Annotated in this window: 45 protein-coding genes; 36 read left to right on the forward strand and 9 right to left on the reverse strand. The window is 36.1% G+C overall.

Annotated elements, in window-relative coordinates; genetic code table 11:
- The 7 genes from AN161_RS30305 to AN161_RS03465 form a co-directional block, all read left to right on the forward strand.
- Positions 1-225: hypothetical protein (locus AN161_RS30305; RefSeq protein ID WP_053592976.1), on the forward strand; the 225-nt coding region annotated here is incomplete at its 5' end.
- A 782-nt stretch (positions 226-1,007) separates the two neighbouring features.
- Positions 1,008-1,955 (forward strand): nuclease-related domain-containing protein, encoded by a 948-nt coding sequence (locus AN161_RS03440; protein ID WP_053592977.1) that lies wholly within the window; start codon positions 1,008-1,010, stop codon positions 1,953-1,955.
- A 474-nt stretch (positions 1,956-2,429) separates the two neighbouring features.
- Positions 2,430-2,858 (forward strand): MarR family transcriptional regulator, encoded by a 429-nt coding sequence (locus AN161_RS03445; RefSeq protein WP_241774487.1) that lies wholly within the window; start codon positions 2,430-2,432, stop codon positions 2,856-2,858.
- A gap of 11 nt (positions 2,859-2,869) precedes the next feature.
- Positions 2,870-4,069, forward strand: coding sequence for an MFS transporter (locus AN161_RS03450; RefSeq protein ID WP_053592979.1), 1,200 nt, complete (start codon positions 2,870-2,872; stop codon positions 4,067-4,069).
- 162 nt (positions 4,070-4,231) lie between these two features.
- Positions 4,232-5,098: an iron uptake system protein EfeO gene (gene efeO, locus AN161_RS03455; protein WP_053592980.1), complete on the forward strand. Its 867-nt coding sequence runs from the start codon at positions 4,232-4,234 to the stop codon at positions 5,096-5,098.
- Positions 5,099-5,104: 6 nt separating this feature from the next.
- The gene (gene efeB / locus AN161_RS03460; RefSeq protein ID WP_053592981.1) at positions 5,105-6,364 is read left to right on the forward strand and encodes an iron uptake transporter deferrochelatase/peroxidase subunit; all 1,260 of its coding nucleotides are present in this window, start codon (positions 5,105-5,107) and stop codon (positions 6,362-6,364) included.
- Positions 6,339-8,057 (forward strand): FTR1 family protein, encoded by a 1,719-nt coding sequence (locus AN161_RS03465; protein ID WP_053592982.1) that lies wholly within the window; start codon positions 6,339-6,341, stop codon positions 8,055-8,057. The genes efeB and AN161_RS03465 overlap by 26 nt, the downstream gene beginning before the upstream one ends.
- A gap of 123 nt (positions 8,058-8,180) precedes the next feature.
- Here AN161_RS03465 and AN161_RS03470 read toward each other — a convergent pair whose 3' ends face one another.
- Complete coding sequence (locus tag AN161_RS03470; protein ID WP_053592983.1) at positions 8,181-9,371, reverse strand: transglutaminase-like domain-containing protein; 1,191 nt, start codon at positions 9,369-9,371, stop codon at positions 8,181-8,183.
- A gap of 1,134 nt (positions 9,372-10,505) precedes the next feature.
- Here AN161_RS03470 and AN161_RS03475 point away from each other — a divergent pair.
- The gene (locus AN161_RS03475; protein ID WP_053592984.1) at positions 10,506-14,981 is read left to right on the forward strand and encodes an endonuclease; all 4,476 of its coding nucleotides are present in this window, start codon (positions 10,506-10,508) and stop codon (positions 14,979-14,981) included.
- Between the two features lie 270 nt (positions 14,982-15,251).
- On the opposite strand, the gene AN161_RS03480 is transcribed toward AN161_RS03475, so the two are convergent.
- Together AN161_RS03480 and AN161_RS03485 are read right to left on the reverse strand one after the other, a co-directional pair.
- Positions 15,252-15,518, reverse strand: coding sequence for a hypothetical protein (locus tag AN161_RS03480; RefSeq protein ID WP_053592985.1), 267 nt, complete (start codon positions 15,516-15,518; stop codon positions 15,252-15,254).
- Between the two features lie 742 nt (positions 15,519-16,260).
- Positions 16,261-17,124 carry a pentapeptide repeat-containing protein gene (locus AN161_RS03485; protein ID WP_241774488.1) on the reverse strand — a complete coding sequence of 288 codons (864 nt, stop codon included), beginning with the start codon at positions 17,122-17,124 and terminating at the stop codon, positions 16,261-16,263.
- A 245-nt stretch (positions 17,125-17,369) separates the two neighbouring features.
- On the opposite strand from AN161_RS03485, the gene AN161_RS03490 reads away from it, so the two are divergent.
- The 4 genes from AN161_RS03490 to AN161_RS03505 are packed head-to-tail and all read left to right on the forward strand — an operon-like array spanning position 17,370 to position 22,376.
- Positions 17,370-18,026: a TetR/AcrR family transcriptional regulator gene (locus AN161_RS03490; RefSeq protein WP_198926832.1), complete on the forward strand. Its 657-nt coding sequence runs from the start codon at positions 17,370-17,372 to the stop codon at positions 18,024-18,026.
- Entirely contained in the window at positions 18,007-19,311 is a 1,305-nt protein-coding gene (locus AN161_RS03495) for an MFS transporter (protein WP_198926833.1), read from the forward strand. Before AN161_RS03490 ends, AN161_RS03495 begins: the two co-directional genes overlap by 20 nt.
- Positions 19,296-21,614 (forward strand): ABC transporter permease, encoded by a 2,319-nt coding sequence (locus AN161_RS03500; RefSeq protein WP_053592987.1) that lies wholly within the window; start codon positions 19,296-19,298, stop codon positions 21,612-21,614. The genes AN161_RS03495 and AN161_RS03500 overlap by 16 nt, the downstream gene beginning before the upstream one ends.
- Before the next feature lie 3 nt (positions 21,615-21,617).
- Positions 21,618-22,376 carry an ABC transporter ATP-binding protein gene (locus tag AN161_RS03505; protein WP_053592988.1) on the forward strand — a complete coding sequence of 253 codons (759 nt, stop codon included), beginning with the start codon at positions 21,618-21,620 and terminating at the stop codon, positions 22,374-22,376.
- A 990-nt stretch (positions 22,377-23,366) separates the two neighbouring features.
- Here AN161_RS03505 and AN161_RS30455 read toward each other — a convergent pair.
- Positions 23,367-23,609 carry a hypothetical protein gene (locus tag AN161_RS30455; RefSeq protein ID WP_053592989.1) on the reverse strand — a complete coding sequence of 81 codons (243 nt, stop codon included), beginning with the start codon at positions 23,607-23,609 and terminating at the stop codon, positions 23,367-23,369.
- A gap of 147 nt (positions 23,610-23,756) precedes the next feature.
- Between AN161_RS30455 and AN161_RS03515 the strand changes: the two genes are divergently transcribed.
- Positions 23,757-24,038, forward strand: a complete 282-nt coding sequence (locus tag AN161_RS03515; RefSeq protein ID WP_053592990.1) for a hypothetical protein — start codon at positions 23,757-23,759, stop codon at positions 24,036-24,038.
- Positions 24,039-24,062: 24 nt separating this feature from the next.
- On the opposite strand, the gene AN161_RS03520 is transcribed toward AN161_RS03515, so the two are convergent.
- The gene (locus AN161_RS03520; protein ID WP_053592991.1) at positions 24,063-24,695 is read right to left on the reverse strand and encodes a hypothetical protein; all 633 of its coding nucleotides are present in this window, start codon (positions 24,693-24,695) and stop codon (positions 24,063-24,065) included.
- Positions 24,696-25,284: 589 nt separating this feature from the next.
- Between AN161_RS03520 and AN161_RS03525 the strand changes: the two genes are divergently transcribed.
- The 12 genes from AN161_RS03525 to AN161_RS03580 all read left to right on the forward strand — a co-directional run bounded on the left by AN161_RS03525 (position 25,285) and on the right by AN161_RS03580 (position 37,288).
- Entirely contained in the window at positions 25,285-26,877 is a 1,593-nt protein-coding gene (locus AN161_RS03525; protein ID WP_053592992.1) for a PucR family transcriptional regulator, read from the forward strand.
- A gap of 122 nt (positions 26,878-26,999) precedes the next feature.
- Positions 27,000-28,268 carry a cytosine permease gene (locus AN161_RS03530; RefSeq protein WP_053592993.1) on the forward strand — a complete coding sequence of 423 codons (1,269 nt, stop codon included), beginning with the start codon at positions 27,000-27,002 and terminating at the stop codon, positions 28,266-28,268.
- A complete protein-coding gene (locus AN161_RS03535; RefSeq protein WP_053592994.1) occupies positions 28,265-29,368 on the forward strand; it encodes a DUF917 domain-containing protein in 1,104 nt (367 codons plus the stop codon). Before AN161_RS03530 ends, AN161_RS03535 begins: the two co-directional genes overlap by 4 nt.
- On the forward strand, positions 29,361-30,911 hold the full coding sequence (locus AN161_RS03540; RefSeq protein ID WP_053592995.1) for a hydantoinase/oxoprolinase family protein: 1,551 nt from the start codon (positions 29,361-29,363) through the stop codon (positions 30,909-30,911). Before AN161_RS03535 ends, AN161_RS03540 begins: the two co-directional genes overlap by 8 nt.
- A 336-nt stretch (positions 30,912-31,247) precedes the next feature.
- Positions 31,248-32,021: a hypothetical protein gene (locus tag AN161_RS03545; RefSeq protein WP_241774489.1), complete on the forward strand. Its 774-nt coding sequence runs from the start codon at positions 31,248-31,250 to the stop codon at positions 32,019-32,021.
- Positions 32,018-32,383 (forward strand): GntR family transcriptional regulator, encoded by a 366-nt coding sequence (locus AN161_RS03550; RefSeq protein WP_053592996.1) that lies wholly within the window; start codon positions 32,018-32,020, stop codon positions 32,381-32,383. Before AN161_RS03545 ends, AN161_RS03550 begins: the two co-directional genes overlap by 4 nt.
- Positions 32,384-33,079, forward strand: coding sequence for an ABC transporter ATP-binding protein (locus AN161_RS03555; protein ID WP_053592997.1), 696 nt, complete (start codon positions 32,384-32,386; stop codon positions 33,077-33,079).
- 5 nt (positions 33,080-33,084) lie between these two features.
- Positions 33,085-34,008 (forward strand): ABC transporter ATP-binding protein, encoded by a 924-nt coding sequence (locus tag AN161_RS03560; RefSeq protein ID WP_053592998.1) that lies wholly within the window; start codon positions 33,085-33,087, stop codon positions 34,006-34,008.
- Positions 33,977-34,924, forward strand: a complete 948-nt coding sequence (locus tag AN161_RS03565) for an ABC transporter permease (RefSeq protein ID WP_241774490.1) — start codon at positions 33,977-33,979, stop codon at positions 34,922-34,924. Before AN161_RS03560 ends, AN161_RS03565 begins: the two co-directional genes overlap by 32 nt.
- Positions 34,925-35,081: 157 nt before the next feature.
- Entirely contained in the window at positions 35,082-35,951 is an 870-nt protein-coding gene (locus tag AN161_RS03570) for a LysR family transcriptional regulator (RefSeq protein WP_053593000.1), read from the forward strand.
- 293 nt (positions 35,952-36,244) lie between these two features.
- The gene (locus tag AN161_RS03575; RefSeq protein WP_053593001.1) at positions 36,245-36,568 is read left to right on the forward strand and encodes a YnfA family protein; all 324 of its coding nucleotides are present in this window, start codon (positions 36,245-36,247) and stop codon (positions 36,566-36,568) included.
- A gap of 306 nt (positions 36,569-36,874) precedes the next feature.
- Positions 36,875-37,288, forward strand: a complete 414-nt coding sequence (locus tag AN161_RS03580; protein ID WP_053593026.1) for a GNAT family N-acetyltransferase — start codon at positions 36,875-36,877, stop codon at positions 37,286-37,288.
- 116 nt (positions 37,289-37,404) lie between these two features.
- Here the strand turns inward: AN161_RS03580 and AN161_RS03585 are convergent, their stop codons facing one another.
- The 4 genes from AN161_RS03585 to AN161_RS03600 form a co-directional block, all read right to left on the reverse strand.
- Positions 37,405-37,605, reverse strand: a complete 201-nt coding sequence (locus tag AN161_RS03585) for a hypothetical protein (protein WP_053593002.1) — start codon at positions 37,603-37,605, stop codon at positions 37,405-37,407.
- 195 nt (positions 37,606-37,800) lie between these two features.
- Entirely contained in the window at positions 37,801-39,102 is a 1,302-nt protein-coding gene (locus AN161_RS03590; RefSeq protein ID WP_053593003.1) for an acyl-CoA thioesterase/bile acid-CoA:amino acid N-acyltransferase family protein, read from the reverse strand.
- A 29-nt stretch (positions 39,103-39,131) separates the two neighbouring features.
- Positions 39,132-40,004 (reverse strand): lantibiotic dehydratase C-terminal domain-containing protein, encoded by an 873-nt coding sequence (locus tag AN161_RS03595; protein ID WP_053593004.1) that lies wholly within the window; start codon positions 40,002-40,004, stop codon positions 39,132-39,134.
- Positions 40,005-42,578 carry a lantibiotic dehydratase gene (locus AN161_RS03600; protein ID WP_053593005.1) on the reverse strand — a complete coding sequence of 858 codons (2,574 nt, stop codon included), beginning with the start codon at positions 42,576-42,578 and terminating at the stop codon, positions 40,005-40,007.
- 225 nt (positions 42,579-42,803) lie between these two features.
- Here AN161_RS03600 and AN161_RS03605 point away from each other — a divergent pair, with 225 nt between their 5' ends.
- The 11 genes from AN161_RS03605 to AN161_RS03655 all read left to right on the forward strand — a co-directional run bounded on the left by AN161_RS03605 (position 42,804) and on the right by AN161_RS03655 (position 54,172).
- Positions 42,804-42,983: a thiopeptide-type bacteriocin gene (locus tag AN161_RS03605; RefSeq protein WP_053593006.1), complete on the forward strand. Its 180-nt coding sequence runs from the start codon at positions 42,804-42,806 to the stop codon at positions 42,981-42,983.
- A 304-nt stretch (positions 42,984-43,287) separates the two neighbouring features.
- Positions 43,288-45,192 (forward strand): TOMM precursor leader peptide-binding protein, encoded by a 1,905-nt coding sequence (locus tag AN161_RS03610; protein ID WP_053593007.1) that lies wholly within the window; start codon positions 43,288-43,290, stop codon positions 45,190-45,192.
- Between the two features lie 40 nt (positions 45,193-45,232).
- Entirely contained in the window at positions 45,233-45,871 is a 639-nt protein-coding gene (locus AN161_RS03615) for a hypothetical protein (protein WP_053593008.1), read from the forward strand.
- Between the two features lie 13 nt (positions 45,872-45,884).
- Positions 45,885-46,682 (forward strand): hypothetical protein, encoded by a 798-nt coding sequence (locus AN161_RS03620; protein ID WP_053593009.1) that lies wholly within the window; start codon positions 45,885-45,887, stop codon positions 46,680-46,682.
- Between the two features lie 13 nt (positions 46,683-46,695).
- The gene (locus AN161_RS03625) at positions 46,696-47,712 is read left to right on the forward strand and encodes a lantibiotic dehydratase C-terminal domain-containing protein (RefSeq protein WP_053593010.1); all 1,017 of its coding nucleotides are present in this window, start codon (positions 46,696-46,698) and stop codon (positions 47,710-47,712) included.
- Between the two features lie 52 nt (positions 47,713-47,764).
- Entirely contained in the window at positions 47,765-49,537 is a 1,773-nt protein-coding gene (locus AN161_RS03630) for a hypothetical protein (RefSeq protein WP_053593011.1), read from the forward strand.
- On the forward strand, positions 49,530-50,480 hold the full coding sequence (locus AN161_RS03635) for an ABC transporter ATP-binding protein (RefSeq protein WP_053593012.1): 951 nt from the start codon (positions 49,530-49,532) through the stop codon (positions 50,478-50,480). The genes AN161_RS03630 and AN161_RS03635 overlap by 8 nt, the downstream gene beginning before the upstream one ends.
- Positions 50,464-51,192 carry an ABC transporter permease gene (locus AN161_RS03640; protein ID WP_053593013.1) on the forward strand — a complete coding sequence of 243 codons (729 nt, stop codon included), beginning with the start codon at positions 50,464-50,466 and terminating at the stop codon, positions 51,190-51,192. The genes AN161_RS03635 and AN161_RS03640 overlap by 17 nt, the downstream gene beginning before the upstream one ends.
- Positions 51,189-52,016 carry a SagB family peptide dehydrogenase gene (locus AN161_RS03645; RefSeq protein WP_053593014.1) on the forward strand — a complete coding sequence of 276 codons (828 nt, stop codon included), beginning with the start codon at positions 51,189-51,191 and terminating at the stop codon, positions 52,014-52,016. The genes AN161_RS03640 and AN161_RS03645 overlap by 4 nt, the downstream gene beginning before the upstream one ends.
- A 2-nt stretch (positions 52,017-52,018) precedes the next feature.
- Complete coding sequence (locus AN161_RS03650; protein ID WP_053593015.1) at positions 52,019-52,996, forward strand: ThiF family adenylyltransferase; 978 nt, start codon at positions 52,019-52,021, stop codon at positions 52,994-52,996.
- Positions 52,997-53,095: 99 nt separating this feature from the next.
- Positions 53,096-54,172: an LLM class flavin-dependent oxidoreductase gene (locus AN161_RS03655; protein ID WP_053593016.1), complete on the forward strand. Its 1,077-nt coding sequence runs from the start codon at positions 53,096-53,098 to the stop codon at positions 54,170-54,172.
- Positions 54,173-54,488: the final 316 nt, after the last annotated feature.

Genomic DNA, 54,488 nt, shown 5'->3' on the forward strand with positions numbered 1-54,488 from the left:
AAAGAACGACCGACGGATAGAAATCCCAAGGAGAAGGATAGAATTAGCGGCGACGGAAAGCAGGCCAGAACGCCGGAAAAGAATCTCCGAGCGACGGAAAGAACGACGGCAACGACGGATAAAAATCCCAAGGAGACGGATAGAATTAGCATCGACGGAAAGCAAGGCCAGAACGCCGGAAAGGAATCTCCGAGCGACGGAAAGAACGACGGCAACGACGGATAGAAATCCCAAGGAGAAGGATAGAATTAGCGGCGACGGAAAGCAGGCCAGAACGCCGGAAAAGAATCTCCGAGCGACGGAAAGAACGACGGCAACGACGGATAAAAATCCCAAGGAGACGGATAGAATTAGCATCGACGGAAAGCAAGGCCAGAACGCCGGAAAGGAATCTCCGAGCGACGGAAAGAACGACGGCAACGACGGATAGAAATCCCAAGGAGAAGGATAGAATTAGCGGCGACGGAAAGCAGGCCAGAACGCCGGAAAAGAATCTCCGAGCGACGGAAAGAACGACGGCAACGACGGATAAAAATCCCAAGGAGACGGATAGAATTAGCATCGACGGAAAGCAAGGCCAGAACGCCGGAAAGGAATCTCCGAGCGACGGAAAGAACGACGGCAACGACGGATAGAAATCCCAAGGAGAAGGATAGAATTAGCGGCGACGGAAAGCAGGCCAGAACGCCGGAAAAGAATCTCCGAGCGACGGAAAGAACGACGGCAACGACGGATAAAAATCCCAAGGAGACGGATAGAATTAGCATCGACGGAAAGCAAGGCCAGAACGCCGGAAAGGAATCTCCGAGCGACGGAAAGAACGACGGCAACGACGGATAGCGAGCAAAAAAATACTAGTAAGAGCTGAATCGCGGGGATTTTTCCGTTCTTTTTATCTAAAAAAGTTGGTGAAAGATTTAATTTGTACTATATGTATTTCAAGTTTTTTGGAACCTCTTTTTATGAGGTTCTTTTTTTATACAATAGATATAGGAGGTGAAGAAACAATGATTTTATTAGACCGTCAGGAATCGGAGCAACACAAAATTTTAGAAGCTTTGATACGAAGATTACCTAGTACACATACAGAATACATGAATTATTTTGAGAAGTTGAGGCGAATACACGCAGGCTTTGCTGGGGAGCAAAGAGTAGACGCAGAATGGCTTGAAATTATTTTACCTCATCCGCATTATTTTCTTCATGATTTGCAAATACTTAATCACTTTGGTACTACACATCAAATAGACACCGTTTTACTATGTCCTCAATTTATATTGATACTTGAAATTAAAAATATAACAGGATTTCTGGACTTTGATGAATCTTTTAATCAATTTACACGAACTACAGCAGAAGGCGATGTCGAGGGAATGACTAATCCCCTTCATCAAAGTAGGCGACATATGGAGTGGATGAAGGGGATGTTACAACAGTCACGGCTTGAGATTCCCATTCATCATGCTGTCGTTTTGGCAACGAAAAATGCTATTTTATCGAAGAGTTTAAGGGGACAACCAATTTTTCATGTTTCAGGTTTACGTTATCACGTGAGAGAATGGCTTCAACAGCATAAAAAAACAGTAGTGGATGAAGATAAGCTTTTTCAATTTGCTTCTAAATTATTATCCATGCATACGCCAATCAAAAGAGAAATAGCATTGCCTGTCCAAGATTTAGTAAAAGGTGTACTATGCGAAAGTTGTTTAAATGGACAGACATTAAACTATCGTTACCCAAAATGGTATTGTCAACGCTGCGGAGCAGTTGATCAAGCAGCAATTTTTAGGACCCTTGAAGATTATCGATTGCTAATAGGAGAAACGTTAACAAATAAAAGCTTTTGCGAGTTTTTTGCAATAGATTCGCCGAATACAGCTTATAAATTACTACAAAAGTTACCGTTGAAAGCAGAGGGAACAACAAGTAATAGGAAGTATTTAATTGTTAATTAACATACAAAAATTCATGCGGTCTGAATTTTTGTATGTTAAGTTGTAGACGGATTGAACTAGTATTGATGGAAAAAAACCCTAAAGTGACGGGTAAAATTAGCAGCTACGGAATGAAAGGACTCATCGACGGAAAGAAGCCTCGAAGCGACGGAAGAAACCAATGCAACGACGGAAAGAAACCCCAAGGAGACGGATAAAACTAACGGCGACGGAATGAAAGGGCTCATCGACGGAAAGAAGCCTCGAAGCGACGGAAGAAACCAATGCAACGACGGAAAGAAACCCTAAGGTGACGGATAAAACTAACGGCGACGGAATGAAAGGACTCATCGACGGAAAGAAGCCTCGGAGCGATGGAAGAAACCAATACAACGACGGAAACACCCCTCAAAACCCCGAACTTCTCACTAATTTCCTACTAGACAAATAAAAACCTAAGGTATATAGTTAGCTAGGCTAACTAATCGAAAAGGAGTGGTATTTTTGACGATCGAACAAGATTTTTTTAATCAGTACCGCTTGATGTACAGACCGTTTATCAATCAACTAAATGTGGAGTTAGAGAAATATCACCTGTATAGCTCACAGTGGGCTGTTCTTCGATTATTGATGGATAAAGGGCCACATACATTTGTTGACATTGCGAATTTTATGTCTATTGAAAAGCCGAGTGTGACGAGGCTTGTGCAAAAGCTTGTGGAGCTTGGCTATGTGGAAACGGTAGTGGGCAGGGATAAGCGCGAAAAGCTTGTTCAATTATCAGCTTATGGTGAAGAGCTTGTGCTAGAAATTAAGGCTCATTTAAAACCATTTTTTGAACAGGCACTGGCAGGTGTATCGAAGCAGGATATTGAGATTGCGACACAAGTTTTAGCGGACATTTGTGCAAACATCAATCGGTAGGAGAGAAAAAAGTGGAAGCAACTAGACATAAACTATGGACAAAAGACTTTTTAATCGTCTCACTTATTAACTTTACCATTACATTAATCTTTTATTTATTGATGGTAACAATTGCGGGCTATGCGGTTGAGCATTTTGGGGCTTCAACTAGTACGGCAGGGCTTGTATCGAGTATTTTTATTATTGGTACTTTATTTGGACGTCTCGGGACAGGACGTATCATTGGGGATTGGGGTAGCAAAAAAACATTATTTTATGGATTATTATTGTTTATGCTATCAACGATGTCTTATTTTATCGCGGCAAATTTGCCACTACTAATGCTCAATCGTTTAGTACAAGGAATTGCGCTTGGGATGGCAAGTACGGCAACGGGAACCATTATTGCACAAATTTTACCTCCTGACCGACGCGGTGAAGGTATAGGGTATTACAGTTTAAGTGCCATCTTAGCAACTGCTATAGGACCGTTTGTTGGTATTCTTTTAACACAGCTGTTTGAAGATTATCGTATGATTTTTGCAGTCGATTCAGTATTAGCCATTGTTTGCTTTTTGATGTATTTTATCGTAACCGTTCCAGACGCACCGAAGAAGGCTAAAGAAATGGCTGAGAAAACAGGATTTAAGCTATCCAATTTTATCGAAATGCGTGCTCTGCCAATTGCTTTTGTGGCGCTCGTTATTGGCTTTGCCTACTCGGGAATTATGTCATTTATGACGTTTTACGCGAAAGAGCTTGATTTGGTAAAAGCGGGAAGCTATTTCTTTATCATTTATGCAATTGTCATTTTAGCGACACGTCCATTTACCGGGAAATTACTAGACACTAGAGGTGCGAATATTGTTATTTATCCATGCCTAATCATTTTTGCGATCGGTATGTATGCCTTTAGCTCAGCGACAAATAGCGTTGTATTTTTACTAGCTGCTGCTTGCATAGGAATTGGTTATGGTAACTTCAACTCTGTAGCGCAAGCAATAGCTATTAAGGTTACACCAAATGAGCGTTTAGGCCTGGCGACATCGACATATTTTATATTATATGATTTAGGTTTAGGGGTTGGTCCTTATTTCTTAGGATTCTTTGTTCCAACGATGGGGTACAGTGCCATTTTCTTCGCGATGGTATTCGTTATTTTAGTGTCAATTATTCTTTATTATTTTTTATATGGAAAATATGAAAAATTAAAGCAAGCGAAAATTTCGTAGATTAGAATAATTATGTTGTAGAAAAAACGTTATTTTACTAGTTGTCTAAATATATCAACTAGAAAATGACGTTTTTTTCTTTAAATAAAAATACTTCTTGCAATCGATTATGATAATCATTATCATTCTCAGTATAAACTATTTCGGAAGTAGGTACTTAGCATGAAAAAAACATCATTCTTGTCAGTATTAGTTGCAGGGAGTATTCTAATGACTGGCTGTGGCGATACAGAAGAGTCTAAAAAAGAAGATAAGCCAGCAACAGAGCAAGCAGAACAAGATACAAAGGTTGATTTATCTGCTGAACTAGCAGCCTATCAACAATTTGCCTTAGAGCAAATGGACCAATTTTTAATAGCAACAGAAAAATTTGTGAACTTATTTAAAGCAGGTGACATTGAAGGAGCAAAAGCAGCCTACGCACCAGCACGTATGTATTTCGAACGTTCAGAACCAATTGCAGAGAGCTTTGGTGACCTTGACCCACGTATTGACGGTCGTCTAGCTGATATCCAAGAAGAAGGTAAGGGCGAGGAAGAATGGACGGGCTATCATAAGCTTGAACATGCGCTTTGGGTAGAAAATAAAACTGCCGGCTACGAAAAAATTGCAGATCAACTACTAGCAGATGCTAAAGAATTACATGCATTAGTTCAAACTGTAGAAGTAACACCAGATGTCATGATTACAGGTGCGGTTGATTTATTAAATGAAGTATCGACATCTAAAATCACTGGTGAAGAAGAAATCTATTCCCACACTGATCTTTATGACTTTAAAGCAAACATCGAAGGCGCAGAAAAAATCTTTGAAATCTTACGTCCAAAATTAGAAGCGAAAGACAAAGACTTAGTAGCAACATTAGATGAAAAATTCAAAGCAGTAGATGATTTATTGGCACAGCATGCGACAGCTGATGGTGGGTATGTTTCGTACGAGGAATTAACAGAAGAAAATACAAAAGCACTTTCAGCAGCAGTTAATCAACTTGGAGAACCATTAAGTCAAATGGGGATTATTTTGGAGTGATCATAAATGACAGTGTCAAATGATGAAAAATGGATCGATAAAAAAATATCTAGACGTGAAATGTTAAAGCTATCAGGTATCGGAGTAGCTGGTGTAGCTATTGGAGCTTCTGGCTTAGGTGGTGTCATGAAAGTAATGGGCTATGATGTGTTTGAGCCCGTTGCAGACAGCACGACTGCGCGTAATAAAGTTGATTTCTATGGAAAACATCAATCTGGCATAGTTACACCTGTTCAGACAAATATTTATTTTGCTTCTTTGGATGTTTTATTTACATCAAAGAAAGAGCTACAAGAGTTGTTCAAACAATGGACACCTCTTGTTGTACGTTTAATGAATGGTGAATTAATGGTAGATTTAACAACAAATACTAGAGTTCCTACAGGAGATACAGGCGAAGCGGAGGGTTTAGATGCTTCGAATTTATCGATTACAATAGGCGTTGGGCCATCTTTGTTCGATAAACTTGGTATCCAGCATTTGAAGCCCGCAGAATTAAACGATTTACCACATTTCCCAAAAGATCAGCTACTAAAAGAGTTTACAGGTGGAGATCTTTGTATTCAAGCATGTGCGGATGATCCACAGGTGGCATTCCACGCAGTACGTAATTTAGTGCGTGCGGCCTCAGGCAAGGTAGAGATTAAATGGTCACAGGCAGGCTTCAACTCTTTCCCAGCTGGTGGAGGAACACCTCGTAATTTATTTGCATTCAAGGATGGTACGGTAAATCCATCGATTACAGATGAAAAAGATTTAAACAAAGTTGTATGGGTCGATAAAGGCTGGCTAAAAGGTGGCTCTTATTTAGTTGCCCGTAAAATTCAAATGCATCTTGAAACATGGGATCGCACATCTTTGAAGGATCAGGAAGCGACATTTGGTCGTTATCGCGACAGTGGAGCTCCATTAGGGAAAAAGAAGGAATTTGATGATTTCGATGTAGAGGCGAAGGATAGCAACAGCGAGTATATTATGCCAGATACTTCACATGTGCATTTGGCACGTAAATCAGGTGCTCGTATTTTACGTCGCTCATACTCTTATGCATCAGGTGTTATGACTAATACAGGCGCGCATGATGCAGGGCTATTATTTGTATCTTTTCAGAAAGACCCAGCACAATTTACAACAGTCCAAAATAGCTTAGGGCGAATGGATAAGATGAATGAGTACATTACCCATCGAGGCAGCGCAGTGTTTGCTTGCTTCCCTGGTGTACAAAAGGGGAGTTATATAGGTGAAGCACTTTTTAACGCGCTGTAGTTTAGTACTTTGCTTGTTATTGGCACTTGCTGTACCAGTGCAGGCAGCGCAATCATATAGTCACTTGTACATTTCTATTAGTGATGCGCTGATGAATACGAAGCAGGACAAGGAAGCTGAGGCAGAGCGTGCACTTGAACAGTTTGCCACAGACTGGGCATCAGTCACATCTGAGCAAAAGGAAGCACAAGAAAAAGTGGATGAAATTCTTGCACAAGCAATTGAAGCTACTTCTAAGGATGAACGTTTAAAGGCACTGTCTGAATTGTCAAATGCCTTACGTGCATTAGAAAAGCTTGAAAATCCTGTAGATGAAGCGGCACAGCGAGCAGAATTCGGCACGAAATTTAAACCCATCATGAAAGCATTTGAAGATGCCTTAGCAAGCGGTGACATAACTACAATCGACGCAGCGTATAAAGATTTTAATGCGAAATGGAAGAAAATTGAACGGCCTGTGCGTGAGCAAAGCATTGCCATGTACGGCCAAATTGAAACACAGATGGCCTTTATACGAATCACAATTGCTTCTGAAGAGCCAGATGTAGCTTTAATGCAATCTCAATATGCAGAATTAAAACAAACAATTGAGGATTTTGTAGCAGGTAATGATACGGCGAAAGTTGTAGAAGGAGAGTATTCCTTAGCAACATTACTTGCTTATATTGATGAGACGAACGATTTTATCGATGCAGGTGACTACAAGGCTGCTTCTAATAAAATTCGAGATTTCATTAAAATATGGCCAAGTGTAGAAATAGATATTTCAACACGTAACGGCAGCCTTTATACAAAAATTGAAAGTGATATGCCGATTCTCGTTAGTGACTTATTGAAGTCTAACGTCGATGTTAAAACAATAAAAAGTAAGTTAGATAATTTCCGCACTGAAATTGAACTGATTCAAGGTGACTCAGATTATACGATGTGGGATGCGGCTTTAATCTTACTGCGAGAAGGCTTAGAAGCATTGCTCATTATTATGGCATTAGTATCGTTCCTAGAGAAATCTGGACAAAAAACAATGCGCAAATGGATATATACTGGTGCATTTGTTGGGATCTTACTATCAGCAGTAGCAGCTGTTTTAATGTCGACAATTTTCCAATCTGCGACAGTTGATACAAGTCGAGAGTTGATGGAAGGATATATTGGTTTACTAGCTGCTGCCATGATGATCGGGGTAGGTATTTGGCTCCATAGTAAATCGAGTGTGGTAAGCTGGAATCGCTATATTTCCAAACAAATGGGCAATGCCATCTCAAGTGGCTCGGTGTTTGCGATGGCCGCAATTAGCTTCTTATCCGTTTTCCGTGAAGGGGCAGAAACACTTGTCTTCTATGCAGGAATTGCACCTAAAATGGAGACATCTCAATTTGTGCTAGGAATCGTAGTAGCACTTCTAGTATTAGCTATTTTTGCATTTGTGTTATTTAAAGCAAGTGGAAAAATTCCAATTCATAAATTTTTCGCAGTGGCAACGGTGTTAATCTACGTACTGGCATTTAAAATCATTGGTGTTAGTCTGCATACATTGCAGCTACGGGATACAGTTTCAACAACGATTGTAGATGGCTTGCCAGTTGTCAACATCATTGGTTTCTATCCAACTGTCGAAACAATGATTGGACAATCGATTTTACTTTTACTTATTGTCGCTACGATCATTTATAAAAAGAAACAAAATAAATAGAAGGGCGGATGAATATTCTTTCATCTGCTCTTTATGTGTTGAAAGCTATTGCGTCATTAAAGCGTCATCTGTATTTTGTGTATTAAAAAAAGCAACAGATTAGAATCTGCTGCTTAAATAAATCTATAGTTTTGATATATTAGAAGCTAAAAATAATAAAAAGTAAACTCCCAAAATTCCAAAGAATATTTTTCTTTCTCCTCTAGCTATAAAGGAAATACATGTAAATACAATTGAAACACCTGAAATCACACCATAAATAGGATTTTCTAATAAAAGGCTCAGAACGAGAAATATAATAAATGTTAAAAATGAAATATGTTTTAACACATAAAAAAATCGTTGGCCTCCTGTTTCAACAACTTTCCATCGACCAAGGTAAATAGTAGCATCCTTTTTTGGAGGAGATTCTAGCATTTCATTTGAAAATTTAGTATAAATAGGTTGAATATAAGGTGCTCGATTGTCAATAGACTGAAACCCCCAATAAAACGGCTCTTTATTAATTAAAAACGGAGATAGGGGCTTAAATGAGGCTCCTTCTAGCTTGTCATCTGACTCATCTCTGTAAATAGGCAATAACTCTAATTCAGCATCGTATGAAAAAATAACACGTTGGTTTCCTATATCACCAAAATATTTATCCCATTTTAGTGTTTTAAAGTTACTGAATAAAAAATGAAACTTTTTCTTCTTTTGCATATAAGCTACGCTGCAATCTACTGGAATCCATCCAGTATCCTCTATATAGAATTCATTCCAAACATGTGCATTCATTTTACCATTAGACCATGTACCTACAATTACTCTTGAAGGTATATCTAACGATCGACATAAAGCTGTAAATAAAAATGAATATTCTCCACAATCCCCTTGTTTACTTTCTAAGAATGATTCAACACCTCTGCTTTTCGGAGGATAAACATAGGTGAAATTATCAACAATATAATGAAATATAGCTTCAGCTTTTTCTTTTACTGTATTTGTGTTTTTAGTTACTTCATTTGCTAGTGCTTTCACCCCTTCACTTATTTGTACTAATTCTCCACTTCGTAAATAATATTCTCTTTCTGTAACGCTTAGTTTAATCTTATCTTTTTTATTATCTAATGAGACTGAATACATTACTTCCAATTTTTCATCTGCATTTAATTCCAAATAATTAATTCGATTACCACCTTGATCTTCACAACTATCCATTACAGGATAATTAGAGACTGTCTCTGAATCGTTTAAAGGCAGAGTGGTCCATATTTTTGTTTTTTCACTCTCCCTGTTTTGATATGTATATGTAACGTGTACTTTGTTAACCATGGCTCACTCTCCTAATTTTACTACCTATTATAAAAAGAAATACAGCCTTAATAATATATTCATAAATAAAAGTTATTAATAAAAGTTTATCATAGTATCATTTGAATTAGAGAAACAATTTATTGTCGCATTCCCGTCATTATTTATTCGGTTCTTTACGCTATTTCGGACGGCTGTGAATAACTACTCACTATGTTACGATAAAGCCTTGTAGAATTTGCTCTCTACAAGGGTTTTTCTTCTCTAAATTTTTGTTTCTTAGTTATTGATTTACGTATATATTTTGGATTAAAAATGGTTCTATAATATTTTGGGGATATTCACACAAATTTATACTTGAATGTCGGGAAACAAGTGTGCTTTGCAAATGCATCTTAACATGAATATTCTAGGATAAAAGATGTAGGGATTACGAAAATAGAAGAAATAAGCCCAAAATGTACGTATTAATTTCCCGATACAGCACTCCAACATTTGAATTAGAACCTTTTAGTTTAAGAAAGTATAAAGTAAGTAGGAAGATTGAAAATAGTCTCTTGGCCAGTAACTGGTTAAGAGGCTATTTCTTTTGACGTAAATGTAATTTGCCCGTTCTTTTATAGTTAGGTAAATTTGGTGAGTGTCAAATTTTGTTTATGTGTTAAAATTATGTTATAAATTGTTAAATTCCCTATAAAGATGTGTTTTTCTATTATTACAATTCATTAACATAATTTAAACACTATAAAAATAGTGAATTAATAATAATATGTTTACATATATATGTAATGGGGGAATGTGTTTTGAATAGTTCGACTATTTACGACATATCGTATGCGATGAAAGTCGTTTGTACGGTATAGGCCCAAACCGAAAGCCTAGATAGAGAGAGAGGGTGTAAGGTGAAATAGCAAAGATAGGTTTACTTTGTCGTTAATGCATTCAAACGACACACATGCGAATTTAAACAATATTGGTAGAAAGGTGACAGCAGTTAAGGAGGTTAGAGCCAAAAGCATATCGGGTATGATGACAACCTTGCATACGAAAATGATCTAATCTTTTGCATTTTAACTTTTTTCAGCGGGTATCCAAACACCCGCTGAAAGGCGGATAAAAACTATCATTCTTAAAATTGAAAGGAGAATTGACTTGATGTCAAAGAAGAATTGGAAGAAGCCGATAAATGCCTTTTTAGCAACAACTTTAGTCGCAAGTATTGCTGCACCAGTAGCACCTATCACTGTAAATGCTGAAACACTTGCAAAGGATTTAATCATTTCAGAGTATGTTGAAGGAAGTTCCTTCAATAAAGCAATTGAAATATATAATGGTACAGGTGCCGCGGTTGATTTAAGTAATTATACGCTAGAGCTTCATACGAACGGAGAAGTTACCGCGAAAAATAAAGTAAGTCTGACAGGTACTCTAGAAAACGGAGCTACGTATGTTGTATATCATAAAGATGCAGCGCCTACCATTAAAGCAAAAGGAAATCTAGAAAACGCAACTGTTATTAATTTCAATGGAAATGATCCAATTGTATTAAGGAAATCAGGTGAAGTAGTCGATTCCATTGGACAAGTTGGTTCTTCAGCAGATTTTGCTAAAGATGTAACATTAGTAAGAAAAAGTTCAGTCTTGACGGGTGATACAACTATTAATGATCCTTTTAATTCAACATCAGAATGGAATGCGTTTCCAGTAGATGATTTCTCCAATTTAGGGCAACACGTAATGGATACGGATTCAGGTGAGCCTGTTGACCCCGAAGCACCGGCAATTCTCTCAATTGGAGAGGCTCGGAATAAGGGCATAGGTGAAACGGTAACTATCAAAGGTAGAGTAGCAGCAGGCTTGAAAAATACGTTCTCTGTCCAAGATGATACAGGTGGTATTGCCGTAAGACCTCCTAATCTAGCTATGTCTATCGGCGATGAAGTTACATTAAAAGGTAAGTTAGCTGACTATCGTGGGTTACTACAATTAGATGGTGCTACAATCGTTGAAAAAGTTGAAAATGCCGGTGCGCCTTCTCCAAAAGTAGTAACAGGTGCTCAAGTAAATGAAGATAGCGAATCACAGCTAGTAACAGTGAAAAATGTTACTCTTACAGATGTTCAACAAGGGGCTGGATGGGCAAACTTTACTGCAAATGACGGAACGAATTTCCTCGTTCGAGATGAAACAGATTCACTCGGCTTAACTGCTGGTACAAACTATGAATCTATCACTGGTATTGTTCAACAGTTCGATAAAGACTATCAAGTCATTCCTCGATCAAAAGCAGATATCGTAGTGGATAGCTCAGCACTGAAGCCTGCTATCGCATCTCCTGGAAGTGGGACGTTTGTTGGGAAAACAACAGTTACTTTAACAACACCGACAGCAGGTGCAGAAATTTATTACACATTAGATGGCACGGAGCCAACTGATAAAAGTTCTAAATATGAGGCACCAATTGAGATTAGCAAAAATACTACTTTAAAAACAATAGTTAAAGCTAAAGATGGCACATTTAGTGACATAACTACATTTGATTATAACATCACAGATAAATTACAAATTCATGATATTCAAGGTGCAGGGCATACCTCTACATTTGATGGTCAGACAGTTGAAGGAATTGAAGGTATCGTCACTTATTCATTTTCGTTAAATAATAATTGGTATTATACGATTCAAACACCTGATGAATTAGCTGATAATGATCCGAATACTTCTGAAGGAATTTTCCTATACAGTGGAAAAAAACAATGGCCAATAAAAGTAGGCGATTTAGTATCTGTTAAAGGTAAAGTAAACGAATATGCTTACGATGGTTATGATGACAGGCAGCAAACCGACTTGAAAACAACACAAATTAATGTGCGTGACGATCAAGATGGAAAAGTAGAAGTTATTAAAAGTAGTGTAGCGTTACCAAAAGCAGTTGAAATTGATAAGTTGAAAATGTCTTTTAATCAAATTGACAGCGATCAGCTTGAAATTTTTAATCCAACTATTGATGCTATCGACTTTTGGGAAAGTCTTGAAGGTATGCGAGTAGAAGTAGGAAATGTGAAAGCGGTAGCACCACAGGAGCATGGTGACTTAGTGACAGTGCTTGAGGATGAACCAACAAACACACTTCACGGTGGGGTATTGTACGAGGAAGGAAAGACAAATCCAAACAGAGTTCAATTCCGATTAGAACCGAATGGAGCTGCGCGTGATTTTGAGGTTGCTACAGGTGATAAGTTTACAGGGCCAATTACGGGAATCGTCGGTTATTCCTATCAAAACTTTAAAATCTATGCTTCTTTAGATGAGATGAAGGCAGCTTATGAAAAAGGAGATGCATCACCTGAGACAACAAAAATAGTAAAGGCAGAAGATAAGTTAACAATTGCCTCGTATAATTTGGAGAACTTCTCTAATAACAAAACTTCTACTACTGATGATAAAGCGAAAAAACTAGCTAGAGCAATTGGTATTGATATGGGTAGCCCTGATATTGTTGGTGTAACAGAGGTGCAGGATAATAATGGGCCATCTGTAGGAGATTCAAAAGCGGATCAAAGTTATAAAAGATTAATCGACGCTATTAAAGGTGTAGGTGGTGTCGAGTATCAGTATGTTAATATCGATCCTATCAACAATCAAGATGGTGGAGCACCAGATGCGAATATTCGAGTTGGCTTCCTTTATAATCCAGAGCGAGTGAAGTTAAAGGAAGGTATTCCGGAAGGCGATGCTACAACAGCAGTTGGGTATAACGATGGGAAATTAACACTAAACCCTGGTCGTATTGATCCAAATAACGAGGCATTTAAAAGTAGCCGCAAACCTTTAGCAGCTCAATTTGAATTCCAAGATGAAGATGTAATTGTTATCGCAAATCATTGGAATTCTAAAAATGGAGATACTCCTTTATTTGGTGCAATTCAGCCTCCAAAGTATGGAAGTGAAGTACAGCGTAAAAAAATTGCAAACATCGTTTATAATTTTGTTGATGATATTAAATCAAAAAATCCAGATGCAAACATTGTTTCTTTAGGCGATTTTAATGATTATCAATTTGCGGATGCGCTTAAAATCCATGAAGGTCAAATGATGACAAATATGATTAATAAAGTGGATGCTTCGGATCGCTACACATATGTATATCAGGGGAATTCACAAGTATTAGACCATATTCTAGTGTCAAACAATCTGGCAGAGAAAACAGATGTCGATATCCTTCATATTAATGCTGATTTTACGGACATGGCTGGTCGTGCAAGTGACCATGATCCTGTAATGGTTCAAATTGATGTTAATAAAGGTTCAAATGTTGAACCAATTCAGCCTGAAATAGTATATGACTATAAGAACTTCAAAAAGAACAAATTGACAATAAATAAACCTAGTGTGGCAGTACATTTAGATGCTCAATCTGTTATTCCAAAAGGTGTATTCCTTAAAGGTGCCTATGCGGAGCTACACGGAGAAGGCTTTAAGACGACTGATGTTATCATTAGTCCAGCTAAAGCAGGGGCGATTATCGACCTAAAAGGCAATGTCGTAAAAACACTCACAATTGAAGGACCAAAAGTCAGTGAAATAAGAGGCGCTGAAAATATAGATATACACTCGATAATATATATAAAGGGTGCAGCTCCTGAACAAATTAAATTTACAAATTCGAAGGGGGATCCCATTGTGGATCCTTCTTTGCCTTCGGAAAACAATCAACCAATTATTAAAAAACCTATTACTAACAAAACTGTAGCGGTTGGAGAGGAAATTAAAATTGATTTAACAGATCATTTTTCCGATCCTGATGGTGATGAACTTTCATTTACTACCACAAAAGGCACTATAAATGGAAAGGTTTTAACACTTGATTTAGCAGAGGGCAGTCACATTGTTGGCGTTACAGCATCTGATGGAGAAAAAAGTGTCACTGCAAGTTTCAGCGTGACAGTGATTGCTAATGATTATTATGCAGGTGCCTATAACAAGGAAGGCCAAGCACTAAAAAAGGTTCTTCACGATATCATTTCTGAACAAAAGGTACTTTCTTATGATGATGTTTGGGATGCATTAAAGTATACGGATGAAGATCCTAATAATCTAAGTAACGTAATTTTATTTTATTCTGGAAAATCAAGTTCAAAAACAAACAATGGTGGCAATGTAGGAAACTGGAACCGAGAGCATACGTGGGCAAAATCACATGGTAATTTCGGAACAAGCAAAGGACCAGGAACAGATATTCATCACTTACGTCCTACCGATGTACAAGTGAATAGCTCAAGAGGAAATTTAGACTTTGACAATGGTGGCAGTCCAGTGACTGGTTGTAATGGTTGCTTGAAAGACGCAGATTCATTCGAACCACCTAATCAAGTAAAAGGTGATGTAGCACGTATTCTATTTTATATGGCAACTCGTTATGAAGCTGGAGATAAGGTTGATCTTGAATTAAATGACAAAGTCAATAATGGAACAGCTCCTTATCACGGTAAACTTTCTGTTCTTTTACAATGGCACAAGCAAGATCCTGTAGATGAATATGAAAAACGAAGAAATGAAAGAATTTACGAAATCCAAGGCAATCGAAATCCGTTTATAGACCATCCTGAATGGGTAGAGAAGATTTGGTGATGGAAAGTTCTATTAATATGGGTGTTAAACTATGTGATTACTTTCTTCCTCATTAATCTAACTTAGAAGAGTACTCAAAATGCCACTTCAAGGTTTAATTTGAAGTGGCGTTTGTATTTATTATATTCTCTTTCGGTAGGGACAACGAAGAGCTCTAAGGCGCGAGTGAAATGGAGCTTCAGGCGCACACCAATACGACTCTTGTCCGTGAAAAGTGTTGAGGATTTCACCATATAAAAAAATATGAAAGAATTCTTATGAAGGATCTTTTCAGACAACAACTTGTAGATCACTCATTCGTTTCAACTCAGCCTCATGCTGGATCGAGCGGGCTGATAGTAATTCAATAATACGGTGCTGGCTTTCTTGAATCGTTACTAGTCGGTTTACTTTTTCATTCGTTTCTAAAACAGCTTGTTTGATTTGTTGCTGCTCAAATTCTACTATTTCAAGACGGTTTTCCACTGACTCAAGACGATTCTCGATTGAATCGAGACGGTGATTGATTTGCTTTAGTTCGCTTAAAACTTCCTCCATCGATTTCACCTCTCTTCTATTAAATATATCTATTTTGTTAATCTATCTCTCTTTAATTTAATTCCTCCCATTATAGCATAGAAAATTAGCTTACAAGTATCACCATGATATTCATCGACAAATTGTGACATACTTAACAGAGATACAAATATATTAGGAGAATGTTTAGTGATTAAATCCTTTGTGTCTCTTCGAAAACTGTCGGGTTTTGTGTGCGGGTTTGACGAGAACTGTTCTAGAATTGCTGTCTACAAAAATTATATCGAGATTTAGTAGTATTGCTAAAAAACTTACTATAATTTATCAAGCGTGTTGATTAGGAAAATATAGGTTTATTATTGAGTGATAAAAAGGATTTTTTTTTGATATTTTGCTAGTGTATGTCCATTTTAACTGATTGTAGCGTAGGGCTACTCGAGTGCTCCTGTCGCTTCGCTTTCGTCGCAGAGCAAAGCTTCCCGCAGTGAGTAGCCCGTAGCGGAAATTAGAGCCTCCTAATTAATTAGGATGGATAAAAATGGTTAGTTAACACAGCTTAAACTGTATTACGTCCATTTTGCCGAGTAACCATTGCGTTCACTTTTGAAATGCATAAATTTTATAAAAGTTCTACGTTATTGTTGATTGGAGTGAAGACTGAGCGCCCCCAGTCGGAACGGAAATCAACCTCACGTTATGGTGATGAACCAATAAATAAATAGAAGGGTAGATGAATAAATTCTTTCATCTGCCCTTTTTCTATTTAGTCAACCCAATATGAAGGACGATTCAGGTGGGAGGGTAATTTTGTTTGGTGATTGCCTTGTGCTGAATTAATTTGCATTTGGGTTAAAAACATACTGCTAGAAAGGTCTGCGCCACGTAAATTTGCGTCACGTAAATCCGCACCAATAAAATCAACCCCTCTTAAATCTGCATTTTGTAGATTGGCAGCAATTAAATAAGATCCTCTAAGATCAGTTGCTCTTAAATCCTTGCCCTTGAAATTCTTCCCGATCCAATCGACCCCTCTATAGTCATACTTTCGAGAGTTTTTTCCATTAGTCTTTACGATAAGGCTTTGGCGAATTTGCTCACTTGTTTCTAACAGTAAAACATTCACTGGCAGTCGGAAATTAGGAATATCTATTGCTAGTAATGCATCTGCTTCTAGATCTGTTGCACGCTGTAGCTGTTCTAATTGTATGTGCAGCTTGTTAAATAGGGATGAATCAACCTTATACGATAAAGCCTCTGCTACGTAGGCAATCATTTCATAAAGTTGTTCCATAATAGGAAAGACACGAAACATTCTATCAGAAATTTCAGAGTATTTCCGCCAATCTTGTCCATGGAAGGTTGTTTGTGAAACCTGTTGTCCAGCTCCTAAACAATCAAAAACTGTACATCCTTTAAACCCTTGATCTCTAAGTTTGCTATGAATTTGGCAGTTAAAATCAGATTGTAGATTAGGGCAAGGTGTCCCAGCTGCTTTATGAATGGCAAAATCGCTAGAAGCAGCAATATTTAAAGCTGTGCAGCATAGACCAAAACAGCTTTGGCAATCTGCCTGTAAGCTTTCACGTATCTTTTTCCCTATTGAATGATCCATTTTTTCAGACATCATTATTTTCCTCTCTTAACACATAAACTTCTTTCATATAATTCTATCACGTTGGATGTATGAAAGTGGGAGAAATTTACTTCATGAGAAGGCCTCGTTATTCTCTATAAAATGTTTATCGTTTTCCTCTAGGAATAAGAGATGCTAACTTATGATGGAGTAATTGGGTTGTTTTTACGCATCGTATTGACAATTTATTGTTAAATGCTTATAATTTTCATAGACAGACAGTCGGTCTATAAGGAGGGGTGAAAATGAGAAAAGAAGCGAAGGAACGCAGGAACGAAATACTTGATGTAGCTGATGAGCTTTTCGGTCAGAAGGGCTTTGATGGCACAAGTACTAACGATATTCTCGAAAAGGTCGGAATTGCAAGGGGAACACTGTATTATCACTTCAAGTCGAAGGAGGATATTATGGACGCGTTAATTGATCGGTATAATGCCCAAATTCTAGGTGCCGCAAAAGAAATTGCGGCAAATAAGAGTATCTCCGTTAACGAGCGTATTATCCGTGTTGTAATGGCATTAAACATCAGTGGCGGAAACGGTAAGGAAATTATTGACCATATCCATAAGCCTCAGAATGCGCTTATGCATCAGAAAATACAAAAGGTTATCATGAACGGCCTTCCACCGATATTGACGGAAATAATTCGTGAGGGTATTGAGCAAGGACTATTCAGTACGCCGTATCCGTATGAATGTATGGAAATGATTGTGGCCTATACGAATACCGTTTTTGATGATGATATGGTTGATATGACCGAAGAAGAACGTGCTGCACGAATACCAGCTTTTGTCTTCAACGTAGAAAGACTGCTCGGTGTCGAAAGTGGAAGTCTTATGTACATGATGAAGATGTTTGGCACTAGGGTTGAAGAAAATGGAAACAACGATGGTTGATTCTAAGGGTTTTTTCAAAAAATTTCTTCTGCTTTGGTCAGGACAGCTGATTTCAACAATAGGAAGCGGCCTTACAGCGTTTGGGCTTGCGATTTATGTTTTCCAGCAGACGGGAAAGGCATCGGCAATGGCACTTGTAACTTTACTTGCGTTTATGCCTTCGCTTCTATTAAGCCCTGTGGCAGGAGTGCTTGCGGATCGTTATGATCGAAGAATTTTAATGGTGTTAGGTGACAGTCTTTCAGCGATAGGACTTGTTTATATTCTTATATGTATGCTTAGCGGGGAAGCACTGTTATGGCAGATTTGTGTGGGAGTTACAATAAGCTCGGTGTTTTCATCGTTGCTTGATCCCGCATACAAGGCTACGGATTTACTGACCGAGGAACAATACACAAAGGCAAGTGGTTTAGTCCAGGTGGCGGGTTCTGCAAAATATTTGATTTCACCCATCATTGCGGGATTTTTGCTCACCGTTTCGGATATAAAGCTTTTGCTTGTCATCGACATTTGTACATTCTTTGTAACCGTTACATCAGCTCTTGCAGTACGTAAAGGGCTTCCTTCAAAGACATACGAACAGACACAATCATTTTTCCATGAGTTCAAAGATGGTTGGCGTGCAGTTTCTGAAAATCGAGGTGTGCTCGTTCTTGTCATCATGACATCGGTGCTGACATTTTATCTTGGAATAATTGAAACACTTTCCATTCCGATGTTGCTTACTTTTACGAACAGCTCTGTAATAGGAACGGTGGAAACGGTTGTCGCTACAGGGATGCTCGTATCCAGTGTTATCATCGGATTTATTCCAATCAAAAAAGGATATGTGAAAATTCTATCGTTTTCGCTGTTTTTTGAAGGAATATTTATGGCGGTATTCGGACTTCGAGAAAATATAGCTCTAATCTGTATTTCAGGTTTTTTCTTTTTTGCTATGATGCCATTTGCAAATTCAAGTTTGGATTTTCTTGTTCGTACCAACATTGATAATGCTGTTCAGGGGAGAGCGTGGTCACTTATAGGGGTAATTTCACAGTTTGGATTTGTAGCGGCCTATGCGCTTTCGGGAGTACTTGCGGATTATGTGTTCACTCCATTGCTAGTTGACGGCGGATTGCTTGCTGACAGCGTAGGGAAAATTACCGGTACAGGTCAAGGGAGAGGAACGGGCTTCCTTATCATAATCGCTGGAATTTTATTAAGTATTACTTCATTCATTTTGTTCAACTTGAAATCAGTGAAAAAGCTTGAAAACAGAGGTGACGTATGTATTTCAGATTAATTCGTAATGACATTTCAAAAAGCAAACTGATAACGCTGACAACAACGTTATTTGTCGCAGCTGCGGCTATGCTCGTTTCTTTATCGGCGATACTTATGGTTAATCTTTCTGGTGCAATCGATTCACTTATGAATCAGGCGAAAACTCCGCATTTTATGCAAATGCACTCGGGTGATATTGATACTGTACGGCTTGCAGATTTCGCGGAACAAAACAGCAATGTCGATGAATTTCAAGTGCTTGAATTTCTCAACATGGACGGAGCACAAATTATTCTCGGCGATAGTTCGCTTGCGAATAATGTTCAAGACAATGGTTTTAGCATACAGAGTGAAAAATTTGATTATCTTCTTGATCTTGACGGAAACATCATAAACGCATCTGATGGCGAGCTTTATGTTCCAATAAACTATATGAAGGACAACACAGCCCAGGTCGGTGACAAGGCAGTAATAGGCGGGAAGGAATTTACTGTTGCGGGATTCCTCCGCGATTCGCAGATGAATTCCTCGTTGTCCTCCTCAAAAAGATTTCTTGTCAGTGAAAATGATTACGCCCAAATAAAAAGCCTAGGCAGTACGGAGTATCTGATAGAGTTCAGATTAAAAGATTTGTCGGAGCTTGGCGCATTTGAAACTGCCTATGCCTCTGCAGGACTTGAAGCGAACGGACCAACGATTACATATCCACTTTTCAAAACAATTAACGCATTGTCCGACGGGATAATGATTGCAGTTATACTTCTTGTCAGCGTACTCGTCGTTGCCATCGCATTTATGTGCATACGCTTTACACTCCTTGCGAAAATCGAAGACGACTACCGTGAAATTGGCGTTATGAAGGCAATAGGGCTGCGTCTTTCCGACATTAAGAAAATTTATCTTGCGAAATACGCAACTGTTGCGGCGGCGGGCAGTCTTCTCGGGTTTGCACTATCGTTGGTATTCAAAGACATGCTTCTTGAAAATATCCGGCTTTATATGGGGGAAAGCGAAAACTCTTCTTTTGCCGCAGCTTTAGGAATGATCGGCATACTGCTTGTACTCTTTGCAATTATTGCCTATGTAAGTGGAGTGCTGAGACGTTTTCGGAAAATATCCGCTGCCGAAGCAATACGCTTTGGGACTTCACAAGAAAAAAATGCAGGCGCAAAGCGTTTTTGCCTGAATGGAAATAAACTATTTAACACGAACATTTTTCTCGGTATCAAAGATGTTCTCGCAAGGAAAAGACTTTACGCTACAATGCTTGCAGTACTCGTAATTTCAGCATTTATCATTATTGTTCCACAAAACCTTTACAACACGATTTCCTCAACAAGCTTCATTAAATATATGGGTATTGGAAACTACGATATTCGTATCGATATTCAGCAGACCGATCATATATCCAAAAAATCTGCCGAAGTTTTAAAATCTATAAACAGCGACAGTTCCATTTCAAAATATACCATCCTAACAACAAAGACATTCAAAACAAAAATAGAAGACGGTTCAGAGGAAAATATAAAAATCGAACTCGGCGACCATTCGATATTTCCTATCGAATATTCCGAGGGCAGGGCACCCGCGGTAGAAGCCGAAATTGCACTTTCGGCTTTAAACGCTGATGAGATGAGCAAAAAAGTCGGCGATGTCATGACTATTGTAATGAAGGGGAAGGAAAGAAAGCTTACGGTAAGTGGCATTTATTCAGACATTACTAACGGCGGAAAAACGGCAAAGGCTGTTTTTACCGACAATTCGGCAGACATTATGTGGAGCGTTATTTGTGCGAGGCTTTCAGATAAATCTCTTGTTGATGAAACAATTACGGAATATGCGGACAGATTTGCTTTTGCTAAGATTTCTGATATTGATGAATTTGTTACACAAACGTTCGGCTCAACAATTAAATCGGTCGGAAAGGCTTCCATTGCAGCAATTGCTATTGGGCTCGTAATAACTGTACTGGTAACACTGTTGTTTATGAAAATGCTTGTCGTAAAAGACAGATTTTCCATTGCCGTAATGAAAGCATTAGGTTTTACAAATTCAGATATTACGATGCAGTATGGTTCGCGATCGATATTCGTATTAATTATCGGAATTGTTCTCGGCACGCTTCTGGCAAACACTCTTGGAGAGGTACTGACGGGTGCCGTTATCACTTCGTTTGGGGCGTCGTCGTTTAAGTTTTCCGTCAATCCACTTTCGGCGTACGTGCTTTGTCCGCTAATGATGGGATGCTCGGTACTTATCGCAACAATAATTGGCACATCGGGCGCGGGAAAAATAAAAATATCCGAAAATATAAAGGAGTAGCTTATGAAGAAAATTATTATCGGTGAACATATTGTAAAATCTTTCGGCGAGGGCGATGAAAAGCGCGATGTTATTGATGGAGCGTCTGTTGAAATAAACGAGGGTGAGTTTGTTGCGGTAATGGGGCCCTCTGGCTCGGGAAAATCAACGCTAATGTTTGCACTGAGCGGTATGGATAGTGTTGATGGCGGAAGGGTTACTTTTAATGGAAGTGATATATCATCAGTCGGTGAGGCTGAACTTTCAGATTTACGTAGAACTAAAATGGGCTTTGTGTTTCAGCAGTCAACTATGCTTAAAAATCTAAATATTCTCGATAATATTATTCTTCCATCAATGCGCGATAACAGAAAAAACGTTGCGAAAATTTCGGAGAAGGCAAGAGAACTTATGAAGAGGGTAGGCATTGCGGAGCTTGAAACGCGCGACATTACACAAGTTTCAGGAGGTCAGCTTCAGCGAGCGGGAATATGTCGAGCGCTTTTGAACAGCCCGAAAATCATCTTCGGCGATGAACCGACAGGCGCACTTAATTCCAAATCAGCCCAGGAGATCATGGACATTTTTTCTGAAATTAACGCGGGCGGTACTGCGATTATGCTCGTCACTCACGATGCAAAGGTTGCGGCGCGTACGGAACGCATAATGTTTATGCTCGACGGAAAAATCGTCAGTGAACTAAAGCTTCCGAAGTTTGACGGTACAGCTATTGATGGCAGAGTAGAGAAAGTAACAGAGAAAATGTGGAAAATAGGAATATGAGTTGCTGTATCAACTAACGCTGTTTCTCACAATAGGAAATGTAAGATTTTAACTCACCACGTTGGCAATAAACATTTGGCAGCAGAGTATGTCAGCTAGTGCCACTATGAAACGATAGCGTCGACCGAGAATGAGCTGAAAATAGCTCGTTCTTTTTTTGCTTCTTTTTTTAACTTATGGCCCTTACTTCTTGTCTCTTCAAACTTTTCTCGGAATACCACTTTTACCAATGCCGACCATTGTAGCACCCTATCCACAATATAACGGGTTCCTTTTGAGGTGCAAACAGGGAGAACTCCTTAATGCCTATAATGAAATTCCAAATTCAATTCAAACTGTATATGTTCCATCTAATTCTCAATGAAAGATAAACCTTGTTGTGACAGCTTTTCAGCTTTAACAGAGTAATCTTTTTACATAATGTAGTCAAAGTGCGAATGAATATTTAAAATAAACTAAAAATAAAATAGTGATATCCCCAGCCTTTGTAGGACTATCATTTGTAAACGAAAGAACATCCCCAGGATTTATAAATGGCAGAGATCCCGTAACTAAAATTAAGATAAGAAAGTGTGATTGTTTTGTTTAACAGACAAAACATCTGAATCAATTTTTATCTTTGCTAATTTGCTGAATTTTTCTCTACGATTTCAAAAGGATAGTCCCAACCCCTGATTTACGACTGATTATATCATGTCATCAGAAAAACAGAAAATTTTAGGCTAAACTTAACCGAAATTCAATGGACTTAAATCAATTGGAGTAATATCTGGATTCCCTCCTAGAGTGGTAGGACAATACTATAAAGTTGAAACTTGGTATTCTTCGAGTGGCCTTCATGTAAAAACTAATGAGTAGTAAATCCTGCCTAAAGGGTTCTTGTTATAAATGCAATAGAATTATTTTTCATAAACTTCACACCAACACCAAGACCTCCAACTACTATATATTCAGCGATAGCATCTACTTTTGAAATTGTTTTGTATTCGGTTACCCTGTTGAGGGATAGTTAAATACTGACTTAAGTTGTTTGGTTTCTGTATATCTACCAGTAAGTTTAGCCACTACATTTTGAGTTCCAATAGCATTAACTTTTGGTTTGGGAATCGTAATGGTATGAGAATCGACACTATTAGCAACTCCTGTAGAATAACTATCACTTAATTGATAATTACTTGGCCACTCGTATCCAATTACAATGCCTTTTTTCCCTGCATCCTTTGCTTTTACCATATAAGTTACTTTAATTGTTCCATTACAAGTGTTTTTTTCAACACTTGTAACTTGACCCTCCTTTTAGGAATGTATATTCTCGTTTTATTAATCTTATTATACTGTATACTTATACCTTAATACGATAATTAACAAAGGGGTGATATTGTGGAGGGACTCGAAGCGCTTTCAGTAATCTACTCTTTTTTTCTGACAATTCCACTATTAGTAAGATTAGTTTTGTTTAATTTTTTCTACAAAGATAAAAAACGCCCTTTATCTATGTTGATGGATGCCATAGTTTTTATATCGACTGCACTTTGGCTAATAGGTATTAGAGATGTAGCTTTTCCATTGCCGTCATTAACTTCTAAGTTCGCATTTTTTATATTTATCCTTACTGCCGCTGATTTTTACTACAACTTTATTAGATTTAAAAAAGGCGCTTAATAAATAAGCGCCCATTTTTAATCATTATCGTGGGTATACAAGGTATTTTTTGAAAACAGGATTCATTTTATAAGTCGCCGCCGACTGTTTATTACCCGAAGAATCCGTGTATGCTTTTTGATTATATACAAGCGTTGTTTCAAATCCGCCTGTTTTTGGCGTAAGCGTAGTTGTCATTGTATCTCCTACTCGCGGCGCTGGGAAACTAACACGAGTAGTCGTAGCGTCCGATACACCAAAGGCGATTGTTAAAACTGCACTAGTTATAGTCATAGTAACTCCAATAATAACCATTGAAGCAAGCCCTAAAAGACCTTTATCTTGGTATGCTTTAACATCATCAGCCGTGTAAGTGTACGTTTTAACCTCTACTGTTGTAAGGTGTACTGGGATATAAGCGAAGTCATAGGTATTACCATTATTAGATTTAATATGCACTTTATACTCACTAAGATACTCGCAATCGTACACAAATGAACCACTTGCAGTAGTTTGAGAATAATCTTTCGTGTATACTAGTTTGCCGTCCGCACGGAAGATCTCCACTTTACCGTTGTAACCAATACCACCCTTTTTGCTCCAAGCAACATTAATTCCTTTTTTGCCAGAACGTGTTAGTTTCAAATTGAAATCCGTATTACCATTGATAACTGCCATAATATACCACTCCTTTAATAATTTTTGATGTACATTTATTATATAAAGTGTAGTATTAATATTAAAATCAACCATTTAATGAAATTAATTATAAGTTCAAAGCAAATTCAATAGCATTTAGACTTTTTTTATCTCTATAATTGCTATTTTTACTCCTAATCTTCTTTTAAAAAAAAGAAAAAAACCAGAAAAATAAGCCAAATGAATTCAACAGTATGTTTCCTACACTTGGTTTTTAAGAAAACAGTAAATAACAATACAATAGGCAGTAATGGCAAAAATAAACCCTTGTTACTACTACCATTTCTAACTAATTATTGTGTATGCAAGATTTTATACATTGTTGGTTCATGGGGTTCTACTAATCCATTCATACCAATTATTTGGAAATGTCCATTTATTAAACCCATCAAATTTACAAGTTTAGCGAATGACCCCCGTTTTTCCCTATCTCTTCTTCAAAAACAGGGAATGTGGTATTCTTCTTCATAAGAATACGGTTCCATATTTTTAGCAAGGCTTGTTAACGCTATGGGAAGCACACCTGGTAGTACATAAAAAATATAACGAGAAGCAGTGGTGAAGGAAAATGGGGGTAACGGTAAATGATTTACTACAATTGCCGTCATTTAGAGGGGCAGAAGTTTTAACGGGTAAAATCAACCTTAATCGTACGGTCTCCTCTTTATCTGTGTTAGAAGTTTCGAATGTAGATTTTTTATCTACGATTATTCAATCCGTTCAGGAAGAGTGGTATGCGGAAGAGCTAGTCATTAGCTCTTTTTATTCAATTAGAGATAGTGTTGAACAACAATGTAAAACCATCCAACACTTACATGATCTTGGCGAACTTGGCCTTATTTTATATTATGTGGGAATTGTTTTGCCTGAAATTCCAGAGGAGGTACTGCAATTAGCAGACTCTCAAGGTTTTATCATTATTTGTATGCCTAAAAATGATTACTCTCTACGTTATAATGAAGTCATTTATGAAGTGATGGAAGCGATAGTTAGTAATCAGGCTGTCAATGATCAGTTTGTGAAGGAAACTTTAGAAAAGGTTTCCTTGCTACCAGAACATTTACAAAGTGTAGAAATCACACTGAAAATGCTATCTGATCGCCTGAAAGCTAATATTGTACTGACTAATAGTAGTTTTGATATTGTCAACCAAGTGATGTGGCCTAGAAATTCATCTTTAGATGTTTGGCAAGTCATACAGGAATTTTCACACGGTCATCTGAATAAGGAAAAGGGAAAACTAGAATTACAAAGAAGCGACTTGACGTGTGTCGTTGAATATAAAAGTATTCAGCAAAAAAATGGAGAACAGCTACTGTTGTTTGTTATTAAAGAGAACACACCATTACCAGCAAAGACCATTGAAAAAATAAGTGAAGTTGTCCAAGTGGCCATTAATCTTTGGGGAAACAAACACGATGAAGTTAGTGAATATGCATTAGTAAAAGCCATTATTAATGATGAAAGTGACAAAATGCGAAGATTAGCTAACATGCTAAATATCGATGTTTCTGCTATTCAAATGATGTGGTTAATTTATATTAACGATGTATCAGAAGAGAAGAAAATTAGGGGAGAACTGGAAGATCAACTTTCAAAGTATTATCAAACAAGAGTGATTCAATGTATTGACCATTGCATGATTGTTCTTTTAGGAAATGGCTTACATAAATTAAATGAATTTGAGATTGCTACCGAGTTTATTGAAACGACTAATTACTTCTCGCAAATATCAGAAGTCGTATACTCTCCGAAAATGAAAAATACTAAGGCTGTACGTCAAATGTATCAATTGGTGAATCAAGTCGGAAAAAAAGTCCATACCATCTATCCAATGCGAAAATTGTTTACAGCCGCTGAACTCCGATCGATGAAGCGGGCCATTGATTTAAGTAAACAGGGAGAAGAAATGATTGAAGAATCTCTTTCCGTTATTGAGCCGATTTCAAATGATAAAGAGTCCCTCAATACATTAATGGCTTTTCTTTTAGATGCAAATGGTAGTTTTGATGAATGTGGGAAAAATTTATTCATTCACAAAAATACAGTGAAGTATCGTATCAAAAAAATTAGTGAACTAATTGGAAATGATGTAACTCTTTATTCGGAATTTTACGATGTATATATGGCCTGCATGATCTATCGCCTAATAAATGGTTAGAAAAGTCTGGATTTTTGTCAAAAAAGATAAAAATTCAGACTTTTTTTTCATTTTTGAAAAAGACGCACGCCTATCCCTTCTTTTATAATAAAAAACATTAATTAATAAAAGGAGGGGACGATATGGGGAAAGATGAACAAAGTCAGTCTTGGTATAGTTTAGGGATTATTTGGGCAGGCGCAATGATTTGTATACCAAGCTTATTAGTTGGGAATACATTGATTTCGGGTATGGGTTTAACGAAGGCATTAGCCGTTTCTTTTGTTGGATATGCAATTGTAGTAATCATTATGATTTTTCAAGGAATGCAAAGCAGTGATCTAGGAAAGCCAACCGTTCATGTCGCAGGACAAGTGTTTGGTAAAAAAGGATCACGGACGATTCTTTCTATTATTTTGGCGATTGCTTGCTTAGGCTGGTTTGGCATTCAAGCCAATGTTTGCGGAGTTGCACTAGCAAATTTGTTAGCAGCGTATGATATGAATGTACCTATTCCCATAGCTTCTTTACTTAGTGGTTTGGTGATGGTAATTTCAGCTGTTTATGGTATCAAAGTGCTACGTGTCTTAAGTTATATTGCAGTTCCTTTCTTAATTGTCATTTGTCTACTAGGTTTAGTGCAAGCGTTATCTGGAGACACTTTACAGCTTATCATGGACTACAAACCTAAAAATAACATGAGTTTTTCGGATGGACTAGCTATAACGATCGGCTCATTTGCACTTGGAGCAGTAATCGCGGGTGATTATTCCCAATATTCCAAAAAACGCTCGGATGTTTTTAAAGCAGCGACATTTGGCATCATTCCAGCTGGAGTATTGATGATTGGTGTGGGAGCCGTTTTAACAATCGCTTATCAAACAAGTGATATTACGGCAGTCTTTCTGAATATTGTTACTCCATTAATCGGTGGTATCGCTTTGATTTTAGCTACATGGAAAACCAATTTGGTGAATGCAATATCAGGAGGAATCGCCTTAATTAATGTTTTTAACGTTTCGAAGGACAAAGAAAAAATGGCAATTGGCATAGCTGGAACGGTTGGGACTGTACTTGCCGTGATCGGTATTTTAAATTACTTTACACCGATTATGTCGATTTTATCAGCGATGATTCCACCAGTTGCTGGCGTTATGATTGCCTCTTATTGGGTAATGAATAAAGGGGATAAATCAAGCTGGAAGGAAGTAGACGGTGTCAATCGTTTAGGTGTTTTCTCGTGGCTAGTTGGGGCAGTTATTGCTAGTTTTCCGGTTGTTTTATCGTTATTCCCAAGCATGTCACAATTACCGAATCAACCTCTAATTGGAATTGTCATTTCATTTGTCATTTATTATTTAGGTTATCGAATATCAATGCAAAAGACTGTCATATTGGAGGAAAATAGATGAGATATTTAGATAAAGAAGCTATTGAACATATTGCGATTGGAGCCGCCTTTTTAGGAACAGGCGGAGGGGGTGACCCTTATATCGGGAAAATGATGGCTCTTTCTGCCATTGAAAAAAATGGACCAGTAAAATTATATTCAGTGGATGAAATTGAAGATGATGACTTTTTCATCCCAGCAGCTATGATGGGTGCACCTTCTGTTTTAGTGGAGAAATTTCCACGAGGAGATGAGTTTGTTAAAGTTTTTCAAAAACTTGCGAAGTATATTGGAAAAGAAAAGATTACAGGAACATTTCCAATGGAAGCAGGCGGTGTGAATTCGATGATCCCGATTGTCGTAGCGGCACAACTAGATATCCCTCTCATTGACTGTGATGGCATGGGGCGTGCATTTCCAGAGTTGCAAATGGTGACCTTTAATTTAGATGGGATATCTGCAACACCGATGGCTATTACAGATGAAAAGGGAAATATCGGGATTTTTGAAACGATTAATAATAAATGGACAGAACGCATAGCACGTTCAGCAACGGTTGAAATGGGCGCTAGCTCTTTAATTAGCTTGTACCCAACGACTGGAGCTCAGATTAAAAAGAGCGGCGTTCATCATATTATTACCCTTTCAGAAAAAATTGGTGAAATTATTGCTTCCAAAAATAGAAATGTAAAAGAAAAATTACATGAATTATTACAGCTAGTTTCAGGCTATGAATTATTTCAAGGTAAAATTGTCGATGTAATTCGAGAAACGAAGGGTGGATTTAACCTTGGAAAAATGAATTTGGAAGGTATGGAAGTCAATAAAAATGAAAATATGAAAGTTCATTTTCAAAATGAAAATCTAATTGCTGAGAAAAATGATCAAGTTGTCGCAATGACCCCTGATTTAATTTGTTTAGTAGATTATGAAACTTTATTGCCAGTGACAACGGAAAGTTTAAAATACGGTAAGCGTATCAGAGTAATTGGATTGCCGGCTAATGAAAAATGGCGGACTGATAAAGGAATAGAAACAGTAGGTCCAAACTATTTTGGTTATGATTACGATTATGCTCCAATTGAGGAATTGGTTAAAAAGGTGGTAGCTGAACATGTATAAGATTGGAATCGATGTTGGTGGGACGAATACGGATGCCATTATTTTAGATGAACATAGCAATCTCGTTCATAGTGTTAAATCGCCAACGAGTGTAGATATTAAAACTGGTATTGAAACAGCTTTACGAAACCTATTACAAGAATCGAACATTGATAAAACGAAAATTACGCATGCAATGTTAGGAACAACACAATGTACAAATGCCATTGTAGAGCGTAAAAAATTAGCGAAAGTCGGTGTAATCCGTCTTGGATATCCTGCTACCGCCTCTGTACTTCCATATACTGCATGGCCAAAAGATATGATTGAAAAACTATCAGGAAATTATGCCTTAGTCCATGGTGGTTATGAATACGATGGTCAACTTTTAGGCGAGCTTGATGAAGGCGAAATTCAATCGCTTCTTGAAGACTGGCGTGAAAAAGTGGACTCCATAGCGATAGTTGGCGTCTTTTCCTCCATTAAAAATGATCAAGAGATACGGGTTCGCAGTCTAATACAAGAAGTGTATGGAGAAGAATTCCCCATTTCCTGTTCGTCGTTAATTGGCTCAGTAGGTTTAATAGAACGTGAAAATGCAACCATTTTAAATGCGGCATTATGCAAAGTAATTGAAACGACAACGACAGGCTTTGTTCATGCGTTAGAAGGTGAAGAGATTTACAATGCCAAAGTCTATTTATGCCAAAATGATGGAACTTTAATGTCAATCGATTATGCTAAACAATTCCCGATTTTAACGATTGCATGCGGACCGACGAACAGCATACGTGGCGCTTCTTATTTAGCAAAAATCAAAGATACGATGGTTTTAGATGTTGGTGGAACGACCTCTGATATTGGGGTCTTACAGGATGGATTTCCAAGGGAATCTTCTGTAGCAGTAGAAGTAGGGGATATTCGCACAAATTTTAGAATGCCAGATATTATTTCTGTTGGGCTAGGTGGGGGCAGTATTGTCCGAGAAAATAACGGGAAAATTACGGTTGGACCTGATAGCGTTGGGTTCAAAATCGCTGAAGAAGCACTTGTTTTTGGAGGGAATACTCTTACGACTACAGATATTGCTGTTCGTCTTGGTTTAGCTAATGTTGGTGATAGTAGCTTAGTAGCGCATATTGATGAAGAGTTCGCAAAAGAAGCTCAATTAGAAATATCATCGTTAATTGAGCAAGCCATCGATAAAATGAAAATTTCATCAGAAGATGTTCAACTTGTATTAGTAGGTGGAGGTACTATTATTGTTCCAGATACTCTTCGAGGCGTCTCCGATATTGTTAAATTTGAAAATGGGACTGTTGCAAATGCGATTGGTGCGTCCATCGCTCAAATTAGTGGTCAATATGAACAGATTTATATTTATTCAAAAGAGCCACGTGAGATGTCATTGAAGGATGCTCAAGAAAAAGCAGTGAAACAAGCTGTTTTAGCAGGGGCTCTTGCTGAGACGATTGAGTTAGTGGAAGTAGAAGAAACGCCCCTTGCGTATCACCCTGAAAATGCGACGAGATTAAAGGTTAAAGTTGTTGGGAAAATGGGTTGATTGGAGTGGAAGGCTACTCGACTCCCATGGGAAAGCGGGACAGGCGAGACCCTGAGGCCAACATGATGTTGGTCACGAAGGCATTGTCACAGGACGTGACGCATTTAGCCTTGTTCCTTTAGCGGAGGAAGCGGCTCGACGCTCGCCCACAGGAAAGCGAGTAGCCTGGAACTGAAATCACCCCTCACTTTGCTGAAGATGCATACTTTATTCAACTTAAATTCATAAAGGAAGAGCCCTTATTTTAAGGTTCTTCCTTTTTTTTTGTAGTTAATACTTGCAAACATAAAAGTCATAGTGTACTATTCAACTAGTACACTATGACACGAGGTGTTTATGTTGAAAAAATTTGCAGGGCTTTTAAAAAAGGAATGGGTGCTCTATAGGACATGGCTATTTGTAGGGGTTTTTATAGGGATCATGCTGTCAATGGTAGTTCCATATTTAATAAGGCGGTTTAGTGGTGGATTTGCGTGGGAGAGTCAGTCGTCATTTGCCCTCTCGATACTAGTACTTGTCTTAGGTGGATTTTTTTCGATATTACAATTCCTAGCGAGTATGCGTCATGACATAAAGAACAAAGAGATATGGCTGCATTCAACTAGCTCCATTGCACAGCTTGTAGGTGTGAAAATCGTATTTTCCATAATTGGTTACGCGATCTTTAATTTTATCTTTGTGAGTATAGTTATTTACAAAGTCAAAGATGCAATTATAGGGAACTTCGCACAATTGCTTTTATTAATTTTATTTTTTGTAGCCATTATTGTTTTTCTTCAATTGATAATGTTTGTGATACTGCTACTATTTTTAGCCTTGAATCTCCAAATGAAACACTTTATTGGAAGTTTTTCCATTGTGATCACGATGGTGGCCTTTTTCATTAGTATGAATGAATGGGTGAAATTTACAGGAAGTAAATTTTATGATAAAATTTTCCATCATATAGGAATTCGTTTAACGTTTCTGGAGCAATTTTTCCCACGGTTACCATCATTTCAGTTCAACTGGGGCACAATGTATGTCGTAGAAGAAGTAGCAACAATCATTTTTGTAGCGATCTTATTTTTCATAGCGACAAAGTGGCTTGAAAAGGTGGTTTTACGATGACAATCGACTTTTCACGTGATAAGCCCATATATAGCCAGCTCGTCGATCGGATATGTGGGGACATTTTGAAAGGGAAGCTAGTGCTTGGGGATCGACTTCCTTCGGTTCGAGAGTATGCAGTAGAAACAGGTGTCAACGTAAATACTGTGCAACGCGTGTATAAGGAGTTAGAAGCAATGAATATAACGGAAACCAAACGAGGTCAAGGTACATTTATTACAACCAATGAACAGCGAATTGTGCTTTTACGAGAAGATATGAAAAACCAATTAGCAGATAATTTTTTAACTTCCATTGAAGCACTTGGGTTTTCAAAGGAAGAGATGCTCGTTGTTTTACAAAAAAATCGTGAGGTGAAATAAATGCTACAGCTATCAAATGTTTCTTTTCGTTATATGAAAAAGCCAATTCTACAAGATGTGTCTTATTCCTTTCCAGTTGGCCAAATCATTGGGCTTGTCGGAGAAAATGGTAGTGGCAAGTCGACACTATTAAAAGTGTTGGCAGGCTTATTACGTCCATCTAATGGTGAGGTGTTGCTAAATGGAACGCCTGTAACACGCAGAAGTGCTGATAAAATGGCTTATTTACCAGATATTGATTTATTTTTTGATTTTTACACAGGTGAGCAGCTTTTTCAGCATTATGCCTCTCAATTCGAAGATTTTTCGTATGATAAGGCATGTATCGTTGCAGAGTTTTTACAGGTTGATAAAAATACGAAACTACGGCAATTATCAAAGGGGAACCGTGGTCGAATGAAAATGGCCGCAACCCTTGGGCGAGAAGTACCTTTTTATTTAATGGATGAGCCATTTTCTGGTCTTGATCCAATTGTTCGTGAACAGCTTATTAAAGGGTTAATCCAATTTACAGATATTGATAACCAAACAATACTGTTATCAACGCATGAGTTATATGAGGTAGAGCCTATTTTAGATCAAATCATTTTACTGCAAGAAGGTTCGATTATTGCACATGAGGAAGTAGAGACGATTCGAGATGTTTCGAATAAGGACGCTGTGCAATGGATGAAGACGTACTATAAGAAAGGGTGAAAGCAATGACAACACAACCAATTGTACAATTGCAAAATTTATCAAAAACCATTCGCGGTAAGCAATTGATTCAGCAATTGAATATCGATTTATATCCAGGACAAATCACTGGATTTTTAGGACCAAATGGTGCAGGGAAAACGACGACTATTCGTATGATGACTGGACTTATGCATCCAACAGAGGGGAACGTCATTATTGATGGCCTTTCCTTACAGGAGAATTATGAGGAAGCGATTAGTAAGGTCGGTGTAATTGTAGAAAATCCGGAAATGTATAAATTTATGACGGGCTATAAAAATTTACTGCATTTTGCGCGTATGCATAAAAATGTCACAAAAGAGCGTATTGAAGAGGTGGTGCGACAAGTTGGTCTTGAGAAACGCATTCATGAAAAGGTGTCTACGTATTCACTTGGGATGCGTCAGCGTTTAGGACTCGCACAGGCACTACTTCATCGACCAAAATTTTTAATTTTAGATGAACCAACAAATGGTCTAGATCCAGCAGGTATTCGTGAGTTTCGTATGTATTTGCGTAAAATCGCTGCTGAGGATGGGGTATCTGTTTTTGTTTCGAGCCATTTATTATCCGAAATTGAGTTAATGTGTGATCGAGTGGCTGTCATACAAAATGGCAAACTCATCGATATTCGTGATATTAACGTTGAAACTTCTTCGTTTTATTATATTGAAGCTACACCAAATGATCAGGTTGCAGCTCACCTACAAAAGCTCGATTACAACTTTGCTGCGGAGAATAATGGTTTTGTGGTGGAAATAAAGAAAGAGGATATTCCAAAACTAATTTCGCAATTTGTCAATGAAGGAATTCAATTATTTGCCGTACAACCACATCAAAAAACGTTAGAGGATCAATTCTTAGAAATGACAGGAGGTGGCCAAATTGCTGAAGCTAATACAAAATGAATGGATGAAATTATGGCATAAAAAAGGAACTTGGGCGATGGTCGCGCTAGTAATTCTCTTTATTATTGGTCCTGGTATTATGATGAAATACTATGAAACAAAAATGACAGAGGATATATCGTGGAAGGAAAGTGAACAACAGACCATTAATAATTATAAAGACATGTTGGCAAGTGACGATTTTTCGTCTGAGGATAAAAAACACTTTGAAGATCAAATTGCTATTTCTGAGTATCGATTAGCAAATGACATGCCGACTCAAGAAGATGGAAGCGTAGCAAGCTTTATGTCATTTACAGGTAGTATGCTGGCTTTAGTGACATTATTTACAGTTATTATAGCAGCAAGTATTGTATCTAGTGAATTCTCTACTGGTACGATTAAAATGCTATTAACGCGTCCAGTTTCGCGTGCAAAAATATTAACTTCAAAATTACTTACAGCTTTCATATTTGGACTCTTTTTATTTGTTGTCAATGTAGTCGTAAGCGCTCTAGTTGGACTGATACTATTTGGTGGACCAACTGGTGTTGAGTTAGAAATGGTCAACGGTCAGATTGTTGAAAAAGCCGTATGGAATGATTTAGCATATCACTATTTACTTTCTGGCGGAGACTTTGTCATGTCAATATTATTTGCTTTCTTAGTGGGCTCAGTTTTCCGTTCAAGCTCTTTAGCGATTGGTTTAACGATGTTCTTATCCTTTACAGGTGGAATGATTGTGATGTTCTTAAGCAGATATGACATCGTTAAATATATATGGCTAACACATTCTGATTTAACCCAGTATGAAAATGGTAATCTAATGATAGAAGGTATCACAATGCCATTCTCACTCACAATTCTTGCGATTTACGCTGTAATTTTCCTTGTGATCAGCTATCTATCCTTTATGAAACGTGATGTAACAGCGTAAATAAGACACGGTATGAAATTTGTTTTCATACCGTGTTTTTTCTGTTTCGCGGGCAATTAAAGGTGAACCGCGGATAAAACTGATAAAATCGCGGGTAAGAGATGTCCGTCGTTAACAGATTTCGATATAATGAATGAAAAACTAGAGAGGCACAATTATGGAAACAGAATGGTTACGAACTTTTATTGTTGCTGCGAAAACAGAGAATTTTCGTGAGACGGCAGAACAGCTTTTTATTACCCAATCAACAGTATCGAAGCATATTCAACATCTAGAAAAAGAACTACAAACAACACTTTTTGAACGACAAGGGAAACATGTGAAGTTAAATCATATCGGTGCTCACTTCCTTCAACACGCAGAGAAAATGCTAGTAACGATTGATGAAGGATTACAAAATACTGTATCCTTTTTGAATGGCTATACGTCCCAGTTAACGATTGGTGTTGCACCACAAATTGCCAATTCTACATTGCCAGTAATCATTCATACATTTCAGCAGCAAAACCCCTCCATTCAATTAACGATCGAGCTGTTAAGGTCCAATGAAATCGGGGAAGCGGTATATGCAGGCAAAGTAGATATCGGTTTATCAAAATTGACATCGACACGTGACATTCATACAGTCCTTCTCGCACAGGAACCACTTCATTTGATCGCTCCGATATCAAAAAGAGTGACAGATGCACATACTCTTTTACAGCAGGAAACTATATTAACGCATGAATATGCACCTTACTGGCAGGACATACAACAAGTACTACAGCAATTCCCAAGCTATAAAAGCATGCAAATAAATCAAACAGAGGTAATCAAAAACTTTGTCAAGCATGGACTAGGTATCGCCTTTTTACCAAAGAGTGTGATCGAGGCTGAATCTCACCAGCAATTGCTTCATAGCTTTTCGGTGCAGGAATTTTCCCATATTGTTTCGAGTACCTATTTTTTAGCGAAATATGTATCAGCGGATATTGAGGCGTTTTTAGCAATTTGTCAATCTGTCTACAAAGGTTTGGCATTAGACTAGAGGAACTGAAGAGAATTCAACACCCTGCAATCGAGATCCACCCCTTTAATTGTCTAAAGTTCAATTGTCAGCTATTTGAGCATGAAGTTAACAGGGAGTAAGAAAATAGAAATACATAGCTACTATAAAAATTTCGCAATTCTTCTGTAAAAAAAAGTAAGATTTCTCATTTCAATAGTTGCGAGGCTTACGAGGTATACAGGAGAAAAGCGATATGGCATGTGCTTCGATGTATAATAGATTGGAAAATGTTGAAATTTTCTCGTAAAGAACGTATAGAAAGAGTGAAAAAAATGATTGGTGCAACATTATTATTTATCCTCGCAGGAATTGGAGAAATTGGAGGTGGCTATTTAATCTGGCTTTGGTTAAGAGAAGGTAAACCATTTTATTGGGGAATAATAGGTGGTATTGCGTTAGCTTTGTACGGGGTTGTTGCTACTTTTCAAACCTTTCCAACCTTTGGAAGAGTCTACGCTGCCTATGGAGGTGTCTTTATTGTCCTTTCCATTTTATGGGGATGGGGAATCGATGGGAAAAAACCAGACATCTTGGATTTCGTTGGAGCAGGCATTTGTTTGATTGGTGTTCTGGTGATTTTAATACCTCGTTCATGATAGAAGAAAATGTTACCTTTTGAAAAACAAGTAGTGGAATCAATGTAAATATCACATCAAAGAACAGACCAATGTACTCGTATATGAATTGGTCTGTTCTTTTTTATTGATAGAAGTATATCTAGGAGAATAAGAACATTAATCAAGGTCAATCCCGAATTAGTACAAAGAAGAAGGATTTTTAGAATTTGAACCGAATATCTATAATAATCCCAAAAATGTTTGGAGGTCGCAATTTTGCTACTTTATTTTTGATATCTATCATCTACCTAAAAAATTTCAAAATAATTTAGGAGCTGATATATGATGATATACAAAAATTCTCTTGATGGAATTTCGGATGATATGTTGAATGGCTTTTTTGTTGATTGGCCAAATCCACCAAATCCACAAACTCACTTAAAGCTGTTAAAAAACAGTAGTAAAGTGGTCATTGCTTTAGACGATCATACAAATCATGTAGTTGGATTTATAACAGCGATTAGCGATGGGGTTCTATCTGCCTACATTCCGTTCCTTGAAGTTTTGCCAGCGTATAAAAATAAAGGTATTGGCAAGGAATTAGTCAGACAAATGTTAAAAGAGCTTGATAATATTTATATGGTTGATTTGTGTTGTGATGATGATTTAGTTCCTTATTATGAGAAGTTTGGCATGATAAAAGTAAACGGAATGGTCGTTAGAAATTACGAAATGCAGTCTGGAATTTCAAATAAATAAATATAAAGTAAAACGCTTGGATATTTTCCAAGCGTTTAGTGAGATCGATGCCTCCCATGATATGATTATGTTTGAATGATACCAGACTTCTATACATCCCCAGCTAAAATTCTTTGTTAGTTAAATAAATTTTCTACATAATTTCCATTGAAAAATAAAATCAATTCGCCAATTGTACCAACACCAAAAAATACAAAATAATAACTTGCAATTGTAACTTCTTTCTTAAAAAGCTCCTTAAATGCCTGAATAAACAATTTGTCAAAACCGAACCAACTTAATATCCAACTGGTTAAAAGAAAACTTAGAATCATCACTTCTTTTCTTCTCCCTCTTTTATTTACATTTACATACCTAACTCTTTTGCGTGGCACAATTTTTTAAAATCCTTGAATCCTTCTAAGTCAGCACTACAATCACGAGACGAAAAAGCAATATAATATTAATTAAAAAGTATTCTATTCGCCTAATTTCCTGGAAATACCTTTTTAAACCTTAATTACATTAATCCTTTACAAAACTTCATTTAAAAATAAAACAAGTTTATTCCAAGCATTATGTGATGCTTTTAAATCCGAGTACTGATTTCCACCATACAAAAAAGGTGAGGGTGATTCGTTATAGTTATGATAGGTATGCGGTAGTTCAATGCGATGACCGGCTCGACTATATATATCATGTTTGAATGGCCAAGGGTGTTTAAACCGGTTTAGTCGCTGTATAGATATACCAGACAGCTTTGCACTATCCCACATCAGATCATCGTCTCCAGAAATGAATAGAAGTGAACCTTTAATATTTTCTACAGGTATTGTAGCTAAATCTAGAACCTTTTTGTCTGCAATTAACTCTTCATACCAATCACGAAAAGATACAGACTTATTTTGTGAGAGTTGCTTGTAGAGAGCATAGCCAGATAGTTTAGGAGCATAGAGGGCCGCATAAGGTAGGGGTTTGCCACGATATGTCCATGCTGGCGGAAGGTTCATAGTTAAGTTATCCTTTAATCCATGATAACTAATTCCACTACCGGCAATAGAAATAATTGCTTCTATATCATGGTAAATGGATGCAGCATGAAGGGCTAGCTCTGATCCTCTCGATTTACCAACTATTCCTATTTTCTTATTAACAATAAAATCCCTTGTATTTAACCATTCAATCGCATTCCCGATGGTTTCCACAGGGATATGAGAAAGAGAAGGAGTGTGCTTATGGGACTTCAAATATGAAACTGATAAGGTGCAATATCCATTTGAAGCTAGTAGTGCAGCTTCTTTTATAGATTGGAATCGTTGTGATCCATCCAAAAATATGATACTAGCAAAATTTGTTTTATTCTGTGGAACAAAAGCTGTGCCAATAAAGCCACTCTCTTTTATTGGCACCATTTTAATATCCTCGGAAAGGTGATGTTGAATGATTGTTTGTTCCGAAACACATACATTATTAACCTCAAGGGTTAATGTTGTTTTAATAGGAGACAAGTCATAAAATGTATCCGCAGTACTACCACTAATATACTTTACCCTTCTCATTGACCATAATAATCCCATGCTATTAGCCTCAGCATAAGTACCATTGAATGGAACGGATTCACTTAAATTAGTAGTGCCATTTTCACCAAGAATAAACGAAGCCTCACTTGAAAATATTATATTGTTACAAGTCTTTGTCGCTTTTAGTGTAAATGGTGTACCCGGATATTTCCCATGAACACTTATGTTTATTGGTGTATTTAGTAAACAATCAGAGGGACTAACATGCAAATTCCATTCATCAGCTATTTTATATTCCACCGTTTTATCATCCATTTCTATAATTTTTCCGCATTAGTTTCATACTATTTTGCTAAAAACAACTTTTTGTCGACTGCTTCATGTACGATAGCAAGTACAAATGTCTCTTCTATTGGTGTTAATCCGATTCGATTCATTGTAGTGTGGATATATCCACCTAAGAAATAATTTGTATCGTCGGAAAAGTTATTTTCATATTGTATTTTCTTGCAATTGAAAACAATTTGTTCAAAAAAGCCATTATTTGAAAGGAATTCATCCCATTTATTTATTTTTTTATAAAAAGAAACTTTGTTATTTTCAATATATCTTTTTGCTTTATTCTGTATTAGATCCTTATCTGATATGCTAGCCCATGATTTACTGTGGTTGTAGGAAAAGTCCAAAATTTGCTCGTGTTTGAAATTCATTAAATAAGAAATTAATATTAAAGTAAAATAGATAGCTGCCTGAATTTTCTTTTCTTTATCATGTAATTGACCTAATAAATCAAGACAAAATTCACTAGAACAATGAAGTAATACATGGATCATATCCTCGTTTGATTTTGTGAAATAGTCGTTTTCAATATGATAAGGTATAACTTTAATAGAATTATTTTCATACCATTTGTATTTTTTAATATCTTCTCTTTCTAAGTTCATACGCTGCCCGTAGAAGTCATTTTTGGTGATGGTGGAAATATCTGGGTACTTAGATAGAAATTCTTCAATGTGTTGAATTATTGTATCTAATTGTAAATTTTTATCAGTTACCCGCAGACGTATATGTGGTCCCCCTTCCCAGTATCTTAAAAAGAAATATTGACTTCCTTGTAGGTATTTATTTTTAAGTGGGTATATTAAATTGTTTAAAAGGAAATCTAATCTACTAAAATTATGATAAAAAATATGTAAACTAATCCATTCCTTGTTCATTTAATATCGCTCCTTTGGAGAAATTTCGAAAACGAATTCAGTAGTCTTTTGCTTATTAAAATAAGGATATCCTTTACCGATTTCTGGATATACTTCCTCAATAATCACATAGTGGGTGGATTCCTTAAATATTTTCTTCAACTCTCTTAAATGGTGATAGATTCTTATGTCTATATATTGCGGTTTGTCGGCAATATTTCTATTCTTTATTTGTGTATTTGGCTCCAAATCCTCCCCTTTTTTTATAAAAAAATGATAACCCATATCATGAGTATTAACCCATTCTAGTAAGAATTCCATATAGTCCAAATCATTCAATGGTGCTTTAGGAATTGGATATGCGCTTTGGGGAATTATCCAAGTTTGGCGTGACAAGATAATATCAGTTCCATACAAGATACGTGGTATACGCATCACATGATCATCGCATAATTGGATGAGCCGATTTATAAATATATTAATAGGATTAGTGATTAATTGTGATAAAGAATTAAACAACGCTAAAAACCTTGCTAGAGGAGGCAATAGGAAAGGTGTCATAAAGCCTAAATATTTAGGGTTTATGATTTCTCCTGAAGATTTTCTTTTTAATTGCAATATATCCTCTGCTTCATCCAACACTATTTCCAAATCAAAGATTGATATGTTATCTGCCTCCTTTGTTAAATGGGACCCAGGGTAACAGATAACTTTATCTGTGAGTACAGGGCGACTATCCCCAGCAAACCCAAAAAAAGCATGAATATCTGTAATTGTTCCTTTTGTTTGTTTTATTTGATTGATTTTTTTGATTCGCTCAATATTTTTTGAAGGTAAATGTTCTAGAAATCTACTAAACATTTGACCATTACCGTCCGTAATTTTATTTATGACAATTTTAATAGTGCTATCTTCTTGTACTTGTCCCAAAATACTAATGTTTTCGGTGTTTCGCGTGTGACTATTACCATGGAGTAATGGTGAAATATCAATATCTTTTTGTATCTGGCTTGTAATTATTTTCTTGTAAATCTCATTCTGAATATGGTGATGTTGCTCGATAGATTCTAGTTGATATGGATTATATGATATTAATTTTTCTCGTAACAGATTCAAAGGTGATATACTTTTACTATTTTGATTGAATGAATCATTTTCTTCCACGAATGAACTCCATTTATTATAAAATTCAATTAAAACACAGGACTTATTATGAAAATTTCTTTTATAAAACTCTTTTTGGGTCTCCCTCACGCTAAAAAAAGGATCAAACACAATACATGATTTTGAGAACTTTTGTAGGGAAAGTTGCATACTGCTCAGTGTATTGGTGCTTATCTGGATTTCGTTAGTCCGATAACAAATTTCAATAAATACCGGGTTAGGAATTGGATTGGTTATAGATAATTCTTGGTATAAACGCTTTATTTCCTCCTCGGTTAGTTTTTCTATTTGGATACGCTTGTGAACATCATAGAATTGTCTTGAATAGGCTTTTAAATAGTCATTAAGCTTTGTCAAAGACTGAATTAAGGATGAAAAACTATTTAAACTAGGGTCCTTTAAGAATGTATGTAATAAATCTATACGAAATTCTTCTGTGTGTATGGCTGGTTTTAATAACCCAATTTTTATTAAGTTAATAATTAGTTTTTCACTGTTTTTACTACGTGATTTTAATAGTTGCTGAATCTCCCTAACTGATAGTTGTGTATTTTCATAAAGTAAATGAATAATAAATTGAATCGTCGTAGAGTTTGGAAGCGAATATTGATGTTCAGGATTTCTAATTCCTCCATTACTAATGTCAACTGTTTTTGTGAAAATATAAATCTTATCTTGACTAAAATATATATTCGGATTGATTACAACAGGCACATTATATAAAAAAGGTTTAGTATAAAAATGATTTAGTAAAGTATATGAAATTATTGGATTCAAATAGACAGTACTTTGTATAGAATCCTCATTATTGTTGACCTTTGTATGATTTTCGGAAACATTTATGCCACTTATAATGGTAAATGAACTGAAAGGGCTTGTTTTAGTCATTATTCTTGTCAAATATCTGATTAATGTTGACTCAATACGGCGAATTGCCTTATTGCTATAATCTTTTCCATCAATATATTGTTGAGTCATGTCAAGTGTTGTAAGACTCGAATAGAGTAATCCATTTTGTAGGACTTGTGATGAAGATACTTTTTTGATTTCAGAAGTAACATTTGCTGTATCTATTTCCATAGCTCTTGCTTTTTGAAGCGAAAGATTATATTCCTTTTCTTGTGCCCACACGTTATATTCAGTTATTTTCAGTGAACATATTTTATATTGTTCTAAAATATGAATATCCTCAGTTTTTAATATACTTCCCATTGAAATTCTTCTTTTAATTTTAAGGAGTGTTCGCTTGGAATCCTTTCGTAGGATTCCAGGTACAAGGGTATATATCCTCTCATTTAATTCATCTGCTAGTTTTTCGCATTGGAAATTGACATACTGTCGTTTCTTTATAAATTCAATAGATTCTTTTGCAATAAACTGTTCTAAACCATCGATGGGTAATCCAGATAGTCTTGCTATTACATCACACAATCTACTCACCTCTCTCAAAATGTTAAAAAGGTACTTTATTAATGAAAAAAACGACTATAAAACTACCTTTATTGGATAAAATGTGCGTGTCGAAATATACGGAATATACAGAATATATTGACATTCGACATTATTCAGCATAATATCACATTTAAGCAGGTAAGGAAAGAGGAAAGTTCCTGTATTTTGAAATATAAATAATCCAAAAACTGAGGTGATATTGAAATGAAAAAACATGCTGAATATTTATTTGAAGCGCTAGATGAAGAAGCTTTAGAGGAAGATATCTCCATTGAAGTAATGGATATTTCAGATTCTCTTGGATTGCCAGATATGGCTGCATCTAAGGGAACGACTGTATGCTGTAGTTGTTGTGTTGTTTGTTGTTGCTGTGGTACTGAATAAGTATGTATGCTACATGTTTGAGAGTGTAATAGATTTCGAGCAAATATTTAACTCAATCAACTAATTCTAGTTTGTATTATGAAGTTATAACCTGAAATTGACATCATATGAAGATATTAGAATAAAAATCTTAAGTATCTTGATTTACAGAAATTTTTAGCATCTTTTGAGAGACAACCATTCGATGATGTCGAATATGCAAACACATAAACTTACCTGCTTTTTATTAGAATCTAGTGAGTAGTAGATAGTTTGTATTTCACTGTAATTTTAAAAGGATAGAAGCTCTAAGGAGGCTAGATGAATGCAAGCAGTAAACGGATATGGGGAGCTATTTGATCTTCTTTCTAAAAAGATAAATGAGTCATATGGGGCATTGCAGAATACAAGTTCGAAAGGCGTTATTGTAGTTCATGATGATAAAGATATCGAAAGGGATATTATATGGCAAAAAAAATCCCATGCTGATGGGAAATGGATATATCGTGTATTTATTGATGGTGGTGCGGTTTTTTTAGGGCCTATTATTTTTCCAAATGAATCTGGCTGTTATGAATGCTTGCAAATTAGAATTGATAGTGCGTCGAAAAAAATAAGGGGCATAGATCAAACAGATCAAAAACATAACCGACTTAGAAATAATCAATCGATAATTACCCCTTTATTAGTAGATACACTACTTCATATTATTCTGCATGATTTAGATAACAATAATTCAGGGAGGAGTGTATGCCATACCGATTCAGTATTGTCAGTGAAAAAGTACAAGGTAATTGATGGACAAACTTTAGCGTGTTATAACCATTCCTTTTTAGCAAGTCCTGACTGCACTGCCTGTGCACATCCCTTCTACGATTATAGAAGGGAATCCTATGTAAAACTACTTCCAAGAAGACAAATTTCATTAGAAGTTCCTCGAGAACCTCGTGAATTGTCATTAGAAAAGTTAGAAGAAATATATTATGATCCACTGTCGGGCGTAATATCGTTAAAGCAAAGATGGTTTAGTGAAATTGAGCTAGGATTTACCACTGTTGAGATTCCAACCAATTCCCATAGAGAAATAGGTGTTGGGCGTACTGATTCATTTGAGTTAAATGATAAAGTTGCAATTCTAGAGGCTTTGGAGAGGGCCGGTGGTAGACCTAGTAAAAAAACTAAGGAAAATCATGCGTATAAAGACATTGTTGAGATGGCAATCAATCCGTCAGATTTTATCCTTCATCATCCAAAACAGTATCTAGAACCGAATATGGAACTCGTGCCTTATAATGAAGATTTAACTATTCCCTGGGTATGGGCGTATTCTTTTAAAAAAGATGACACCGTACTTATACCTGAACAAATAGCGTATTATCGTCTTTCAAAGCAAGAAAGATTTTTATATGAAATATCTAATGGATGTGCACTAGGATCTAGTTTAGAAGAAGCTATTTTGAATGGCCTGTTTGAAATAATAGAAAGGGATACATTTTTAGCCACATGGTATGGTCAATTATCAACATCTCAAATAGATATTCAATCATTAACTGATAAAGAATCACTAGGCTTAATAAATAAAATCAGATCTAGAGGCTATCAGGTGTACATTTTTTACATCACAAGGGAAGTACGTGTACCATCAATATGGGTGTTAGCGGTGGGGGAAAAGAAAGGACTTCCTAAGACACACTCTGCAGCGGCTGCAAGTCTTACAGCCGAAGTGGCAATTAGGAATGCACTGTTTGAGCTCTTAACAATGCTACCTTCAGCAGAAACCGATAGTATAAACCGTCATGAAGAAGCTTTAGAAATGCTTAAGAATCCTTTATTGGTTAAACAAATGGATGATCATAGTTTACTATATTCATTAGAAGAATCATTCTATAAGTTTGACTTTTTATTTACAGATAAAAACACTTTATCTATAAAAGACATAAATAGAAAATCATTAGATTTTCAACCAGAGAATTTAACATATAATCTTCAAAAAATAATTGATGAAATAATAAACTTAGGTCACGATGTTATCATTGTTCAGCAAACAACGCCGGAACAGAAAATATTACGTTTCCATACAGTAAAGGTACTTGTTCCTAGCCTTCTACCGATGACATTTGGGCATCAATATAGACGCATTGGTAACGTTGAGCGGTTTAAAAGGTTGAAGGAAGAATATGGGGGGGTTATTCCGGATTTTAACACTGTTTACCCACATCCATTTCCGTGAAATTACATGAAAATAAAATAGAATAGGGAGGTATCTATTCATGATTAATGAAATTGTATATAAATTTGCATTAGACACTACATATAATAAAGTTAATGTAATAAAAAAGAACAGTAATTATACAAAAGTATTGAGATTCAAAAAGAGACTCAATATAAATAAAATATATTCCTTGCCACATTCAGATAGAGATAATTCATCAAGTACAATGAATTATATATCAGACGTTTTGCGGGGGACTTTCAGCATACTTCATTATACACCACATGATCCTTGGAAATTACATAGGGGTTTTCCTTCAGCAAGATGTCTACATACTATAGAATCCTATTTAATAGTGAATAAAGCTTCCCAGGAGTTGGAGCAAGGTGCTTATCGATTTGACCCACTTAGAAATGAATTGGAAGTTATAGGTTTGGGGGACCCAAGTTATTTACTAGAAAGAGTATTTAACCAAGATATGAAAAGAGTTTCAAGAATATGGGTCTTTAGCTCAGAATTCTGGCGCTTAGGTAAAGAATATGGTGATTTTGCTTATAACTTGGCATTACTCGAAGCAGGTCACGCAATTGAGCAATTATATATGCATATAAATACTCGCCAGAAAAGCAATCACTCTCAATTGAGATATGTTTTTTTGTTATCAGAATATTGCGAAAATGCTAAACATCCCCGTTGAGGAAGAAGGGGTATTGGCAGCAATAATAGAATATGAGGATTCTCAAGTTGTAGAAGATGATGGGTATAAAGAGAGAAAGCTAAAAGAATACGAAGTTTTACATGAATTCCCAAACTGGGAACAATCAAATGGTCTGCGTTCGGGTTATTGCAAACGTTTGCGGGAGATGGAATCATACTTTTTATCTTTAACAAACACGAATGAGTCATTTCCAGTTGTGCATTTTCCAAATCTAGAAATTGATCTGAATCTTTTAAGGGAGACAACTTTTCAAAGGAATTCGGGGCAGGGACTGTTTGGGGTCGTGGGTAAATATCGCCCGATTGATTGGCGGACATTTACTCAAATAGGCAGATTCAAGGTAGACACACAGGAGGAATCAGTCCAACTATATGCTTTTGTCATTCAGGCAGAGGACTTTGAAGTAGGTATCTATTCATATAGTGCGAACGAGAAAGAGTTTATTCAAAAGAATATCGGTCAATTCGAAACTCTATTGCAAAAAAACTGCCAATATCCTTTTTTTAATTTACATTCAATGACTTGTGTTTACTTCATCTATAGTCCGATTAAATTGTATGTAGAAAAATACGGTCCGGTTGGATGGCGTATAGCTTTAATGGAAGCTGGGCGTATTGCCCAACGAATTTGTATGCAATATGCTAAATTAGGTTTTTTTGCTCGCCCTGTAAAATGTTTTGACGAAAAAGGAATGAATACGGTATTAATATCGGAAGATAGAATGCCTATATATAGTATCATTGTTGGTTCATCGAAATACAGTGACTTAAAAATAAATATTTCAGATTAGGGGCTTGATATAAATGTGGCAGACAATTTCAATCTATTATTATGAACATAATAAAGATGCATTATTGCTGAAAATGAATGAACTCATAAGCACACTAAATGAGAAATATACATTTAAGTTTTATTTTCGCAGACATTGGAAGTTTGGTTCTCACATCCGCATGAATATTAGTGCCAATGAAACCGATTACGAGCAAATCAGAACGTATTTAATCGATAATTTACAGACATATTTAAAAGAACACCCATCAACAGAAATATTAAATAAAAAGGAATTATTACGGGTGCATAAACAATTAGGGAAGTTAGAAGGAGAATCAGGACCTTTTTCCCCATTTATGGATAATAATACAATCCATGATACAAAATATGATGATCGCTCCAATCACTTTGATGAGCTTGACCATGATACTATGGCAGAAATAATGACAAAACTATCTCCGTTTATTTTACAGGTTATAAAATCAACAAATGAAAATACTAAGTTACGATCGATAGTGTCAATCTTGTTAATGTTAAACTTTGCGAATTTTGAACAAAATAGGGAGGTTAGCTCTTTAAGTTATCGTTCGCATACTGAAGGTTTTTTTAACATGATATCAAATCCAGCACAGACAAAAGAAGATTTTGAAAAGATATATCTAGACTTATCAGAGGATATAAGCGATTATTCAGAAGCTCTATTTATGAATAACATCGGAGTATTGCCGGAATTTCTACAGCAAATATTATTTGACTGGAATCAAGTTATTAACAACATGTATTTAATAGTGGCTGCGAACATAAAAAGGACATCTGTGAAGGCGAAAGCAATACAAGGAAGTCATGCAAAAGTAAGTGATTTCCATAACCATATTTATAGTAGTAATGATATACGAAAGTATTTGGATTCAAAGCAATTTAGGATTGTTCGAATACTTATTAATTTTATGTATATCACGTTATCCCAATTAGGCTTTAGTCCAAAATATAGATTCTTTCTATGTTGGGTGTGTGCAAATGAAATTGAATCTTATTTTGGTACCTCATAGCATAAACAAATACAAAAAATGAAAAATATATAAAACAGATTGGAGGGTAATAATGAAACCAAAACTAAAAGATAGTGTTTACTATGTGCCAATTGAAGATGGCATTTACTTTGCGGGTTTATCAGGTAGCAAAGTAATGCGAGGGGAAAATTTGTATAAATGGTTCGAATCTTTACTTCCATTCCTTGATGGGAGTCACGATATTGATCAAATATTGGAAATGATACCAGAAAGAAGGCATGTTTTTGTAAAGGAGTTTATTGGGCAACTTTATGAGCGTGACTATATCTTGGACAAAACTGAAGATGATATTCCAATTCAACATTCACTAAAAGAAAAATTCGAATCATCTATACGTTTTATAGAACAATATTCATCAACGCCAAATACCACTTTTAAAAGATTCAGAGGCTCTACAATTGGTATCTATGGTAGTTCTTATACAGCATTCATGGTGGCACAAGCATTGATTAGGATGGGAACAGAAAAAGTTGTGCTTATGGGTGGTAACTTTAAATGGGATATAAAGGAAAAATATGCTGAATCTATTACGAATTCTGAAGAAAGAAATGATTTTAACCTAAGCGTCGTAACGGAAGAGAAATTAGAAACCAATCTCCATAATATTAATGTTTTTATATGTCTTAATGATTTGAGCAAGACAGAGAATTGGAGTTTGATACAACATATAAATAAGAACTACCAGATTCCTATTTTACCAGTAAATATGTATGAGGATTCCCTATATATTGGCCCGTGGATAGGACAAGGAACAAATAGATGTAGTTCGTGTATAAACGAACAATTATACTTACCTCCAGGAAATGAGAGTGCTTTTGAAAATATAGCGCAAAAAATTGTCGCATATCTAATTTCACTGGAAGTTTTCAGCTATACAGGGGGGTTAAGAACAGGGAAAAAAAATTGCGTTGATCACTCCATACAGTTAAATAATCAACTTGAGACAACGTATCATTACATACCACGGATTAATACCTGTGAGGGATGTGTTGAAACACAGGTTGTCGGGCGACTAAATGACGAAGTAGAATATGAAATTGGCGAGGTATTCTTAGATAATCTTCATAAACTCGTTTCACCTTACCTAGGAATAATAACTCATATTGATGAATTTGATTTGTCCCAAACAGTTCTATCCCAATGTAGTGTAAGTATTTCAGAAGTAGGTAATTTTTCGGTTGCTGCTAGAAATAATATGTTGGCACGGTTTTATGCAATTATGTTTGGGGTTACAAATTACTACCAAAAGAAGCTAATAGATAATGAGAATAGTATGATTATATTTGGCCGAAGTTCTCTTGAAGCTTTGTATAAAGCAATAGTATTAGAAATGGAGAAAAACTGTCTAGAGAGTCAAGAAATATTATGGACTCCTTACCAAGATAGCCTTACTTCTTACGCCTCCTATTTAGAAAGAATGATTACAATTGATGACCAAGAATCTATTAATATTTGTTATATACTAACTACTTTTGAATTATTTATATTTAAAGTCACGGTTGATGGCAAGGACTTTTATGCAGCACATATGAATAAGGAAAAAGCGTTAGAAGACACATTAGAAAAAGCTCTATTTACGACAATGTTTGGACAAGAACAAACGGGTATTTACCCACTAGTTAATCCATCAACATTAAATAATGATGAAGCTAATCACTTTCAAGATGTAATCCAACAAAAGATTGCTAGTAATCAATTTAAGATGACTTGTAAAGAGTTATCACTATTACCATTCATAAATCAATTAGGGTTAAAGATTTTTAGTATTCAAGTTTCTTTTACAGGAGGGTACTTATATGAGTAGTTCAAATGCTGTTGTTCTAGAAAATATTGGTAAAATATTTGGGTCCTTTAAAGCTTTAAACAATGTCAATTTGGAGGTGCAGACCGGAAAGATCTTCGGTCTACTTGGACCAAATGGATCCGGAAAATCAACAACTTTAGATATAATAATGGGCTTTAAGAAGCCTGATAATGGTAAAGTGAGCCTTTTTGGACAGAACATAACTAATGGACGATTAGTAAGAGAAAAAATTGGCTTGATGTTACAGGAAACAGCCTTATTCCCGTATCTAACCGTAAAAGAGACATTACAATTTTTTGCTTCACTTTATGAGAAATCCTTCCCAATAGATGAACTATTAAAGATGTTAAAGTTGGAGTCATCAGTTAATAAACAGGTTAGAAAATTATCTGGTGGGCAAAGAAGGAAGTTAGATTTAGGGGTGGCCATGATTGGACTTCCAAAGTTATTAATATTGGACGAGCCTACGACAGGCTTTGACCCTGTATCAAAACATGAGACATGGGAAACTATCAAGAAGCTAAGGGATAGTGGCACAACGATAGTTATTACAACACAGATCATGGATGAGGCGGAGTACTTGTGCGATAAACTCGCAATACTAATAAATGGTGAAGTTGTTATACAGGAAGAAATGCAACTAATAAAAGATAATTATAATAATAAATACAATAAACAAAGCAGTGTCGTTATCCACTTTGCTGAAGAAACAAAATTAATATTGGAGTCATTTCCAGATGCTATAAAACTGGATGAACACGGATGTCGCTGGATGATACTTAATCAGGATGTAGCGAAAGTAACGCAAGAAGTGCACCAAATTGCCGCGAAGGAAAAGATAAAAGTGGATGATATTGATGTAAAAGATAGCTCGCTAGAAGAAATATTTATCGAATTAGTGAAAGATAGTGAAGGGGCGGATAAAGTTGAAAAGCTGGTTTAACTTGGTCTTTGTAGAAATAAAAAGCATGTATCGAAATTTTACTCAAGGTGTTTTTGTTCTTCTTATGCCGATTTTTTACTTTTTACTATTTGGCTGGGGCAACCAGTCCTCAAAAGAATTCTTTGTATATTTAATACCATCAGCCATTCTCTTTATTATCATTACAACAATGGTAGTTAATCAAGCAAATAATATTGTTCTTCAACGCGACCGATTACTTTTGAAGAGAATGTATGGCACACCATTAACTGCATTTTCGATAATTTCAACAAAGGTATTTGTTTCGATTTTAATTCTAGTTGTACAAACATTGGCTATCTTTTTACTGACTATTTATGTATTCGATGTAAATATTGAATTAAATATTCCGTTATTTATTGTCGTGTTCTTTATTAGTTGTTTGTTTTTTGGTCTATTTGGATTTGCCGTAGCAAATCTTATTCCAAATGCTGATTCTGCTTTAGCGGTTACCCAGGTTATATTGTTAGCCATCATGTTATTGGCTATTCCATCATCATTTGATGTAAGCTTTGGTTCGTTTTTAAATACAATAAGTGATTATAATCCAGCAACTTTTTTCCTAGAAGCCATGTATACGTCATTCTCAGATAACTCACTTAAATTACAATGGTTTAATCTAACTATTGTTATTGTGTGGTTCCTTCTTATTTCCTTTATAGGAATTAAAAAGTTCAGATGGAGTGACAAATGAATAAAGATAAGCATGAAGTTAAGTTGCTTCAAAATATAGAGCCATATGCGAAAACATTGGATATGTTATACCATCTAAACAGCAAATATACACGTGGACTAATGCACCGGTTATCACCACGAACTTCATTTAAACAACATAGCACCATTGCAAGGACAATGCCAAAAGAAGAAGATATTCAATTGAAGAATGTTTCTGGAAACCCTTGTAATACTACGTTTAAGGATGTATTAGCAATCCGTCGTAGCATTCGGGATTTTAAACCAACAAGATTATCCAAATCTACTTTCACGGAATTATTACGTATGGCAGTTGGAACGATACATGATGAGACTTCTGAAGAAAAAGATGAAATCAAAAATAATAAATTTACACAAGGTCGAACCTATCCATCTGCGGGTGCAATCTATCCTATTGAAGTATATGTGTTTGCACAATCAATTGATGAGATTGCACGAGGTATATATAGATATGAATGTTATACAGAAACATTAGTCTCCATTACAAAAGAACAAAAAGATATTGAAAACTTTCTGAATAGTATCATGGCTGGATTTGATATTCAAAATGCTCATTGTTTTATCTTGTTTGTTTCAAATTGGAGGACAATTAAGGAGAAATATTTAGCGAGGGCATACCGTTTAGCGCTACTTGAGGCAGGACATGTAGCGCAAAACTTCTGCTTATCAGCATCAGCTAATGGTTTAGGGTCTGTGATGATAAGTTCCTATTATGACAAGGAAATAGAGGATGTTCTTAAGCTCGATGGAATTAATCAGTCCATTGTAAGTATGCAAATTATTGGCGAACCAAAAGGGGAATAACAATGTGGGAATTTAACAATATAAGGTTAAATCTATTTCTGAAAATCGTATATTTAAATGATGAAAAGATCCATTTAGTAGAAAAGTCAACAAATAAAAATTTGCTGTCGGTTACAGATACATCAAGTAATAAAAGGTTATTAAAGTTAATTCATGCAATAGATAAGGAATGTGTCTTTCAGGACGAACTTATTGAGTTATATGAAGGACTTCCCATGAAAAGTAAAAATGTTGTAAAACAATTAGTTGATCAGCACGTTTTTATCGAAGCAAAAGAATATAATTATGTGCAAGCTGTACAAGCGCTTCCTTCTTATAAGTTAAATCTTAATAAAAAAATAGTTGTGCTTGGAATAGGGCCTTTGGGATACCGAATTGCATTTACACTTCTTCAAATGGGTGTACAGAATATGGTTGTTGTGGATGATGCACCAGTTACAAATATAGATATTCAAATGGGAATTGGAATACAAAAAAAACATCTTTCTAAATCAAAGGGGTTAGCATTTATTGAAAGTGTAGAAGAGCGAGTAATAAATGGAGCACACGTAGTTCAATGGGAATATGAGAAAAAGTTAGAGAGTGTGCTAGATAAAAATATGTTTGTAGTAGTTGTATCAGAGAATCTGGGTTCACATCATTTATCAAACATAAAACACCTTTCTTCTAATATAGGATTCTCCTGGATGTTAATTAGTTCGAATAAGGAAGAATTCATCATTGGTCCTACATTCATACCTAATGATACATTGTGTTTGTCTTGTTTGGAAATGCAAATTAATTTATCTGATTGTTTCGATAATATTTTCGGACCTTTATATGGAATTGTTACCGAACTCGCAGCGGTTGAAATACTAAATACCATGTCGGGAAATAGCCGTACAATAGGAAATATTATTGAAATAAATCCAATAACACTAACTATTAAAAATAGAGATGTGTATAAACTTCCATCATGCATTTTTTGTATTCAAAAATGAAATATTACAATGTTAAAAAGGGGGGAAGGTTAGGTAATAAGTTAATAATGTTTAGCTGTTGGTAACTGATATTTTATAAAAAGAAAGGAGTGTTTTCATTTGAAGTATGGCGTAACGTTTTTACCGGACTGTTATCCTGAGTTAAAGACACCTGAAACTTGGTTCAAGGATGCCCTGAATATTGTTGAACTAATTGATAGGGTGGGTTTTGAAAGTGTCAAAATTACAGAGCATTTTTTCCATCCGTATGGTGGTTACTGTGGAAATCCATCAAACTTCTTAAGTGCCGCTGCTATGCGCAGTAAAAATTTGAAACTAATTACAGGGTGCGTACTTCCAGCATTCCATAATCCTTTAATAGTTGCAAGTGAACTTGCGATGCTTGATGCAATAAGTAATGGGCGTATGGAGGCAGGTTTCGCACGAGCATATCTACCTTATGAGTTTGATGCTTTCAAGGTATCTATGGATGAGAGTCGCGCCCGTTATGTCGAGTTTATTGATGCAATTGAAAAATTGTGGACCGAGTTTCATACAACATTTAAAGGGGATTTTAATGAATTTAAGAATATTACATCATTTCCTCCATTAACGCAAGATAATAATCCGCAAATCTGGGTAGCTACATCAGCATCCCCGCAGTCATTTGAATGGGCAGGTGCGAGAGGTTATAACTTAATGGTTACACCTACAATTGCAGATTTCTCTAACTTTAAAGATTTCCTTAATATATATCGTTCAGCACATGAAAAAGCAGGTCATGGAAAGGTTGAACAAGATCAGATTATGTTAGCATATCCAATGTATGTACATGAGAATCATGAAACAGCCCACCGTAACGGAAAGAAATACTTAAAAAACTATTGGCAAGTATGGATTGATGCGGCGAATACTTGGAACGACAAAAATTCGTCCTCATACCAATCGTATAGTAGAATGGGAGAATTTTTAAAGACGTTTTCCTACGAAAGGCTTGTTGAAGAGAAGAGAATTCTAGTAGGGACTCCACAAGAGGTAAATGAATCAATCAATTATATTAAAGAAGAATTTGATATTGGATACCTCTCTTTTCAGGTTGATTTTGGTGGAATGCCTTATGAATGTACAAAAGAAAGTATCATGTTATTTAATGAAAAAATTTGTTCTGCAAATGTAAGTGACGCACTTCTAAAATAAAAAGGCATGCAAAAGTTGAGAAAAATGTGCATGTTCAATCCCTAATCACCAAGTGTAAATAAAGCTAAAAAAGACTAGTTTTTAATAAATGTAGTTTGAAAATATCATTAGTTAAAAGCTTATTTAAAGTAAAAATATAAAGAAGAGGGGTTTTTAGAATTCGAATCGAATATCTTATAGTAATGCCAGTAATGTTTGGAGGTCGCAATTTTGCTACTTTATTTTTGATATATATCATTTGAATCAATTTCATAAATCACTTTTTTCAAGAGCTTAGACTGCTCCTATTAAGATAAATTACGTTTTTAAAAATTAT

Origin of the sequence: Lysinibacillus sp. FJAT-14222 (genome assembly GCF_001278875.1) — a bacterium.
Taxonomy (GTDB): domain Bacteria; phylum Bacillota; class Bacilli; order Bacillales_A; family Planococcaceae; genus Lysinibacillus; species Lysinibacillus agricola.

Excerpts from the sequence above, each read along its gene's own strand:
- AN161_RS03650 (WP_053593015.1), top strand. The coding sequence starts at position 52,019 with ATGTGGGAATTTAACAATATAAGGTTAAATCTATTTCTGAAAATCGTA.
- AN161_RS03560 (WP_053592998.1), top strand. The coding sequence starts at position 33,085 with ATGACAACACAACCAATTGTACAATTGCAAAATTTATCAAAAACCATT.
- AN161_RS03495 (WP_198926833.1), top strand. The coding sequence starts at position 18,007 with ATGGAAACAACGATGGTTGATTCTAAGGGTTTTTTCAAAAAATTTCTT.
- AN161_RS03545 (WP_241774489.1), top strand. The coding sequence starts at position 31,248 with ATGTTGAAAAAATTTGCAGGGCTTTTAAAAAAGGAATGGGTGCTCTAT.
- AN161_RS03500 (WP_053592987.1), top strand. The coding sequence starts at position 19,296 with ATGTATTTCAGATTAATTCGTAATGACATTTCAAAAAGCAAACTGATA.
- AN161_RS03580 (WP_053593026.1), top strand. The coding sequence starts at position 36,875 with ATGATATACAAAAATTCTCTTGATGGAATTTCGGATGATATGTTGAAT.
- AN161_RS03540 (WP_053592995.1), top strand. The coding sequence starts at position 29,361 with ATGTATAAGATTGGAATCGATGTTGGTGGGACGAATACGGATGCCATT.
- AN161_RS03625 (WP_053593010.1), top strand. The coding sequence starts at position 46,696 with ATGTGGCAGACAATTTCAATCTATTATTATGAACATAATAAAGATGCA.
- AN161_RS03635 (WP_053593012.1), top strand. The coding sequence starts at position 49,530 with ATGAGTAGTTCAAATGCTGTTGTTCTAGAAAATATTGGTAAAATATTT.
- AN161_RS03575 (WP_053593001.1), top strand. The coding sequence starts at position 36,245 with ATGATTGGTGCAACATTATTATTTATCCTCGCAGGAATTGGAGAAATT.
- AN161_RS03590 (WP_053593003.1), bottom strand. The coding sequence starts at position 39,102 with ATGGATGATAAAACGGTGGAATATAAAATAGCTGATGAATGGAATTTG.
- AN161_RS03470 (WP_053592983.1), bottom strand. The coding sequence starts at position 9,371 with ATGGTTAACAAAGTACACGTTACATATACATATCAAAACAGGGAGAGT.
- AN161_RS03630 (WP_053593011.1), top strand. The coding sequence starts at position 47,765 with ATGAAACCAAAACTAAAAGATAGTGTTTACTATGTGCCAATTGAAGAT.
- AN161_RS03525 (WP_053592992.1), top strand. The coding sequence starts at position 25,285 with ATGGGGGTAACGGTAAATGATTTACTACAATTGCCGTCATTTAGAGGG.
- AN161_RS03475 (WP_053592984.1), top strand. The coding sequence starts at position 10,506 with ATGTCAAAGAAGAATTGGAAGAAGCCGATAAATGCCTTTTTAGCAACA.
- AN161_RS03485 (WP_241774488.1), bottom strand. The coding sequence starts at position 17,124 with ATGATGTCTGAAAAAATGGATCATTCAATAGGGAAAAAGATACGTGAA.
- AN161_RS03595 (WP_053593004.1), bottom strand. The coding sequence starts at position 40,004 with ATGAACAAGGAATGGATTAGTTTACATATTTTTTATCATAATTTTAGT.
- AN161_RS03570 (WP_053593000.1), top strand. The coding sequence starts at position 35,082 with ATGGAAACAGAATGGTTACGAACTTTTATTGTTGCTGCGAAAACAGAG.
- AN161_RS03440 (WP_053592977.1), top strand. The coding sequence starts at position 1,008 with ATGATTTTATTAGACCGTCAGGAATCGGAGCAACACAAAATTTTAGAA.
- AN161_RS03605 (WP_053593006.1), top strand. The coding sequence starts at position 42,804 with ATGAAAAAACATGCTGAATATTTATTTGAAGCGCTAGATGAAGAAGCT.
- AN161_RS03535 (WP_053592994.1), top strand. The coding sequence starts at position 28,265 with ATGAGATATTTAGATAAAGAAGCTATTGAACATATTGCGATTGGAGCC.
- efeB (WP_053592981.1), top strand. The coding sequence starts at position 5,105 with ATGACAGTGTCAAATGATGAAAAATGGATCGATAAAAAAATATCTAGA.
- efeO (WP_053592980.1), top strand. The coding sequence starts at position 4,232 with ATGAAAAAAACATCATTCTTGTCAGTATTAGTTGCAGGGAGTATTCTA.
- AN161_RS03530 (WP_053592993.1), top strand. The coding sequence starts at position 27,000 with ATGGGGAAAGATGAACAAAGTCAGTCTTGGTATAGTTTAGGGATTATT.
- AN161_RS03610 (WP_053593007.1), top strand. The coding sequence starts at position 43,288 with ATGCAAGCAGTAAACGGATATGGGGAGCTATTTGATCTTCTTTCTAAA.
- AN161_RS03555 (WP_053592997.1), top strand. The coding sequence starts at position 32,384 with ATGCTACAGCTATCAAATGTTTCTTTTCGTTATATGAAAAAGCCAATT.
- AN161_RS03520 (WP_053592991.1), bottom strand. The coding sequence starts at position 24,695 with ATGGCAGTTATCAATGGTAATACGGATTTCAATTTGAAACTAACACGT.
- AN161_RS03480 (WP_053592985.1), bottom strand. The coding sequence starts at position 15,518 with ATGGAGGAAGTTTTAAGCGAACTAAAGCAAATCAATCACCGTCTCGAT.
- AN161_RS03645 (WP_053593014.1), top strand. The coding sequence starts at position 51,189 with ATGAATAAAGATAAGCATGAAGTTAAGTTGCTTCAAAATATAGAGCCA.
- AN161_RS03550 (WP_053592996.1), top strand. The coding sequence starts at position 32,018 with ATGACAATCGACTTTTCACGTGATAAGCCCATATATAGCCAGCTCGTC.
- AN161_RS03615 (WP_053593008.1), top strand. The coding sequence starts at position 45,233 with ATGATTAATGAAATTGTATATAAATTTGCATTAGACACTACATATAAT.
- AN161_RS03505 (WP_053592988.1), top strand. The coding sequence starts at position 21,618 with ATGAAGAAAATTATTATCGGTGAACATATTGTAAAATCTTTCGGCGAG.
- AN161_RS30455 (WP_053592989.1), bottom strand. The coding sequence starts at position 23,609 with ATGGTAAAAGCAAAGGATGCAGGGAAAAAAGGCATTGTAATTGGATAC.